Here is a 57,671-nt window from a genome sequence, read left to right on the forward strand (position 1 = left end):
TCAATATCAACTAGATACGATAAGTTAGAAAGGAATTATGCCAGTATGGTATCACTGGCATTTATGTTAATGTGGCTGCCAATGTATTGTTGAGTAATTTATGTACAGCAAAGATCAACAGTCCCTAATATATTTTTACGATTGTTTTAATTAACCGTATTAAAGTTCAACTAATCTATTGATTTAGTATGAAACTTAATCAGTTAGGTAACCAATACGGTTATAACCATCTAAATTAGGTTCTGATAGCTGATTTTTGCCGAACAATTTCAAATAAACAAACACCAGTTGCAACCGATACATTTAGTGATGACACAATTCCTGCCATTGGAATGCTCACCAATTCATCACAGTGTTCTTTGGTTAAACGACGCATACCTTCACCTTCAGCACCCATTACCAATGCAAGTGCGGTCTGTGTTGATGTTTTATAAAAGTTTGTTTGATAAAGCGCTCTATCCGCTTCTCCAGCGGTGCCCACAATCCAAACTTGGTACTCATCTTGCAGCATTCGCATTGTACGGGCTAAATTGGTCACCCTAACTACGGGCACGCTTTCAGCTGCGCCACAAGCAACTTTTTGTGCCGTTGAATTGAGCGGTGCAGAACGATCCTTTGGTACAATAATAAAATCGACACCAGCAGCATCAGCAGTTCTTATACAGGCACCTAAATTATGCGGATCAGTTACACCATCTAAAATTAAAATAACTGGATTTGGCTGTTGTTCCATGAGCAAAGGTATATCATTTTCTTGATAACCTCGATTCGGCGTAACCATGGCTAAAATACCTTGATGTACACCATTTTTAGATTTTTCATCTAACCATTGGCGATTAGCAACTTTAACTGGCAAACCAAGTTGCTCTAATTGACGCACAACAGCAAGAAGGCGTTTATCTTCACGCCCTTTAATAATAAATACTTCAATAATTCTTTCTGGCGAACGTGCTAATAATGCTTCAATGGCGTGTAGGCCATAAACTGTTTCACTCATTTATTTGTTACTCTTTTATTTTATTAACTATTTAATTTTATTAACTATTTATTTTTATTAACTATTTATTTTTATTAACTATTTATTTTTATTCGTTGATTTAGATTTACTACGTTTTTTACTTTTGGTTTTCACTTCAACTTTAGCACTTGCTTTCATGTTTGATTTAGCGCTTGATTTTACCTTTTTTTGGGTACTTGATTTAGTACTTGGCCTCGCACTACTTTTTTTACTGGTTGATTTTTTGCCTTTTCGTTTTATTGGTAAATCGGCAATTTGATCGTTTTTTACTTGTTTGGACTTATCTTTTGCCGTTTTACCCTGACGTTTTGGCTTATTATTACTGCCAACCAATGAAAAATCAATTTTACGTTCTTCTGGATTAACATTATCGACTTTCACTTGCACTTTATCGCCTAAACGATAAGTAAAACGTGTATTTTCACCAACTAGGCGATTGTGCGAGGCATCAAAAAAATAGTAATCATTTTCAAGCGATGACACATGCACTAAACCATCGATAAATAGATCGTCCAACCTCACAAAGAAACCAAAATTAACCACGCTTGAAATAGAGCCGTTAAATACTTCACCTACATGATCTTGCATGTAATCACACTTAAGCCAATCCACGACATCACGTACGGCCTCATCAGCTCGCCGTTCGGTCATTGAACAGTGTTCACCAAAGTAAAGCATTTCATTTGTATCATAACGATACCCCCCTGTTTTACTGGTTTTATGTTTTTCATCAGCTAAAATCCATTTGATAGCACGATGCAAAAGCAAATCAGGGTAACGGCGAATTGGTGAAGTAAAATGTGCATACTCCTCAAGTGCCAAACCAAAATGTCCTCGATTTTCTGGGTCATAAATAGCTTGTTTCATAGAGCGTAAAATCACGGTTTGCAACATATCATGATCAGGGCGTGTTTCAACCACTTTCATTAATTCGGCAATATCTTTAGGTTTAGGACTTGCACCACCACCAAGTGATAAACCAAGTTCACTTAATACACTGCGCAAGTTACTCATTCGATCTTCATCGGGTCTGTCATGTACGCGGAATAATGATGGCACTTGGGCACCAATCACTAATTTTGCCGCTGAAACATTGGCTAAAATCATACACTCTTCAATAATTTTATGTGCCACATTTCGCTGTGCCAGTTCAATACTTTCAATACGTTTATCGGCATTAAAAACAAATTTCGGCTCTTCTGATTCAAATCCTATCGCACCACGAATAACCCGTGCTTTATCAAGCACGTTATAAAGTCCATAAAGATTTTCAAGATGAGGGACTAATTCATGATAATATTCACGAAGTTCTTCATCACCATCTAAAATCTTAGCCACTTTAGTATACGTTAACCGAGCATGCGAGTTCATTACCGCTTCATAAAACTCAAACCCCGTTAAACGCCCTCTATTAGAGACGGTCATTTCGCAAACTAAACATAAGCGATCAACTTGCGGATTTAACGAACAAAGCCCATTAGATAATGCTTCTGGAAGCATTGGTACAACTCGTGAAGGGAAGTAAACCGATGTACCTCGTAAACAAGCTTCTTTATCTAACGCCTTACCTGGTCTAACATAATAACTCACATCTGCAATAGCCACCCATAACCGATAGCCACCACCACGATTTTTTTGGCAATAAACCGCATCATCAAAATCACGGGCATCTTCACCATCAATTGTTATCAAAGGTAATTGTCGCAAATCTCTTCGCCCTTTTTTAGCGCTTTCTGGAACTTGTTCGGTGAATTTGCTTACCTCTTTTTCAACAGCCTTTGGCAATTCATAAGGAATTTCGTGATTCCGCAGAGCAATATCAATCGCCAAATTAGTCCCCATTATTTCACCGAGCACTTCTTTTATAATGCCAACAGCTTTTTGACGGCGTTCAGGGCGTTGTTGTAACTCAACCACCACCACCGTTCCCATACGAACCGTGCGGCTAGGTTTACCCGCAATTAAAATATCAAAGTTTAAACGGCTATCATCAGGGACAACAAAACCAACACCTTGCTCAATAAAATACCGCCCAACAATTTGATTATTGCGTGGCTCTAAAATTCGCACAACACGAGCTTCCATTTTTCCGCGATATTTAGTTCCCATTGGCTGAGCTAAGATTATATCGCCTTGTAAAACTTTTTTCATTTGCTCTGGTGATATGAAATAATCTTCAGTACTTCCTTCAACGCGTAAAAAACCAAATCCATCACGATGCGCAATCACACTGCCTTTAACCATATCAAATTTTTCAGGCAAGGCATAACATTTACGGCGTGTAAAAACTACTTGTCCATCACGCTCCATTGCGCGCAAACGACGATGCAATGCCACTTTTTGCTCTTCATTTTTAATATCAACAGCTTGAGCAATTTTTTCTAAACTAGCAGGCTTTGCTTCTTGTTTAAGGTAATCTAAAATAAGCTCTCGACTGGCAATTGGGGAATCATACTTCTCGGCTTCGCGGTCAAAAAAAGGATCTTTTATCATAAGGAATATCCTGTGACTAATATTAACTGTAGCATAACACAGAGTCGTATAACTTAAAATGAAGATTCAATTTATAACCAAGAATCAAAATCTATAAAATAATTTATAAAAACATAAAAAACATCTAAATCTGCATCAAAATAACGTATTGAGCCTTAATGGCACTGCTAAAGAATCATAATTCAGTAGATAATTGTTTTACAATACTACATAAATCGTATTATGTTGATTTATATTAATGATAATTTTTAAATCAATATTATGAAAATAGTTATAGAGATGTTTGGTTTAGGGCATTTTGTTTTTGCCAAATAAAACGTCCTAAACCTCACTAGGTTAGAATAAGTCATAACTCTCAGTTATTTACACCATAAGCCCCCTTTCGTCTCAAGATCTAAAGATTAAGTACCAAACGCTAAAAGCTAAGGTATGGTGCAAACACCATAGGCGGGTCCATCGCCGAGTATAACATCGCCATCGGACGTGCTGACATGGAGCTTGCTACTAGCTGAGCCGTCACTCGTCATGCTGTTCTCGGAGAAACCTGAATCAGCGTAGATGCCTACCGAACCCCACTCCGTAAAAAATCCAGCGCCTATGTGACGCCTGTAACCATTCCAATCAGACGACGGCATGGCGCTATTTATGCCATTTATACATGGGAAAAAACCCATAGCCCCTCTTACACCACACTTCGCATTGGTTAAATCCCTTACCCTCGGCATGCGGTAACCCAAACTATCACACCATGCTGAATAGTCACTATAATTTCTCCATGTATGCCCCCGACTGACGAACCACTGCCTCAACACAAATCCATATTTTACTACCTCATTATTAGTTTTAATGTCTCTACCCACTAACTCAAACGTCTGCGGTAACTTTGGCTTAGCAATTGGGTTAGGATGAGGATTGTACCATTGATTTCTTGCCTCTGGACCTATTAACTTAACACGGGCGACAACTTGTCCCTTGTCTTCATAAGGAATCCAGTAATCATTAGGTACAACATTTGTCACTGTTGCAGTAATTCCCCCCAAAGTAACGGGTGCCCATGTCAATTCATTTACATCTATTCCTGTTATGAGTAAATCAAAATATAAATTATGCGCACCTGTAGTCGGAAAATTTAGGCTGTATGATTCAGGATTGGTAGATTGAACTAAAAAGCCCTTATTAGGATTCCATATGTCAGCTGGGCCTGCATATCGGTCATCATAAATATTAGATAGATACGGCCTTACATAATTGATAACTGCCGACGGTATTATTATTGCATCACTACGATTACCTGCTCGAACCTTTTTACCATTTGCCTGTACATCCCATGACGATGACAATAGTAACAGTGCTAATACTAGCAAAGCTGTTTTAGGTGATTTGAGCAATAATTTCGATAATAATTTGAGAGATAATTTGGAAAGTATAAATGAGCTTAGTGTAAAAACTCGTCGAATAAGATTATTTGATAAATTTAAGACATAGGTTTGCCAGTGCTGGTGTCTGGTGTCTGGTGTCTAAAATGATAATGCATTACGTTTCTCGTGTCAAGTAATATTTTGTTTTATTTGAATTTTTATAATTATTCGCTTATTTAATAAGCTTGTTTTCCTACAGCGATAAAAGTATAACCATTTATAAAATAGTTGGCTAGTTTTTTGGCGGACTTTTTTGTAAAGAAATGTAAAGATAAAACAATTCGACTTTATAGATAGGTTAATTTTATAATTAAAATATGGTGTTAGCTTTATAGCTTTTGAATTTTGTCGGAATAACTGATATTGGTGGTAACGTTTAATTTAAGAATTTTGAGCGTAACATCTTACAACTCACATGAGATACAAAATATGAACTACGGTACCCAACGCTCTCGCTCTTAACCATCGGTATGATTTACTCGAATCATTATGATATTCGCCTTTTTTAAGCCTATTTGCTTTGCTAAAAAGTGCCAAGTTGTTCCTGATAAATTGGCATCCCTAACAAAGCACAAACTCACCAAACAGTCCTATTTGGCGTGCTGCCCTCAGTCTATCAGCAAAGCACTCCGACACAGTTAAAAGATAGGTGGATTGACCTTGCCGTGTTGTGTGTTTTCTCTAAAATATCTCAGGTAGACCATTGATTTTATTGAAGTTTTTTATTTTACTTAATTTAAGTAATTATTAGCTAATTTCTGTTTTTATTACAATGTTTTTGCTGTGTTTTTTGTGCCTTGCACACAACTAATCACTTTCGTTAGTTAACACACTATGGGATATAAATTTACTTTTATACTAAATAGATATTTTATTGGAGCGGGAAACGAGGTTCGAACTCGCGACCCCGACCTTGGCAAGGTCGTGCTCTACCAACTGAGCTATTCCCGCTTATTGAGGTGCTTCGTAAGAAGTGGTGAGCATTATACAAAAATTTTTGTATCTCGCAACCTCTTTTTATTATTATTTTTTGTCTTTCAAACTATCTTTCCAACTAAGTGATTCAAAAACACCAAATAAAAATAACCGTAACACTTTAAATTTGTCTTGTTGTTTTTCTTGTTTGGTCATGGTTGAGTTTAACATCCAAGCTTGTAAGCCATGAGTAACAGTAAAGGCGATTAAGCCAATATTGGCAACAACATTTGCCGGTTTTGGATATGGGTGGATTAAGTTAAATAATAAAAATAACCACATTAATGAGTATAAAGTTTTACCAATAAAGATGAACATTAATTATCTTCTCGTATAAATAGATAGCTGTGAACTTGCCCTGCAATTTTTTCACGATGTAAGCGCCAGTTAGTTGGAATATAAGTTGTTAGATCATGCTGTATTTCTGTTTCAATATAAATATAAGCCAACGGTTTTAGCCAGTTGTTATTTTCAAGTTCGTTAACCGTTTTTGCGACTAATGATTGATGAAATGGCGGATCGATAAATACAATATCAAACTGTTTTACTGCTGGCCTGTTTAGCCATTGTAAAGTATCAGTATGATAAATGTCGATTGCGTTGCTAGCAATAATCTGTTTATTTTTGCTAAGTAGCTGTGCTACTTGTTTATCTTTTTCGAGCAAAGTAACACTTTGGGCTCCTCTTGATACTGCTTCAAAACCTAATGAGCCACTACCCGAAAAGCAGTCCAAACAATCACTATCATGTATAACTGGCATTAACCAGTTATATAGAGTTTCTTTGATTCGATCGGTGGTTGGGCGTAATCCTTGTTTGTCTAGTACCGACAATTTACGCCCACGCCATTTTCCGCCAATAATTCTTATTGAACCATTCATGCTAAATCCTTTATTAGAATAGTTCTGAAGTATTACCTTCTGAATCTGTTACTTTCGTGCCCACCTCTTGGGTCGCATAAGTCGTTGGTTCGGTACCTTTTATAAAGTACTCTGACATTGTTTTAGATCCAGATTGAGGTAATAGACCTGTTTTTTGATCAATAGTAACAGAAATAACATTTGCAGGTTTTACATCTTCTATTACTGGTACATCTTTTAGGGCAACTTTCATATAATCAACCCATATTGGGTTTGCGGTTACAGCCCCTGCTTCAGCTCGGACAGTTCGCCCCAAGTCACGGCGATGATCATCAAATCCCATCCAAACAGTAGTTACAATATTGCCACCAAATCCAGAAAACCAAACGTCTTTAGATGAGTTAGTTGTCCCAGTTTTACCTCCGACATCTTTTCTACCCAATGCTTTTACACGCCATGCAGTACCTTGCCAATCTGAACCACCAAATACGATGGATCGAAGACCATCTTTCATAATAAATGCAATACCACTATTTACCGTATGCGGTGCGTATTTTGGTGTTACATCAGTGACTTTATTTTCAGTATCAATATCAGGTAAAATTATATTATCATCTGCTTTTAGATTTTCTTGCTCTGGCTCTTCATTACCTAATTCGGTTGATTCATTTTCAACATTATCAAGTGATACTGGTGTGGCCCCTACAATGACGTCATCGTCAGTACAATTGTGACAAGCAATTAAAGGTTGATGCTGATAAATTAGACCTTCACCATCATTTTCCTCAATTTTTTCAATTAAATATGGTGATATTAAATAACCGCCATTAGTGATCACCGAATAAGCTCTTGCCACTTGCAATGGCGTAAATGATGCCGAACCTAAAGCTAACGATTCATTATAAGAAATATTTTCTTTAGGAAATCCAAAACGCTCTAAATAAGTCGCAGCATAATCTATACCAACTGCACGCAATGCTCTTACCATCATTACATTTTTAGACATTCCTAGGCCAATTCTTAAACGTAAAGGTCCTGCATAGGTAGGTGGTGAGTTTTTAGGACGCCATGTAGCACTACCCGCAGAACGAACAATTGGTGCATCATTAAGAAGCGTAGCCATTGTTAAACCTTGCTCTAATGTTGAGGTATAAATAAATGGTTTAATATTCGAGCCTAATTGCCTTAGTGCTTGTGTTGCTCGATTAAATTTACTCAAATTAAAATCATAACCACCAACAATCGCTTTGATTGCACCATTGTCTGAATCAAGTGATACTAGCGCAGCGTTAACAGCTGGAATTTGTGATAATTCCCAATTATCATCAGTTTTTTTGACCCAAATTAACTGTCCTGCCTTGATGGTGTCAGAGACTTTTCTTGGGTAAGCGCCTTGTCTTGTATCGCTAATAAATGGACGCGCCCATTTCATGTTTTGATATGCAATAGTAATATTACTTTTATCAGATAATACCGCTGTTGCTTCTTTATCTGAAGATGTCATGACCACCGCTGGGCATATTCCGCCATAGCACATGTATTTATTAAGAGTTTGCTGGATTTGTTCAGAATTCCATGGTGCTTCGTCTGGTTGCCATAATACTTTTTCAGCACCACGATAACCATGTCTGGTATCATACTCAATAATATGCTTTTGCACTGTTTCTGTTGCAGCTATTTGATCGGTTTTTGAGATAGTTGTATAGACTTTATAGCCATCTGTGTAGGCATTTTCGCCAAATTTGTCGTACATAAATTGACGTGCCATTTCGGCAACATAAGGCGCCGAAAACTCAATTTGTGGTGAGTGGTAGCTAGCGCCTAACGGTTTTTTAATCGCTTCGTCATATTCTGCTTGAGTAATATAGGATTGATCTAGCATTCGTCCTAGTACCCAATTGCGTCTAGTCAATGCTCGTTCTGGATGTGAAATTGGGTTGTAAGCTGATGGTGCATTTGGTAAACCAGCTAATAAAGCCGCTTCATCAACAGTTAACTGTTCAGGTGTTTTACCAAAAAAAGTATAAGATGCAGCAGCAACACCATATGCCCTCGATCCGAAGTTAATCATGTTAAGGTATAGTGCCATGATTTCTTCTTTTGATAACTCTTTTTCCATACGGATAGCCAAAATCATTTCTTTGACTTTACGCGCTATACTTTTTTCAGGTGTTAAGAAAAAGTTCTTAGCGACTTGTTGCGTAATTGTACTGCCACCTTGAGAAAATCCTTTTTGCTTTAAGCCAATATACATCGCTCGAGCAATACCAACTGGATCGATGCCAAAATGTTCATAAAAACGAGCATCTTCAGTTGCAATGACCGCATTAATAACTATTGGAGGAATTTCATCATATTTCAGAGGGGTTCTACGCCGTTCACCAAAAATGGCAATTAATTCACCATCTTTGCTTAATACTTGCATTGGTGTTTGAAGTCGAACATCTTTTAATGTAGTGACATCAGGAAGATCCTTTGAATAATGAGCATAACCTGCAATACCAATAATTAAGCCACAAAGAAATAAGCCAACGAATAATTTTAGAATAATTTTTAACACTCTAATTAATATCACAAATCTTTCCTATTCTAAATTTTAAGGCAAAAATAATGGCACGAGAGTTCTCTCTGCGCCAAATTTAGTAACACTATCTTCAGTTCTGGATCTTCACATTGACATTAAAAGAAAAAGTCTATGGTTGATCGCTCGTTTATTAAAACACACAAAAATTATGCGCATTATCTCCCATATTTGTCTTTATTTTAAGTAATTTTTTGCAAAAGAATGAAATAATCCTAATTTAACTAAAGTAAAGAATGAATTATGTGGAGCATAAAACTTAGCATATCAAAGATACAATTACTGATTTCAACTCTTTTTTACTCAGTGTTAATCGCACTTTGTTTAGTTATGTTTGCTAACACATACTTAAATTGTTATACCTTTGTTATTATTCTATTATTAATAATAGAATGGTGGCACAGTCTACGTTATTTCAAAACTATTAAAGACGAATTTGCGCTATTTCACTGTATCAATCAAATATACTGGCACAAACAACGTTGGTACTTAATGCATAGACCGTTGATATTTCGTTATATCATTATTTTAAACTTAAAATCACGACATAATGGCAAACGCTGTACGCTATTATTAATGGTTGATAATCTTCAACCTAATGATTGGCGTACATTACGTTTTTACTTAAAGCAAATCGAATTAAATTGACACAAACACCTACTTTCCTGAAACTTTTTGCCATAAAAATCGTTACACTAATGGGATTTTTTGATCCAATACTGATAAGGTTGAGATTCTATTTGCAATGACAGTAATTGATGATCCATATGGCGGCAAAAGCTAGGTACATCACGAGTAGTTGCAAAATCATCAGCGATCACATAAAGAACTTGTCCTATAGATAGTTCTCGGATCGCTTTTCTAATTAACATAATAGGTTCAGGACAACGCAATCCAAGCGTGTTGAGTTCTTTGTCAATAGTTATATTCATATTTAATAATTATAAAAACAGTTTACTTAGATAATGTGGTACAGCATCTTGAGCGTTAGAGCCAATAACCTCTAACTCAGGCAATAATGATTTTAATTCCGAGCTTCCGTTTTGCATTATACAACCTTTACCTGCGGCTTTTAACATTTCGTAGTCATTCATGCCATCACCAAAAGCGATACTATCTTTTAAACTGTAACCTAATTTTTCTACCACTTTTTTTAGTGCACTACCCTTAGACACATTTTCGGCCATCACTTCAAGGCAATTTAAGGTTGAAAAAGCAATGCTAAGTTTGTCACCAAATTTTGCATCAAGTCGATTCTTTAATTGGACTAAATGCGGGTAAAGTGCATTATCCGTTGTCGTAAAATAAATTTTAGCAACATCGCTAGTGTCAAAATTAAGTGGATTAAATAATTGATAAGTAAAATCTGTGTCTCGAAAGAATTCTAATGAATATGTATCTTCCTTATTAATTAACCAATGATCACCACGATATACATGAGTATAAATTAAAGGATCATCCATACTCATTTTAGCTATTTCACTAGCAAGCGATGGGGAAATACTTTGGCTAAAAACTAGATTACCTTCGCTATCATGCACCCTAGCACCATTTGCTGTTATCATAAAGGCGTCAATTTCCATGTTTTCACGCATTTGAGCGACATCAATGTGGTGTCTGCCAGTTGCAAAAACAAAGTGAATGCCTTTTTTACGTAACGCTTGAAGGACTTGCTTGGTATAAGGTGATAAGCTATGTTCAGGAGTTAATAAAGTACCGTCTAAATCAGAAGCAACAACATGCATAATATTCTCTACTTTTATAATTAATGGTAATAATAATATACTTTAAAACAATATTTACTTATCAAAGCAACTGCTAAAACAAGTTAAAGTATGATACAACTCCGTTAACATTTACTCAACCAATTGCGGTGTAATAAAAATAACCAACTCTCGTTTTTGCTGTTTTTTTCTATTATATTTAAATATATTTCCAATAATGGGCACATCGCCCGCACCAGGTACTTTTTGTTGCCCATTGGTGTTAAGCTGTTGAAAAATACCACCTAAAACTACTGTTTCGCCATTCTTTATTTGAACTTGTGTTTTGATCTCTTGTGTATCAATAGCTATTGCCTCACCACCATCACTACGTTTTATTGAGCGACCAGCCGTATTTTGCGTAATGTATAAGTCTAAAATCATCCTATCATCTGTTAGTACTTTCGGTGTGACCTCTAGCCCTAACACCGCAGGCTTAAATTCAATAGATGTTGCACCATTACTACCACTAGAAACCTCGTAAGGAATTTCAGTACCTTGTTTTATCGACGCCATATTTTGATTGGCTGTTAACAAATTTGGGCTGGCTATAATTTCAAGTTGATTTTCAGATTCGAGCGCTGATAACTCTAAATTAAGTAAATGACCAGATATTTTAGCCAAATTAAAACCTACAGTTGTGGTGGGATAACTAGCTCCAAGCCCCACATCGAACTTATCTAATAATTGCGATGATTTTCCTGAATATCCCCATTTTATACCCAGCTCTGACATGCTCTCCTCATTCATAGTAACAATATGCGCTGAAATATGAACTTGAGGCATTGGTTTATCCAGTGTTTTAACTAATTTTTGGATATTAGCAAATTGTTTAGCTAAATCGGTAATGATAAGCGAATTTGTCCGCTTATCGAGCGTAATCTTGCCCCGTTCTGATAATAATCCTTGTTGTTGAATTGTTTCAATTAAGGTGGCTGGGTCTGCATGATTAACAGCTATAGGCAAAGAATTAAGTGGTTGGTTTAATTCTTTTTCTCTTTGTTCAGATTGCTGTTTTTTCAATAAAACTTCTGGTTCTATCGCTTTAGATACGAACAAAATATTATCGTCAATTTCGGCTTGTAAATTTGCCGAATCTAATATGATCTTTAGCGCTTTGTGCCAATCAACGTTGTTGAGTTTAATGGTTTGCTTAATTGGTATATCTTCGGTCATGACTAAATTCATCTGCTGATTATCGGCTAAAGCTTGTAAGATAATTGCAATGTCGGTTTGGTAGAATGTCATTGAGATATTTTGTTGCGAATCGACATTTACTGATTGCTTCATATTTGCGTAAGTTGTATTTATGATCATTGTTACAAATATAAAAATTATTACAGCTAACAAACTTATTATTGCTTTAATCAATCTGCAAATACATTGTTCTAGCCATTGATGCTTTTGATTCTTACTATTGTTATTATTCATTTAGCGACATTGTCCATGATACAGTACTATGGCAATAATCAGGCAAATCGGCCTGCCACGTTATTTTATCGTTTAATAAAGATTGCAAACGCCAAGGAAACAAAACGTTAGGCACCACATCATCGGTTATTGCTAACCATTGATTTTTAGATGTTAACCAAATTTGCTGATAATTCTGATCAATTTGATTCATGCTTCCCCTAAAATGCCAAACTTGAATTTGTTCAAGCAGTAACGTCGTTTGCTCACTACAAGAAACTGAGTAATTTTGTTGAAAAGGATCTCGTTCTAAAGACACATCGGCCTTTAGTTCAAAACAGATAACAATTAATAAACTAATAAATTGATAGATATAACGTTTCACTTTATGCCTTTTTAAATAAGAGCGTAAACATGATCTGTAACTGCTGTTCTTGCTTGCTGATTTTTAGATTCTGAAAATCAAGATAATAAAAATCATCCGTTAATGATGAAATTAAAGCCATAAAATCAAAAAATTGCCCTTCTAATTCAATATCCCAATTAACCGTATTGTCAGTTTGATAATGTTTAAAGGAACTTAGTGTTAGATGATTTTGTTCAATAGCCAACGCTAATTCTTTTTCAGATATCAAACTATATAAACTATTTTTACTTGCCTGATAACGCCTTACTTTTGCCTGTAACAATTCAATTTCAGTAATCTTTTGCTGATATAACTCGGCCTTTAGCTCAGCTTGTTGCTGGCCTTCTTTAATAAAAAGTTGATAAACAATAACAAAAAATGCTAAACAACATAAAATACACAATGCGTACTGTTGCCAAACTGGGCGATAGAAAAAATCACTGTTCATTAAGTTCCATTTCCATTTCAAAAAATAAATTATTCTTATTGGTCGATACGGTCTTTATTTGACTTTTAGCGATATTTTTTAGCATTAACAAATTTTGGTTAAAATGAGTAAGTTCGACATAACTAAAGCTTTGCCCTTCTATCGCTACTTTTTTAGGTTCATAATAGAAAGAATCAAGCCAAATTACTGAAGGTAACTGCGCTGAAAGCAATAATAAGGATTGCTGAATTTGTTTTTGGCTTAATGATGGATTAGGCAAATAATTAACTAATTCTTCAGTTAATTTTTGTACTATCTTTTGCTGGTGTAGTAATTTTTCATCATAAGTTTGTAAATCATTTTTAGCGTGTACCCACAAATAACAGAGCAAACAACTTATTATGCCCATAAATCCAACAACCACGCCTGTCAATTGTCGTTGATGTTTTGTTTGTTTCTCTTGCCGCCAAGGTAAAAAATTAACTTTATTATTTTCAAATCGACAACCTACAAAAGTTAATAGTCGTTGATGCTTTTTAAAAAGATTGATCCAATTTTCAATATAATGACGTTCAACTATCATCACTGTAATTTGTTTTGTATGTTCAGTTGAATAAACAAAATCAAAAAATACACTTTTAGCCGACACTTGAAATAATTTATAAATGTTAGCTTCAACATATAAACTCAATTCATTTAAATTTAGCTTTACATCAGGTAAGGTTAATTGTTGTATTTGAATTAAATTGATATCCAAATTAAGTTCAAATACCGCACGCTCAGAAATTTTTTTTAGTAACTCATCAATAAAAATATCTATATCATTTTCATTTTGATAATTAAATATAATCAGATCTTCGCTAGTGGCTGTTGTAGCATTTCGCTTAACTGAATTTTCAATCCTATAGCGTAAAATTGTAGGTTCGACGTAAATAATGACGCTACTTTTATTAAAAATCATGATGGATTATCTTCTTGTTTCTGATAATAGCATCACTTAATCATAATCATCTTTTCCTAAATAAAAACTGACAAAAGCGATTTTTGCGAACTATCACCCAAAAAATGTTTAAAATTAAATCGAACGAAGTAGATTTTAGAGAATTTTAAAAAAAAAGGTTGACTGTAATAAGTCGTGCCTTATAATGCACATCCACACGGTAAGGGTGATTAGCTCAGTTGGGAGAGCACCTCCCTTACAAGGAGGGGGTCACTGGTTCGAACCCGGTATCACCCACCAATCTTTACCGTGATGTTTCAGTAATGAAACACTTGGGGTGATTAGCTCAGTTGGGAGAGCACCTCCCTTACAAGGAGGGGGTCACTGGTTCGAACCCGGTATCACCCACCATCTTTAAGATGGGTCGTTAGCTCAGTCGGTAGAGCAGCGGACTTTTAATCCGTTGGTCGAGCGTTCGAATCGCTCACGACCCACCATTTTATTGAATAATTCCTAAATAAATCCAATCAATCTAATTAAGTAAAAAAAAGCAATGAGAACGGATAGCGTTCGACAAATTTGTCTGGAACAAATTTGAACAACACGCAGTGTTGGCCCCGAAGGGGTGAGGCACACGATGTGCCGAATAATCGCTCACGACCCACCATTTTATTAAACAATTTCTGAATAAGTCCAATCAATCTAATATTAAGTAAAAAAAGCGATGAGAACGATAGCGTTCGACAAATTTTTCTGGAACAAATTTGAACAACATGCAGTGTTGGCCCGAAGGGGTGAGGCACACGATGTGCCGAATAATTGCTCACGACCCACCATTTCATGACATCAATATTTAATTAATAAACAACTTATTTAATTACGCTATACTAAACAGATAAATACGATAGAATAATTAAGTTATTTAATTTATAAGGAAGTTGTATGCTAAAGTTTTTTGCAAAACTATCATTAGTTTTATGTTTTAGTATTGCTGTTAATGCTGATCAACAAACATTATTTGATTTTAATGAAGAATATCAAAAAGCAACAGAACAAAAAGATGCAGAGGCGCAATACCATGTAGGTCTTATGTACGCTGATGGCTCATATACTAAAAAACGGCAATTTAAAGGTTTCGAATATGGTTTTGATGAGCAATTAAAAGCACAACCTGATTATATTAAAGCAAAAGAGTGGTTTGAAAAGGCTGCCAATCAAGGTCATATCGCAGCTCAACACAGTTTAGCCTTATTGTATTATAATGGACAAGGAACAAAACAAAACTATTCTAAGGGAATTGAGTGGGATACAAAAGCAGCTAAAAAAGGAGATGCCGTTGCTCAATATACATTAGCAACACTCTATTACAATGGTACAGGGGTTAAAAAGAACTATTTTAAAGCTAAACAATGGTTTGCTAAGGCCGCTGAACAAAACTATTCCGATGCTAAAGATCACTTAAATGTTGTAACAAAAAAGGTTAATGCCATTGTAGCCAAACAACAGGCCAAGAAAAAGCAAGCTAGTAATAACGATTGCGGTTGTTAATAATTAATCTGTTACACCAAAATGGAAAAATATCAAAAGATATCTATACATTAAATCATTGCTTTCAATAGACTTATCAAAATAAGCACAAATAGTTTTGCAAACAAGTTAAAAACATTCTTTAATAAGAAATTTGGGCCCAAAATAAAGAGGCAGTTAAATGAAAAAAATACTATTAATAATATACTTATTTGTAAATACGCCTATTTTTGCAACACAAAATATAGAATATAACTTTGATGTTGAATATAAAAAAGCAACAGAACAAAATAGTGCCGAAGCACAAAACCGGTTAGGTTATATGTACCAGTACGGTCTTAACGTTAAACAAGATTATGCTAAAGCTATTGAATGGTACCAAAAATCGGCTAATCAAAATTACGCCGATGCACAAGTAAGTTTAGGCTACATGTACAATTATGGTCTCGGCGTGAAGAAAAATTTGCTTAAAGCAAAGCAGTTTTATGCAAAAGCAGCCTCAAGCGGTTATGCTTTAGGTCTATTTAATCTAGGGGCACTTTACGAATTTGCAGAAAAAAAACATTATCTAAAAGGAATTGAACAAAATTCAGATAATAATACTATTAGCCAAGACTATGTTAAGGCAAAATATTTTTACGAAAAAGCTGTACAACTAGGCAATAAAGAGGCTCAAAACAATCTGGGTAGATTTTATTATATTGGAATTGTTGTCAAAAAAAACTATACCAAAGCTAGAGAACTATATGAACAAGCAGCTAAGCAAGGCAATATATATGCTCTGCATAATTTAGCAAATATGTATTACAATGGATTAGGTGGATTAAAAAAAGATTTTGCCAAAGGTGTAGAATTAGACACTCAATCTGCACAAAGAGGAAATCCTGAAGCACAATATAGCTTAGGTTGGTTATATTATAATGGCTCATGGTTTGAAAAAAATTATACAGAAGCTAGAAGATGGTTTCAGTTTGCCGCTGAACAAAATCATGCCGATGCACAATACAATTTAGGTATTATCTATCAACAAGGATTGGGAGTGGCAATAAATACCTATACTGCAAAATATTACTTTCAACAAGCTTGCCAAAACAACCATCAAGAAGCATGTAAACATGTCAAGAAACTTCTTTAATAAAAATATAATATTGGCAATGGGAAATAACTAAATGGCACTATAAAAGGTATTCAAACTGCTAAGCATTACTTTTAAACAATATTGTAAAAATAATATATATCAAGCTTGTCAAGAATAACCTAACACAATTCCCAAATAATAATTATTAGTTCAACGTTTTGGTTATGTATGTGCTTAATGCATATCAAATACATACATAACTAAACAATAGGCAATATAGAACATTACAGCACCAACTATACAGTCCAATATTACCCACATTCTTTTCTTTCTAAATAGCGGTATGAGTAATTTTGCTCCGTAACCAAGACTAAAAAACCATATGAATGAAACACTGACGGCACCAACCAAAAATGCAAATTTTTGTTCATTAGTTAACGTGCCAGCAATTCCACCCACAATAACAACAGTATCCAAATAGACATGAGGATTAAGTAAAGTAACAGCCAAAGTTGCCAATACAACTTTTAATGAGTTGTTATTGTTAAGAGATTGAGATTCTATTTGTATGCTACTTGTGCCTTTAATTGCACTTTTAAACGCACAAAAACCATACCAAATTAAAAAAATCGCCCCAGAGATTGCTAAAATATTAGTAATTAAAGAATTGCTACGAATAAAAGTACCTAGCCCAAAAATCCCTATTGACATTAAAGCAAAATCACAAATAAAACAAATTGCCGACACATAAAAGATATGATTTTTTAATAATCCTTGCTTGAGTACAAATAAATTTTGAGCACCAATAGCAATAATTAAACTAGCCGAAATGAAAGCACCACGTAATATTTCCAATAGCATTTAGTTATAACACCAGAATAAAGATAAGAAAATTTATTATATAATCTAAATGCTATAAGTTTATAACAAACGTATTGAATTTGTTATTTGTTATTTTTCTCTAACCACAATAGTTTGGTTTTATTTTTGTTTAAATAGAGAATGATCATTCCAATAGCTAACCAAATAATACCGACCATTTTTGCATCGTTATCAATATGTAATAATACAGGTAATAGCACTACAATACCTATAATAGGCATAAAGACGTCTAGAAACCACGAAAACCATCCTTTTGAGCCTTTTTTAAACTTAAAATAGCCAATTACAGATAAATGTAACATGATAAATGCAGTTAATGCTCCAATATCAACAAATGAAACTAAAGTTGGCAACCCTTTAGCATTATTAGCAGCAATAACAACTAAACATAAATTAAATAGCGCTGCAAATATAATAGCCATTGTCGGTACACCACTTTTTTTTCCTACTTTTGCAAAAAATGAAGGTAAACGTTTGTCACGCCCCATACTGAATAAAAGACGACTTGCTGCGGCTTGTCCAACCATTGCTGCAAATGATGCACCAATAGCTTTCATTAAACCTAGTGCCCACCCTAACCACAGATTAATTTCTTGATTAACAATATGATAGTAAACTTTACCTTGTAGTTCTGGATGACTACGCAAATATTCAGGGGTATAAGGGTTAAGTAAGCTACCGACATAAATTTGTAGCACAAATAAACACCCAGCTAAAATTAAACAACATATAATCGCTTTACTAACTAAATTATGAGGTCCGCCATTTTCTTCTGAAAAAGTAGCAATAGCGTCAAATCCCAAATAAGATAGTACAGCAATAGACACTGCATTAAATAGATTACTCCAACTGAATAAATCACCACCAATAAAAGGTTGTAACCAATCTCTGTTACTACCATTAGTGGCTATTATCCAAATACCAACAGATAACACAGCAAGTAATATAATAATTTCAAATATCAAGATGATTAACGTAATTTTAGTCGATTTTCTAACACCAACTAAATTCAGCGTAGTAGTTAACATAACAGCTAAACATGTCCATACCCATATTGGTACTTCGGGAATCAATGCATTGAACGATATACCGCTAAATAAGTACGCAACCGCAGGGATAAACATATAATCAAGTAACAGCAACCAGCCTACTAAAAACCCAGCACTAGGATGAATACCAATAGAACAATAAGCATAAACAGCTCCCGCATGCGGTAAAGCGTTTGCCATTCTGGCATAAGAAAGCGCGGTAAATGCCATTACAAAAGTTGCTATGATATAAACCAAAGCAACTGCACCATCACTTATCGCATCTAAAACACCAAATAATCCTACAGGTGCTGCTGGACCAATAAAAAGCAATCCCAGAATAACCAAATCCCGGAATCGCATATTTTTATTTAACTGTTGCATAATCATTCTCTAGCGCAATTATCAGTAATGATGAAATATTAAATGATTAATCCGCAACGTGCTAAGATCAGCTTGTTATTAGGTTATAATTATTTGTTATAAGAACATACTTTAGTGATATTCTTTAACCTCATAGGTATAAGACATTTTCGCTGTTTTACCAAGCATGATAGAGGCACTGCAATATTTTTCTGATGCAAGTTTTACTGCCGTTTCGACTGCTTCGTTATCAATATTAATACCCGTAATGACAATATGAAAATTAATTGACGTATACACTTTAGGGGAGGATTCTGCTTGAGTTTTATCAATATCTATCCAAAGATCACGAACATCTTTTTTTTTATTTTTTAAAATTGCAATAATATCATAAGCCATACAACCAGCTGCACCATGCAACAAAAGCTCCATAGGACGAGCTCCACGATTACGCCCGCCATGTTCAATACCGCCATCCATCACTAGCGAATGCCCACTTGCAGTTTCACCTAAAAAACCAAATTCATCAATCCACTTTAAACGATCTTTCATAATTATCTCCTTTAAATTTATCTTTAACCTTCTTATTAGTTACAAATTTATTAAATAACATAATCGTTTTTAACCACGCTGTCATCATTTTGATTATTACTTTATTGATCAAATATGACAATGTTAGTGAACTTTTTACTAAGAGAATCATTAAGATCTTTTAAATTATTCAGGTAAAATCACTGTATTATTTGCAATAAAATATTAGCAATATGTAATTAAAATCAATGTTTTCATTTTAATTTTTGCTTAACAAATAATTATATAGATTGGGTTACCCTACTCTAAGGATTGAATATGATTTTTAAGTTTATTATCTTCCTTTTGATAAGATCCTTGGCTAGATTATTAGCTAGTATTTTGGTGGTGACGTATTAGTTATTATGCTAGCAAGCATCTCGATGGCTAAAGTAGGTGCACAACTTGCACAAAAATTATCGATTAAAAAATTAATTAAATTCTTTGGTATATTTTATTATTGCTTGCAACGAAATTAATCATTTTTTAAACATCATTAATAAATAAAAAGGCCGCAAAAGCGACCTTATCAGTTTTGATGCAATACCATTAAATGACTATCTTGCTTCTTTAACTGCAAGTCCTAATTGCCAAACGGCCATTGCATAATGAGTGCTGTGGTTATAACGGGTGATAGTATAAAAGTTTGGTAATCCATACCAGTATTGGTAACGATCGCCCATATCAAGACGCAATAAACTTACCTGCGTATGTCCTTCTAATGAGCTTTGTGGTTTTAACCCTGCTTTTGCTAATGTTTCAATGGAGTATTTAGTACTAAAACCAGTATCAAGTGATAGTGCTTGGCCATCAGCCATTACAGCCACTTTTTTACCACGTTGCCAACCGTATGATTTAAAATAGCTTGCCACACTACCAATAGCATCAACAGGATCCCATAAATCAATATGCCCATCATGATTAAAATCAACAGCGTGACGTCTAAATGCTGATGGCATAAATTGACCATATCCCATAGCACCAGCAAATGATCCACTCAAATCAAAGGGATCAACCCCCTCATCTCGGCACATAACTAAAAAATCTTCTAATTCGTCAGAAAAATATTTCGCACGTCTTGGATAGTAAAAGGCAAGAGTTGACAAGGCATCAATGATTTTAGTTTTTCCCATCACTCTACCCCAACCTGTTTCGACGCCAATAATGCCAACAATAATTTCGGGTGGCACACCATATTCATTATAAGCACGCTGTAATTCTTTTTGGTATTGATTCCAAAATTCAACACCACGAGGAAGGTTACTTGGTGTAATAAATTTATTTTTATATCGAATCCAAGCACCATTTGGTGCCGTTGGCGAGGTTGCTTTTGGTGCTTGTTTATCCATTAAATTAATTACCCAATCGAGCTTATTAGCTTGAGCAAGCACATTACGGAGTTGTTGACGATTAAAACCATGCTTACTAACCATTCTATCAATAAATTTTTCTTTATCTATGTCTAGTGACGCACTAGCGGTTTTAGATTGATTGTGCTCTTTTTCGAGATAGACACCGCCTTTAACATTTGCATGTCCACGGTGTTCTTTCATGGGAGATGTTGAAGATTTATTACTACTACAAGCTACAAGCAATAAAATTGTACTAATAAAAATGGCAATACGCTGCATAAAAAATCCATATTTTAAGTAATTAAAAATCGACAACATCATAAAATATTTATTGTTATTTAACAATATTTGGGCATGATTCTCCTGCCGAAACTTGTTTAATATTGTTTAACGTCGTATCAGAAATATTTAACAATGCTTCTTGTGTTAAAAAGGCTTGGTGCCCCGTAAAAATAACATTATGGCAGGAAGATAAACGACGGAACACATCATCTAAAATAACATCATTAGATTTGTCTTCAAAAAAGAGATCACGTTCGTTTTCATAAACATCCATGCCTAAAGCACCAATTTTTGTTTTCTTTAATGCATCAATAGCTGCGGTTGCATCAAGTAATGCGCCACGACTAGTATTGATAATCATCACGCCGTCTTTCATTTTTTGGAAAGAATCTTTATTCAATAAATGATAATTTTCAGGGGTCATAGGGCAATGTAACGTAATCACATCAGATTTTGCATATAACTCATCTAACTCAACATATTGCGCTCCTAATTCAACTGCAACATCATTAGGATAAGGATCATAGGCAAGAATATGCATACCAAAACCTTTCAAAATGCGGATAATCGCTTGACCAATTTTGCCCGTACCAATAACACCAGCAGTACGATTGTGCATATTAAATCCAGTTAATCCATCTAACGAAAAGTTAGCATCACGAGTACGCTGATAGGCTTTATGCGTTCTTCTATTTAACGTCATCATTAAAGCCACTGCATGTTCTGCAACTGCTTCTGGTGAATAAGCTGGCACACGAACCACCGTGATACCTAACTTTTCAGCTTCAGTTAAATCAACATTATCAAACCCAGCGCAACGAAGCGCTAAAATCTTAATGCCATAACTTGCTAATTTTTTTAGTACTTTTCTATCTACTTCGTCATTAACAAATGCACAAACTGCGTCATAACCTTGGGCGGTAACCACTGTTTTACAGCTAAGTTTATGTTCATAATATTCGATATCAAAGCCATATTTTTTATTAGCGATTTCTAAATGTTCTTTATCATAATGTTTACTACTAAAAACAGCCACTTTAATTGAACTTTTCATATTACTACACCCCTTTTAAATGGTAGTTTGTTAATCTCTTAATTAATTATTGACATTAATTTTATACTGAAACACATAGTTACCTGAAACTTTTTAACAAAAAATAGCTAAAATAATGAATCTCTAACTTTCAAAAAGTCATTGCGCATAACTTTCTTATATTGAAAACATGACTTTGGATAAAACGGTCAATCTTGGCTTGCTGAATTATTTTTTATATGTTGTGTGCTATGATAACACTTTGCCAAAAACTAACAATAAAGTTAAATAATGAATAGCTCGCAGAATTCACTTTTAAAAACCATTTTTACGACCAAGATGCTAATCTGCATTTTTACAGGTTTTGCTTCTGGTCTTCCTTTTTATTTATTATTACAACTGTTACCTGCATGGTTAGAAAGTGATGGTATTAATATCAAAACAATTGGAGCCTTTTCATTAACGCAAATTCCCTATATTTTTAAATTTATCTGGTCACCATTGATGGATAACATTTCGCTCTTTAATTTAGGGAGACGACGTGGTTGGATGCTTGGGTCCCAAATAACACTTATATTTTCTATCGCAATATTAGGATTTTTTTCACCTTCATTGAATATTTGGTTAATAGCAACCATTTGCTTTATTATTGCACTATTTTCAGCTACACAAGATATTGCTCTTGATGCCTTTAGACGAGAGTTATTGCTTGATAAAGAATTAGGACTTGGTAATAGTATTCATACCAATGCTTATCGCATTGCAGGTTTAGTGCCAGGTTCATTATCACTAATATTATCAAATACCTTGCCTTGGAATAGTGTTTTTATCATCACTGCATTATTTATGCTGCCTGCTATCATTATGACGTTACTAGTAAAAGAACCAATTAACCAATCGCCCCAAAATCATACTTTTGAAGATATCATCATTAAGCCATTTAGTGAATTTATTACTCGAAATGGACTTAAAACAGCCATATGGGTTTTAACATTTATCTTTTTATATAAATTAGGTGATAGCATGGCTACATCCTTAGCCACGCCTTTCTACTTACAAATGGGCTATAGTCGCCCCGACATTGGTTGGATTGCCAAAAATGCTTCTTTATGGCCAAGTGTGTTTGGAGCATTAATGGGTGGCATTTTGATGATCAAAATAGGCATAAACCGAGCATTATGGTCTTTTGGTGTTGTCCAAGTTATATCAATTTTAGGATTTATTTGGCTTTCGATAGAAGGACCTTTTACTACAATAGGAATATTTCAAAAAACGTTATTAGCCATAGTGATAGGGATTGAATCACTTGGTGTCGGTCTTGGTTCGGCTGCTTTTGTAGCGTTTATTGCTAAAACAACTAATCCACTTTATACCGCTACACAATTTGCTTTATTTACCAGCATTGCTTCAGTGCCAAGAACTCTAATTAATGCATCTACCGGTTTTATGGTTGAACACTTAGGATGGACAAACTTTTTTTGGTTATGTTTTATTCTTGCCTTTCCCGGTATGTTATTATTGTTAAAAGTTGCCCCGTGGAATAGCCAATCTTAGGAGAAAATATGGACAAACTAACCCAAGCATTCGACTTTAGACATGCATGTAAAAAATTTGATAATACCAAAAAAATTAGTGATGATGATATTAAATATATTTTAGAAGCGGGTCGTCAATCTCCTTCATCATTTGGCATGGAGCCATGGCATTTTGTGGTTGTTGATAGTCACAAGATAAAAGTTGAATTACGTAATGTTTGCTATAACCAAGAACAAGTTACCAGCTGTTCACATTTTGTAATTGTACTTTACCGCAAAGCCAATAATTTTACGTTACAGAGCGATTATTTACGACAAACAATTGCACGCACCTTACCTGATCCCAATAACCAAACCGATATTGATATTGCCTGTCAAGGATTTATCAATTTTTGCGAACAAGGCTTAGCCGACGGTTTAACCATCAACCACTGGTCAGAAATGCAAGACTATATCGCTAGTGCCAATATGATGACTGCAGCGGCATTTCGTGGTATTGATTCATGTGCTATTGGTGGATTCGATCATGATAAAGTCATAAAGATCCTAGAAAAATATATTCCACAATTTGGTGGCGACTCATTCGGGATAGGACTTTGCTTAGCTTTTGGTTATCGAATTAATGAACCAACAGCGCATATTCGTTGGCCACTTTCAGACTTAACAACGTATCTATCTGATAACAGCGAAACGAATTAAACAATAGGCACCTTCAATCACAAAATGGTAATTGAAGGTGTTGATAAAAATAGATAACTTAATTATTCAATTGATTGATAAAGTGCTTCCGCTTCAGATGAAGCTGAATCCATAATAAAGGCAATTCCAGATAAAATATTCCCAATCTGTGGATCGGTAATATTTTGTTGTACTGAGTTTAAAATCTCTTGAGCCCAATTAATTTTTGTAAGTACAGCTTCGACACTTTCTTTTGAAGGATTACTCATCTTCTCTCCTACTGTTAGGATGTTAACTAAACCAATAATCAAAAATATCTTATTAAATAATAAAAAATTTGAGATAACGGATATAAGAATAAGAAAATCGCATATTCTAAACAGTAAAAACAAAAACAAAAATTAATGTAGTTTAAATAAAGAATAAATGTATTTAAAATAATTGAAAAGAAAAAGATAAACTTGTAGTTTAATGAAAATTAACGCAATACAAAAAAGCCTATTATGATTACCTATTGCTGCAATAAACAATTCTTTTACATTATAACGATTGATAATGTTAGACTTATTGGCAATAAATTGCGTTAACTTTGTCTAAAATCGTCAAAATTTTAAAATAAGTAAGGATTTAAAATGAAAACCAAACATGCTCGTTTATTAATACTTGGCTCTGGTCCTGCCGGTTACACTGCTGCTGTTTATGCCGCACGAGCTAACCTTTCACCCGTGTTAATTACTGGAATGCAAGAAGGTGGGCAACTAACAACCACAACCGATCTTGAAAACTGGCCAGCCGGTGCTCCTGATTTAACAGGACCAGAATTAATGGTTAAGATGAAAGAACATGCAGAAAGATTTAATACTGAAATTATTTTAGATCAAATTGATCGCGTTGATTTTAGCACAAAACCATTTAAGCTTTATGGTAGCGAAACGCAATACTGTTGTGATGCGCTTATTATTGCAACTGGCGCATCAGCGCAATACCTTGGTTTACCGTCAGAAGAAGCATTCAAAAGTAAAGGTGTGTCGGCTTGTGCTACCTGTGATGGATTTTTCTATCGCAACCAAAAAGTTGCTGTAGTGGGTGGTGGCAATACCGCGGTTGAAGAAACGCTTTATTTAGCCAATATCGCAAGTGAAGTACATTTAATTCACCGTCGAGATACCTTTAGAGCAGAAAAAATCTTAATGGATCGCTTAGAGCAAAAAATTAAAGAAGGTAAAGTTATCCTACATACTCACCGTGTAATTGATGAAGTTTTAGGGGATAACATGGGAGTAACTGGAGTTAGAATCCGTAGCTCACAAGATCCTAATATTACCGAAGAGTTATCGGTTTTAGGCGTGTTTATCGCTATTGGCCACAAACCAAACACCGCTATATTTGAAGGTCAACTTGAACTAAATGGCGGTTATATCAAAGTACAATCAGGCACGCAAGGCAACGCTACTCAAACCAGTGTCGAAGGGATTTTTGCTGCTGGTGATGTAATGGATCATGTCTATCGTCAAGCAATCACTTCAGCAGGTACAGGCTGTATGGCTGCTTTAGATGCAGAACATTATTTGGATAATTTAAAATAAGCAGTAAAGATCTTTATGTCATTAGATAAAAAACGCCAGACCTATCTACTTGGCTGGTTAAAACAGCAAGCAAAAATGCATAAAACTAATTTGCGTGCTTCAATTTTAACCGGATTGGTTTTAACTATATTAGTTATTATTCAATCTGCATTACTCGCTGTAATTTTGCAAAAAATTATTATTGAACAACACTATTTTGTGGATATTCTGCCTTTTTTTGGCGCACTAATTGCAGTGTTACTTGGTCGAGCAGGCTTAATTTATCTACGCGAAAAGATCAACTTTGCCATAGGCAAAAAAGTTCGTCAGCAAATTCGACAGCAATTAATTGATCAACTTGAGTTGCATGGGCCTGCTTATTTAAATCAAAGCACGATCGGCGCATGGAGTACGTTGCTTATTGAACAAGTTGATAAATTGCATGACTTTTTTGCCCGTTATCTTCCCCAAATGCGATTGGCAGGCATGGCACCGATTTTAATCTGCATTGCTATCTTCCCATTTAACTGGGCTGCTGCTACAATTTTGCTTTGCACCGCCCCCCTGATTCCTATTTTTATGATTTTAGTGGGAATGGGAGCCGCTGATATTAATCGTCGTCATTTTAAAGCGCTCGCATATTTAAGCGGTCATTTTTTAGATCGTTTAAAAGGACTCAATACCATTCGATTATTCAACCAAGGCGAAAAACAAACTAACGAAATAGCCATTGCCTCTGAAGATTTTCGTATTAAAACTATGCAAGTGCTCAAAATAGCCTTTTTATCTTCAGCCGTATTGGAGTTTTTTACTTCTATTTCAATCGCCATTGTAGCGGTTTATTTTGGATTTTCGTATTTAGGCGAATTCGATTTTGGTGCATATAATAGAACGGTTACTTTATTTGCTGGTTTTTTTGCGCTAATGTTAGCCCCTGAATACTTTCAACCTTTACGTGATTTGGGCACTTACTATCATGCCAAAGCTGAAGCAATCGCAGCAGCAGATAATATCGAAACTTTTTTAAGTAAAAAAATCGCACCAAAACAAGCCAATGATAATATAACAAACATAAAATTGACTGAGCCATTAAAAACAATTGAAGCAGATAATTTAATTGTATTATCTAACGAACAACAACCTATCGTTGGTCCATTATCGTTTAGCTTGCAAGCACCATTTAAATTAGCTCTAATAGGAACTAGTGGCGAGGGTAAAACTTCGTTAATGCAAGTACTACTCGGCTTTTTACCTTATCAAGGCTCACTAAAGATTAATGGTATTGAATTTAATCAATTAGATATTAATGATTGGCAACTGCAAGTAAGCTGGATTGGTCAAAATCCTTACTTGATTAATGGTACTATCCGTGAAAATATTTTATTGGGTAAACAAAATGCAACCAACCATGAACTGGATAACGTGATAGCCCAAACCCAATTGACCGAAGTTATTGCTAAATTACCACAAGGCATTAAAACCCAAGTTGGCGAAGATGCGGTACGTTTATCAGTTGGACAAGCACAGCGGATCGCCTTAGCCAGAGCAATGCTAAAATCTTGTCAATTATTGATTCTTGATGAACCAACTGCTAGCTTAGATAAACAAACCATCCAAAATTTGGATCAGCAGCACATTGCCCCGAATAGCATTACAATTACTCATCAAACAGATGACATGGAAGATTTTAAACAAATCTGGCAATTGGCTAATGGTAAGCTACACTGTGATATCAAGGGGGATTTATGCTAGCTATATTACGCCCTTATATCGCACTATATAAACACTATTTTGGGCAAATTTTATTGGGATTATTTTTGTCAATTCTTACCCTATTTGCCAGCGTATTTTTGCTATCATTATCAGGGTGGTTTTTGGCTTCTACCGCTTTTGTTGGCGTTGCAGGTTTGTATACTTTCAATTATATGTTGCCTGCTGCTGGTGTTCGTGCTGCGGCAATTATTCGAACCGCCGCTCGCTATATGGAGCGTTTAGTTGATCATAATACTACATTTAAAATCTTAGCTTATTTAAGAACGTTAGCTTTTCGTAAGATTTTGCCCTTAAGTGCCAATCAATTAGCCCACTACCAACGGGCTGACTTGCTTAATCGCTTTATTGTCGATATTGACGCACTTGATCACTTATACCTAAAACTTTTTTCACCTATTGTAACCGCACTTGTTACCATTGTTGTTTTGTTTGTTGGGTTAGCAAATATAAACTTACCTATTGCGTTAATTATTACTATTATCCTTACAACCACCTTACTTGTGGTTCCGGTCATTTTTTATCAAGCAGGAAAACAACTCGGCAAAACACTAGCTAAACAACAAAGTGAATATCGTTTATTATTAATTAATTATCTACAAGGACAAGCTGAACTTATCCTATTTAATGCACAACCACGCTATCGTGCTAAACTTGATGAGCTTGAATCAAACTGGCTTTATAACCAGCAACGTCAATCAACATTAATGGCACTATCAAGCGCATTGATTGTGCTGATTGCTGGTTTTTTAACGTTGCTTGTTCTGTGGCTAATTACCCAATACACCCTATCCCCGTTAGTGGCACTATTTGTATTTGTTAGTCTTGCAAGTGCTGAAATACTCATGCCAATTCCTGGCGCATTTATCTTTTTAGGGCAAGTACTTACTTCTGCCACACGCACAACGGCTATTTTTAATCAAACGCCCGACATTCAATTTGTTTCTAAAGGTAAAGCGATAGATTTAACTACAGCAAAATTAAAATTTGAACAAATTAATTTCAGCTACCCAAATCAACCTTTTGCGATATTAACTGATTTTTCCTTAACGGTTGAACAAGGTGAACATATTGGAATAATTGGTAAAACAGGTTGTGGTAAATCAACTTTATTAAGCCTAGTAAATCGGACTTGGGAGGCAAGCTCCGGCAATATTTATTTTAATGATACCCCAATAAATCAACTGGATGAAAAAACTTTGCGACAAGCCATTGCAATGGTTCCGCAAGTTATTACTATTTTTAGTGAAACTTTACGGCAAAATTTACTCATTGGTAATCCTAATGCAACTGATCAACAGCTTATTGAGGTTCTGCATCAAGTTGAATTGGACAAATTACTAACTACAGAACAAGGTTTAGATATGCTAATTGGACAAGGTGGGCGTACTTTATCTGGCGGTGAAATTCGTCGTATAGGCATTGCAAGAGCATTACTGCATAATTCCCCTTTAATTTTAATGGACGAACCAACAGAAAGCCTTGATCAACGAACAGAACAACAAATTATCCAATTGATAAAGCAGACATGTAAAGGCAAAACACTAATCATGGTTACGCATCGTTTGACTGATAATCCGCTGTTTGATCGAATTATTTCACTTTGATTAATGGTTTAATTTATATGTCATTCATTGCTGATAAAGGGCAATATTAGCTTTCCGTAATTGTAAAAATTCGAAAGTTTTGCTTATAAAAACGTTCAGATAGACTATTGATTTTATTTGATTTTAAATTAGATAGTTATAAGAAAGTAGTTTGAATGTGGTCTCTTTTTGGGGTTAAGTTATGATATTTAAAGTAGTTACACGAAACCTTCCCAAAATTCGAGTAATCTATTAAAAAGACAATCAAAATTTTTCCTTTTTAAATCTAGCTATTTAAATTGACTTAAAAAATAGTATTTCAATATAGTAAATAGCTCAATTTTTCTTGTTTAAATCTACTTTAGTACTCATTACATGTAGGAAAACACAGAGCTGAACTATTTATAAGATGAACTACTATTCTACCGCCATCAAGCTAATAACAAGGGATATCTTCAAATAGTTTTAAATCATAATTAATTGTTTTATTTTATTGGCTGGGGTACCAGGATTCGAACCTGGGCGTGGCGGGATCAAAACCCGCTGCCTTACCGCTTGGCTATACCCCACTATAGAAAGTGAAAATCACTTTTGATACGAGCAGTGAGATTTGAACTCGCACATATTTCCAAGCTAGACCTTGAATCTAGCACATCTACCAATTCCATTATGCTCACATGAAAATAGTGAATAATTAACACATCAAACATTGATATAAATCAAGAATGAAATACCAAAATTATGCATATTGGAATGGCTGGGGTACCAGGATTCGAACCTGGGCGTGGCGGGATCAAAACCCGCTGCCTTACCGCTTGGCTATACCCCAATAAAGGATAGATATTAAGATAAAATGGTGCGGGTGGAGAGACTTGAACTCACACGCCTTGCGGCGCCAGAACCTAAATCTGGTGCGTCTACCAATTTCGCCACACCCGCACTGAACACTTTCGGTAAAAGTACTACCTAATCCTAATGGTGGCTACGACGGGATTCGAACCTGTGACCCCATCATTATGAGTGATGTGCTCTAACCAGCTGAGCTACGTAGCCATTCATTCGCAACGTCGTAACCAACACTGCGAGGCGCATTATGCTAGGGTTACGCCAAATCGTCAACTATTTTTTTAAGATATTTTGAAAAAAAATGACGATTGATTAAGATGCAATCAAATCCAGTTTAATAACGCTTCGATTCGCCTTTTTTGTAACTCAAAATGAATTTGTTTTCCTGTATAACCATCAGAAATAATTTGCTGCACATTGATGCCATTGGCGATTTTATAAGCTTCTTTTATATAATTTGCTTGTGCAAACGATGTTGTTTTAGTAAAAGCTTGGCTTGCAATAATTAATTGTTCAAGGTGCGAAGGGTTGCGCCATACATCAATGCTATTTAGCAAAGAAATAATTTGTTCAGCTGTCAGGGTTTGCACTTGTTCAAGATTATTTCGATTCTGCTGAACCATGACGGCAACTTTAGTATAGTTGTTAGGTACTTTAATTTTTGCACATAATGCTTCGACCGCTAATTTATTAGATAACTGTGCACACAGTACAGCAAAACGGATTGTTAAATCATTAGTTAATATAGCAGATTTTTTTAGTGCATCACTAATAGTGTCTGTTAAGTCTAATGATGAAAATAATAATGGAAGCGCTCCACATTGTTCTAGTACTTGAAAATAGATCTGTGGATTTGATGTCAACAATGCTTTTTCAGTTTCTTTCCACACACGTTCTGGTGTTAAGTAACTAACCTCACCGGCTAATACCATTTGTTTCATTAGATCTAGAGTTTGAGGAGCTACAGTAAAACCGAATTGATGAAAACGAGCTGCAAAACGAGCTACGCGCAAAATACGTAGAGGATCTTCTCGGAAGGCTGGCGATACATGGCGTAAGATTTTATGTTTGATGTCATCAACGCCATGATATGGATCAATTATATTGCCATCTTCGTCCATTGCAATGGCGTTAATGGTTAAATCACGGCGAATCAGATCTTGTTCTAATGTAATCTCTTTACCAAAATCACAGATAAATCCAGTATAACCTCTACCGGATTTACGCTCAGTGCGAGCCAACGCATATTCTTCTTTCGTATGAGGGTGTAAAAAAACTGGAAAGTCTTTACCGACTTGTTGATAACCTAATGCTAAAAGCTCGTCTGGCGTAGCGCCAACAACAACCCAGTCATGATCAGCAACAGGTTGGTGCAACAATTTATCGCGCACACTCCCTCCTACAAGATAGATTTTACTCATCTATCTCATCCAACGATCTTTTTTGCGTCGGTTTGGTATAATTCTTGGTAATATAAGCCCTAAAATAAGACCGCCTCCAGCAACAAGACCACCATAGGTAAACCAAGTTACAATAAGGTCACGGCGTTTATCATCAACTTGATTTAGCATTGATTCAATTCGTGAATTTTGCTCCTTAACTTGTTGTTCTAGTGCTTCATTTTTATTTTGAAGTGTTTCTATAGATTTTTCAGCCGTCTGCAACTTTTGGATATAGTCACTTAACAATTTTTGTTGATTTGCCTCAGCATTATCAACTTTATCTTGATATTCTGCTAGTTTTGCTTCTAGCACTGGAAAGCGTTCTTTATAACTAGGTTGTTCATTTAGTTTGCTTGTTTCAATCCAAGCGGTGCTACCATTATTAAGTTGAATGCGAGTAAATTTGCCATCTGCACTTTTTTCAAGCTCAACAACTTTTTCTCCAGCTTTAACTGCATTAGAATACGCATATTGCGAACCAGGACCTCTACGCAAATAAATATCGACATTATCAGTCACATATTTGTCTATAGCGTAACCATTAAAAGAAATCGCAAAAAACGAAAGTAGTGCAATAATATTCTGTTTTTTCATATATTTCCAATAAGCATCTATAAATAGTTTCATGATAACATAAAATAATAGCAAGTCGCATATTCATTTTATAATAAATAGTTTTAAAAACTAAAATAAATATAACCTTCAATAATGAAATCGTTTACATTTTTGTGAAATCTTAATCACAAAATATGAAATTAAAAATATTATTTTATATAAATAGCTATTATTTTATATAAGTGAAATATTACAAACTTGGAGCCATTATGAATTATCGTCTTAGCAATAATAATATAGATATCCTTTTTCGCACTGAACCGTATGCCGAATTGTGTTATTTTGGTAAACGATTACAAAACTTTCAACCTGAAATGATTGACATGCTTTACCCTGCTGTACCCTGCTGTACCTAATTCTCGTATAGATGTCAACGTTCCATTTACTCTATGCCCAGAAGAAGGTTTAGGTAATTTTAGCACACCTGGACTTGAAGGACACCGAAATAGTAAAGATTGGTCTCCCGTTTTTACAACTAAAGAAGTTAATAAAACTGACAATAGCATTACCATTATTAGTGAAGATAACATTGCTAAACTTCGTTTAACCAGTTTTTTTATTTTAGATAAAAGTAGTGTATTGCAGTGTCAAAATACTTTAACCAATTTAGGTGATGAACCATATCAAGTTAATCGTTTTTCTATTACGTTACCTATCCCTGAACGGGCACAAGAATTAATGGCTTTTAGTGGTCGTTGGATTAAAGAATTTTTCCCTCATCGAACTAAAATATCACATTGTGGTTATTTACAAGAAAATCGACGAGGACGAACATCACACGAATATTTCCCTGGGATGATGGTTGGTACCGAAGGTTTTAAAGAACAAACTGGCGAAGTTTGGGGGATCCACTTGGGATGGAGTGGTAATCATCGCATTCAAGTTGCAGTTAAAAGTAACGGTAAACGTTTTATTCAAGCTGAAGCTCTGTATTATGCAGGAGAAATATCACTAGCTAAAGGTGAATCTTTAAGTACGCCTTGGTTATATGCTACCTATAGCGATGAAGGCTTAAATAAAATGAGTCAACATTTCCACCAGTTTCTACGCAGTAATATTATTAAATTCACCAAAAATAAAGCTCGTCCTGTTCATCTTAATACGTGGGAAGGTATCTTTTTTGACCATAATCCTGATTACATTATGAAAATGGCGACTAATGCGGCTCAAATTGGTGTTGAACGCTTTATCATTGATGACGGTTGGTTTGGTAAACGTGATGATGATTACCAAGGATTAGGTGATTGGTATTTAGATTAGCGAAAATATCCAATGGTTTAGAACCAGTTATTAAACATGTTAAAGATCTTGGTATGGAGTTTGGTATTTGGGTTGAGCCAGAAATGATTAATAAAAACTCAGATCTTTATCGTGCCCATCCAGATTGGTTACTTGAACTACCTGGTTATCAACAACCAGAAGGTCGCCATCAGTATTTACTTGATTTACAAAACCCAGCTGTTTTTGAATATCTACTTGAAAGACTAACTTGGTTACTCAGTAGTTATGACGTTGATTATATAAAATGGGATATGAATCGTGAAATTGTTCAACCTGGTCATGAAGGTAATCCTGCTATTGTTGGTCAAACTAAAGCACTTTACCGATTGCTTGATATTTTGCAAGAAAAATTCCCTACCGTTGAAATAGAATCTTGTTCATCAGGTGGAGGTCGAATTGATTATGAGATTTTAAAGCGTACACAACGTTTTGGACTTCAGATTCTAACGATGCATTAGATAGACAAATAATTCAACGCGGAATGAGTTATTTCTTCCCTCCTGAAGTGATGGGTGCTCATATTGGCGGTGCATTATGTCATACTACATTCCGTGAGCTACATATGAATTTACGCGGTCTAACTGCTTTATTTGGTCATATGGGAGTTGAACTCGATCCAGTAAAAGTATCTGAGCAAGAACAGAACGGTTTTGCATATTATATTAATTTACATAAACAATTGCGTCCTTTATTACATAGCGGTAACTTTGTAAGATTGGATGTTGATGATAACCCTGCTATGCAAAGTTATGGTGTTGTTAGCCAAGACCAAAAAGAAGCTGTGTTTATTATTGCTCAACTAACATTACCAACCTATGCGTTAAGCGGTAATTTACGATTGACAGGTTTGTTGGCCGATAAACAATACCAAATTGAAGTGCTAGATATGCCTGATAACATTGATCCTAAAATAAATGGTCATGTTATGAAAGCATTACCTCAATGGATGAAGAACAAAACGACTCTATCTGGTGATTGGTTAATGGATGTCGGATTACCTTTACCAGTACTTGACCCAGCAACGGCTATGTTAATAAAAGTAACCGCTAAATAATATTATTGATACTTTTAAATTAATTATTTAGCGACTATCAGGGGATTTGCTAATTGCTGTCCCCTTAATATTTAGTCTTTAATGAAACAATTCTAGTTTTTAATTCGCCAATAATATCATTGGCAAAGTTTTTATTTTACCTTATTATGATCAATTAATTCAGTCATATATCAAGAGTATTGCAAATAAATTAACTTCAAGACAGTAAAAAAGATAACCCTTTCACTTTCAGTACTTTTTGTCTTATATTATTGTTAATCTACAGAACTCTATATTGATAAGCATTAAATATTATAATTATCGATATTTTATGGATAGTAATTAATTAAAAGGTTTTTTATGGCGACAATAAAAGATGTTGCGCGTTTAGCTAAAGTTTCAGTTGCAACTGTATCTCGCGTAATTAATAACGCAAATAACGTTCGAGATAATACAAGAGATACCGTAAAAGAAGCTATGCAAAAATTAAACTACTATCCTGATGCTAATGCACGCGCTTTGTCACAACAAAATTCGAATACTATTGGTATTGTTGTAGCTGATGTATCGGATCCATTTTTTGGTGCCATGGTTAGTACCGTTGAAAAAGTTGCCTCACGAACAGGTCATTTTTTGTTGATCGGTAATGGCTATCATAATGAGCAACAAGAATATAATGCAATTACTCAATTAATTGAACATCGCTGTTCGTCGTTAGTTGTACATGCCAAAATGCTCTCTGATAGCGATCTAGAAAAATTGATGCAACAAGTACCCGGTATGGTTCTAATTAATCGTATCGTAAAAGGATTTGAAAAACGCTGTATTGCTCTTGATAACCGTTACGGCTCTTATCTTGCAGTCAAACATTTAATTCAACATGGGCATACTAAAATTGGTTATTTATGTTCAAATCATAATATTTCTGACTCATCTGATCGTTTACAAGGATATAAAGACGCATTGTTAGAACATGGTATTGATGTTAATGAGAATCTGATTGCAATTGGTTTACCAAATGAAATAGGTGGCGAACAAGCAATGATGTCATTACTTGAACGTAACTGTCATATCTCTGCAATTGCTTGTTATAACGATTCAATGGCCGCCGGTGCAATGTCTGTGCTTTACGATAATGATATTAAAATTCCAAACGATATTTCGATCATTGGTTTTGATGATCTTATTTTATCACGTTATTTACATCCAAAATTAACTACCATTCGTTATCCTTTACAGACAATGGCTGAACAAGCTGCTGAATTAGCACTAAAACTTGCAAAAGGAGAAAGTATTCCAACAAATTTGATTAACGTCTATATACCAACCTTAACTAAACGTTATTCAGTAGCTTTTATCAATAGTTAAAAATAAAGTAGCTATACATCAACAAAGTTTACATTTTTCATCTGAACCATATATTTTACATCTATAATATAGTTCAGATGATAAGTCTTATTTTATATCACTTAGAACCAAACTTCTGTTTGTACACCAAAACTAATTTGATGATCTTTACCATTAAAATCAAATTTACTAATATCATTTTGTAGTGCTTCTATATAAGAAACATAAAAACGAATATCAGGTCGTGAAGATAAAATACTTTTTCCGACTTTAAATGAATGGTAAAGTGTTGTTTTATATCCTTCTTCGACATAAGTTTTACTTTTAACTTTGTCTTTCTGACGAAAGTAACCTAGTTCAACACCGCTTTAATTATAAGTATCCCAGATATAAGCTGGTCTTATTGCTGATTTAAAACTTGTAAAATCGGTATGTGGAAGATTAAGATCATAAGAATAAACATCATTTCCTGAAGTTAAAGCCAAAGCATGAGCAACAATGATATTATCGCTTAAATAAGCTTCACCTTCCGATACAAAACGATAAGCTTTACCACCAGTATGTGTACCTATATAGTCATTATCCGAATTACTGGCAAACTCTGGGTTATTAGTATTAATGTTAGCCAGCTGTGATGCAACAGAATTGGTTGCTGTCTGTAATGTAAACTGATTAAATCCGCCAAAAAATTCATTTTGACGCAAAACAAGGCTACCAAGCCAAGCATTTTTAACAGATATACTATTTTGAATTTTAGATTTATTTGGTGCTGAATAACGAACATTCAAACCAAGCGTTGCATTTTGCCATAATGGGATATCACGATAGCGAATTTCTAGTTCGTTTAAATCAACTTCTTCCTTTTTATATTGTTCAATTTTATTTACTTTACTATCATCAGCACTAATTATTTCTTTTTTATTTTTCACATTTACATCTGCTCTAACTAATGATAAATCAAGAGCACCAACACCGACTTTAAGATTTTCAATACCAATACCTCCACCTGCTGGCGTTTTTTGTGTTTTCCAATCAAGCATTTGTATTTCATTATAAGGCAAAGAATGTTTACCCACCCATAATTTCGCATCAGGAAAACGTGGCACAAATCCTTTTGTTTCTAAATATATATCTGAAAATTGCATAATATTGTCATCTTGCGTATTAAATAAACCCGCAGCTTTATTTGTTGCCACGTTTCCATCAATCATAACAATTGCATCAACTCGCCTTCCATCTTGATCATAGACTTTTTGCTTAAAGATAAGATCATACCAACCACCATATTCATTACCAAATCGACCTAATGCACCTTCAGCATAATTTTTAGGTTTACCATTGCTTGAAGTTGACCAACCACCACGGAAGTAACCATTATAAGAAAATCCTATTTCTTCTTTAATATAATCTTTAAATTCAGCTAAAGTAAATGAAGTCTTTTCTGGATGATTGCTGTCTTGCATAGTATCGGTTTTTGGTGTACTAACTAGTAAAATTTGATTATTATTTGCTTGTACAGGATTAAATGGAGCCTGTTGCTTTGTAATTGCTACATTTTGATTATTTTTAAGCACTTTTTTCTGATTATTTATAATAATTTGTTGTTTTTGAAGATGATTATTTAATTTAGCAAGTTGCTTATTAGAATCAATCACTTGCTTTTTCAAATCATTAGACTCTTGACTAAGAACTAATAACTTTTGCTCTAATAACGCAATTCTTGCTTCTAGCTCATCTTGAGTTGCTGCCATCGCATTGGGTAAATAACACAAACCTAGCATAGTCATTAAAACAACTCGTTTTGGTTTGATTTTATATACTATTTTTTTTGAAAATTTCATTTCTCCCCTCCCCTAAACTTATTATTAAAAAATATTTAAAAATCTTTTAAATTTGAGACAAAAAAAAACCTAAAAAATAGTCATAACTATTCTTTAGGTTTTGCCCGCTATAAATCGGTAACAATCCAATACCTTTTACTAGGTAGTTTAAATATAACCAATAAGAGCGACTATTCAAAAACTAAACACTAATATTGTGATAGATATCACATTAAAAATTATCATTTTATATACAGTATTAATCGGTTTATGTTATCAAATGAAACAGATTCCTAAAAAAGTAAAATGACTTGGCTTAGGACCTCATGAAAATTATCCTGACCGAAAAACATCAGCTATTTTTGGTGATTGGTCGTTACCTTTTGCAGAACTTTATACACCTTATATTTATCCATGTGAAAATGGGTTACGTTGCGAGGTTAAAAGATTGCAACTTAATGAGATGATCATAACTGGACATCAGTTTAAATTTAACGTTAATCAATATGGGACAGAGCAATTAATAGAAAAAACTCATCGTCATTTATTGGAACCTAGGTCATGCGATTATATAAGTATTGATGCTTATCATATGGGAATTGGTGGAGATGATTCTTGGACACCAAATGTACATCATGAATTTTTACTGACAGATAAACACCATAGCTATCAGCTTATGTTTAAATGTTAAATAGGCCATCTAAAAATAAGGCACCGTTTTGGGTGCCTTATTTTTATTCAATTGTATTTTTCGATATGGTTATTTCTTAATAATTGTTATATTCCATTTAACATTTCACCATCAAACAGCTTATCAAGTTCTTCGATAAATTCTTGCTGAGGTCGGTGATAAAAGATGCCTTGCTCGGGCATTCCTCGTAAAAAGAGATAATATACCCCTCCAAAATGCGTTTGGTATTGGTAATTAGACAAACGTCCTTTTAAAAAACGATGCAATGCTAAACAGTAAAGTTGATATTGTAGGTCATAGCGATGATCGCACATCACTTTTTCAAGTGCTTCTTGGCTATAAGCATCAACACATTCACCTAACCAATTAGATTTATAATCAACCACATAATATTTCCCTTCAAATTTGAAGACTAAATCGATAAAGCCTCTTAGCATACCTTGTACCGACTCAAAATCTAATTCGGGACATAATCTTGATAAATGATCATATTGTTTACACAAACTATCTAATTGCTGACTAGTGACTGTTTTGCGTATAGGGAGATAGAATTGCAATTCGTTAATATGTTGCCCCATTAACACTTGCGATAATATTAAATTTGGATCATGCAGTTTTGTAGTCAATATCTGTTGCATCCAATTTGTTACTACGCTATTCCACTCTGTTTCTAAATTGAGCTTTTTTACCATCTGATTACATAATTCAACAAGATTATCTGATGTGATATCTTCCATAATGCTGTGCATTAATGTACCAACATATGCTCCTTTAGGAAAATGGTGGATATCATATAGTGTGTCGTTTGATTGTACTCTATCGGATTCGTATGGGGATTCGTCCCAGTCATTAATAAGATCAGGCTTATAAGCCAATACATTATGATTATGCCTTTGTAATTCAGTATAACTTGTAACCCGCCAACTGTTTGAAATATTACGCGAAAATACGTTAGCCGATAATGATTGGTCTGGCAAAATTGCCGGAATATACTGTTCGCTCTCTATTGGTAATTGGACATCAATTAAATTAGCTATATTGGCAATTGATCTTAATTCACTTTTTAATAAATGATTAATAGCCGATTGGCTTTTTTTCAATGAAGCAAGTCCAATACTACAATGATAAACCGAGCGAGTCATTGCAACATATAATAGCCGCAAATCTTCAGCAAGTCGCTCTTTCTCTATCTGCTCTTTAATCTCATCAGACAGTAACCATGCATAAGTTGGCTGATAGTCATTATCTTTATCATGATAAAATTGGCTATCGGATGCACGATATATTGAAATAAATGGTAACCAAACAATCGGAAACTCTAATCCCTTTGATTTATGAATAGTAATAATCTTGACAAGGTTTTCATCACTTTCAAGGCGTTGTTGATGATTTTCTAAATTTGGATCTGGGTTAACAATTTGTTTTGTCAACCACCGAATTAAGGCGTGTGGACCATCTAACTCATTTGATGTTTCTTGAAGTAATTCGCCTAAATGCATTAAGTTAGTTAATGTTCGTTCACCACCTTGGCGAGCTAAGATGTTTTCAGCTAGATGCCGTTTTTTCATCATTCGGCGTAACATAACCAATACACCATAATATTGCCAAATTGCTTGATATTGTTTGAATTCTTCGACCAAACTTTCCCATTTATCTTGATCGTCAGTGATTTGTTCAAGGTCTGTCATGGTTTGACCTAATAGCGATGTCATTAATGCTAGCTTGAGCATTGTTTCGTTTTCTGGCATTAAAACAGCTTGCAATAGGCTCAATACATCTTTTGCTTCATTTGAAGAAAACACACTACTATTGTTTGACAAGTAGACACTCTTAACACCGCAATGAGTCAATTTTTGTTGAATAAGTTCGGCTTCACGTCCATTACGCACTAAGATCGCAATATCTGCTGTAGTCACAGGACGTTGTTCGTTTTCGCTATCAATTAACATTGATGAATTAGACAGTAAAGTCACTATTTGGGTAGCACAACAACTAGCCATGTGTTCTTGATAATCAGAATTTGTTGCAATATCATCAGGTAGTAAGTAAGCAGCTAATGCCGATACTTCTTGGTTGTTAATTTGTAAAGACTTTTGCTGATTCCGTTTTGCCGCTTCCATGGGTAAAAAAGGAATATCATTAAATATAAATGGATTATCGCAATTAGAAAATAATTGGTTAACAGCTTTGACCATCGAAGCAGATGAACGATGGTTTACATCCATGGTAAAAGAATTTTCCCCTGTCGATTGTTTAGCTTTTAAGTAAGTGAATATATCTGCACCTCGAAAGCTGTAAATTGCTTGTTTTGGATCACCAATAAATAATAGACCTCGATCTAACTTGTTCCTGTCATAAATACGATCAAAAATTTGATACTGAGCAGGATCGGTATCCTGGAACTCATCAATTAAAGCAACACAATATTTTGAGGCTATACTTTGCGCCAATCGATCACCTGCTTTTGCTTTTAATGCACGATTTAGTTGCCAAATAAGATCGTCAAAGCTCATCTCGCCATTTTTGAGTTTTTCGTTATAGATCCCTTTCTGAATTACACTGACAATATCCATTAAGATTTGGTTTCGTAGATCAAAAGGTTGTTTATATAGATCGTCAATTTGTTCAAAAAACGAATGACATGGAACACTTTTTCCTTCTTTCGTCTTTTCGATTAAAACTGATTGCTTAAATTTTTCAAGTTCGTTGGGTAATTCAAATGTTCGAGTTTTGCTGTTAGCCCATGCCGATACTTTAATTACCCAATTGGGTAGATTTCGACTACTATATGATTGTTTGCTGACACCTGATTGTATAATGATTTCAACTAATTTTTCAGACAAAGCTAACCAAGATTTTTTAATATTTTCAATTTTTTCATAACTTTGTTGGTGAAACAACTTTATTGTTGGACTTATATCTAGGTTTACCTTGCCAGCATTGTTGAAATCTAACCCTAAATAAGGGGTGATGTCTTTTAGCAATGCCGTTGGATCTTGCCATGTAGCAAGCACTAAATAAGCAAGTGGTTTATCAAGCGGTGTAAAATAGTGACGCCAAAAATCTTGAGTTACTCTTAATTTTAACTCATATTCATCAGAGATTAGCTTTTGCTCAAATAAAACACCCGATTCAAATGCATGGCTAGTTAGTATTCGTTGGCAAAAACTATGTATAGTATAAATAGCCGTATCATCCATTGACTGTTGAGCAATAGTAAGTTGCTGTACTGCAAATTTTCTATCATCAATTAATTCAATGAGTTGTTGATAAATAGGATCTTTATGATGTCCTTGTAATAGCCCTATTCGCAGTTCTTGAATATTTTGCCTTATCCGCGATCGAAGTTCTTGAGTTGCCGCTTTGGTAAAAGTCACAACCAGAATTTCGTTAACATTTAAAGGCCTTGGGTAACTATTTTGACCAATGCCCAATAATAATCTTAAGTAAATAAAGGCAAGAGAATAAGTTTTACCAGTTCCAGCCGATGCTTCAATTAAAGTTCGACCAGTTAGAGGTAAATCAAAAAGATTAAGTTTTTTTACTCCGCTTGATGAAACCATTCAAGATTTCCTGCAGAGTTTGGTAATAAACTAATACAAGCAATTGCGGCAGTAGAAAACATAGGAGGAGCAACTTGCGGACATAGTTCATTAACTAAATATCCCACCAATGGCAAATGAGATACAATAATCACATTTTCAACCCCATCATTTAACAATATTGCTAATATGTCAGCAATATGAGATGGGCTACCGCCAGGCACTAAAAATTGATTAGTTTCAACTTTTGCAACACTAACGTGTGATGATAATTCTGTTAATGTTTGTTGAGCTCGTAAATAAGGGCTAACCAAACCAATTTCAAATTGAAAATTTTGCTGTTTAAGCCATTTTCCAGCTTGATTTGACTGATTAATGCCATAATTTGTTAATGTTCTACTGGAATCTGATGAAGCAGAAAACCCTGCTTCACCATGTCTCATAATACAAACTTTCATCAATATTCAATTAACGTAATTTTAATTGGAAAATCATGCATTCTGCACCACAACAAAAGGTAAATTTTGCTGATAATTTAAAGCCATCGCTTATTTTATCAATATTGCTATTAATTTCACACGGATCTGTTGCGACATCATTTGCTGCTTGGGTTAAAGATGCTAACTTAGCTTGAGCTTCTGATTCTGTCGCAAAGATGTGTTCATACTCAGCGCTACAGTCTTCGTTATCAATTATTGTACCAACATCCACACAACAACATGCTGGAGTTTCGTTTGCTTTGCATTTGTTTAAAGAATCTGCCATGCTTACCTCTAATTAACTGTTAATATTTTTAATAGTATACTCTCAATCATAACTTAGGGTAAAGCGCTAACTCTGTTTTGTTATCTAGCTGAATATGATGCAGTATGTGGCTACTAAACTATGTTGTTAGTTGAGATAAAAAGAATTAAAGATACCTCTGCCAAATGACAGAGGTCAATACATTAGAATTTAGGTGCTGTTGGGCGACCACGCTTTTTTGCAAACGGTTTATCAGATGTATCTGATTTACTGTTTTTACGAGCTCGTTTAGTATCAGACGCTACTCCACTGATTAAGCTCATTTTCATTGGTTGATTAAGTACTCTTACTTTTTCAAAATGTTTTAGTATGTCTTTTGGCATACCTTTTGGTAATTCAACTGTCGAATAAGTATCATAAAGCTTGATATTACCAATGTAACGACTGCTAATATCAGCTTCGTTAGCAATTGCCCCCACAATATGACGAACTTCAATACCGTTCTCTTTACCAACTTCAATACGATACATATCCATATCACCAACATCGCGTCGTTCTCGACGTTTTGGGGATTCACGATTATCACCTCGTAAACGGCGTTCACCGCCACGATTATCCCGATCTCGCATTTCACGCGATGGTTTAAACACTGGGTCTGGTGGTAAAATTAAAGGGCGTTCCCCTTGTGCTAATTTTAATAAAGCGGTTGCAATCGTTTCAAGATCGGCTCCACTATCCGCTTGTATTTTTGCTAATAACTTTTGGTACTCATCTAAATCACTACTCTCAAGTTGTTTCTGGACTTGCGCAGTAAATTTAGCTAAACGACGCTGTTCAAGTAGCTCTTTTGATGGCAACCCAACTTCTGGAATTGGTTTTTTGATAGTTTGCTCGATATTCTTAAGTAAACGACGTTCACGGCTATCAACAAATAAAATAGCACGGCCAGCACGTCCAGCACGACCAGTTCGTCCAATACGGTGAACATAAGATTCAGAATCTAACGTGATATCATAATTTATAACTAAGCTAATACGCTCAACATCTAAACCACGAGCAGCAACATCAGTTGCAATTAATATATCTAAACGACCATTACGTAAACGATCTAATGTTTGTTCACGCAATTGTTGTGTCATATCACCATTTAATGCAGCACAACTATAACCGTGCTTTTCAAGCACTTCCGCCACATCTAAAGTAGCTGATTTTGTTCGAACAAAAATAATAGCCGCATCAAAATCTTCTGCTTCTAGAAAGCGAACGATAGCTTCGTTTTTACGCATACCTCTAACAAGCCAATAACTTTGGTCAATATCAGGGGCAGTTTGATTGGTACCTTTGATCTGAACTTCTTTAGGATTTTGCATAAATCGTTTAGTAATACGACGAATTGGTGCTGGCATTGTTGCCGAAAATAAAGCTGTTTGATGATCATCTGGAATCGTTGTCATAATGCTTTCAACATCATCAATAAAGCCCATTCTTAACATTTCATCTGCTTCATCAAGTACTAATCCCTTAAGATTAGAGAGATCTAAGGTTTTACGATTTAAGTGATCTAGCAAACGTCCTGGTGTACCAACTACAATTTGAGGACCTTGTTTTAAGGCTCGTAATTGAACGTCATAACGCTGTCCACCATATAAAGCGAGTACTTTTACCCCTTTCATATATTTTGAATATTCAGAGCAAGCATCAGCAACTTGTATAGCCAATTCCCGTGTAGGAGCTAATACTAAAAGTTGTGGTGCTTTTAAGTTTGCGTCAATATTCATTAAGAAAGGAATTGAAAATGCAGCGGTTTTGCCACTACCTGTCTGTGCCATACCCAATACATCATTACCCTCTAATAATAGAGGAATACATTCAGATTGGATTGGTGATGGTTTGCTAAAACCAAGATCATTTAATGCGTTAAGAATATCCTCGGATAAACCAAGATCAATAAAAGAAACTTCTTTTGTCATGTAAACTCGCTTATAAATTTTGAATATATAAACTTACTTATTTAGTAAAAATCCTGATAATTATTAACTAATATCATATAAGTTTTATCTTATTTTTTTAAACCAAATAAAGAAAGCAGATATAAATTTATGCCAGCTCACTAAATTGAAAATTTACAACTCACCCCAATAACTAACTGCCTATGTTAACTCAACAAATCGAATCTAAAAAATAAACTAAGGTTGATTGATATTGATATATCTAAGATAAAGCTAACCGCATTATCTAATGTTAAGAACATATTATTTGGCAAATCAGAACTACGCTATAACAATATTTTCACTTTTAAAACTGGCATGACCCTTGTTACTCTTCTTTTTCTTCAAGTAACTTCATTTCATAAAGTGCCTGTTGATGTTCAACATAGTTATAAATATTATTGGCTAAAGCATATTTAAATAACATTTTGGCACGTTCGTTGTCACCTTTACTTTGATAATATTTACCTAAGTAAAAGTAGGCTTCACAAAGGCGTTCGGCTAATTGTCGATTATTCTCTACACCTTGTTGAAGGTTCTGCATTAATTTAGTTTCGCTAATTTTACCTAAATAAAATGCAATAATATTGCCACTATAACTCGTTTTATCATTAATCAGATCATAACGTTTTTGTAGCTCAATTTTGGCGGCTTTATTATCATTTTCCTTTTCAATCAAATAAAGCCATAGAATCCTAATAGGTTCATTCATATCATATTGATAAAACCTTAATGCATCACGCTCTGCGGCTTGATAATGGCCTGTACGATACAACGTAATAGCACGATTTAAATACGCATAAGTATAAGCGGGATCAAGCTCTAATGTAGTATTAAACGACATTAAAGCTGTATCAAAATCGCCATCTCTTAATGCATAGGTTCCTAGAAAGTTGTAAATGTCAGGAACTTCAGGATTTAAGCTCAACAAATAGGAAAAATCGCTTTGAGCAAAGGCTTTAAAACCCAATGAATCATAGGCAATACCTCGCTCAAATATGAGTTGCATTCGCGTTCCAGTATCAAGGCCTTTTTGAGACAGCTGTTGGCTGAGCTGAGCAATTTTTAACTCATCATCATATGAAACTTGCTCAGGAACAGCTAACAAAGGTTGAGAATTAGAACAACCTGACAAAAGAATAACAGCTAGCAAAATGCAGCATACAGTTCTCAGGTTGAATAATCCCATTTTTATCCCCTAATGAATAATAATTTTATTCTGCTGTTGAAACAACGTCTGCTGTCGGTTCGACAGCATCTTTCATACTCAAACGGATTCTGCCTTGGCGGTCAATTTCTAGCACTTTAACATTCACTTCTTGACCAACTTTTAGATAATCAGCCACTTTTTCTACTCGATGATCGGCAATTTGAGATACATGAACAAGTCCCTCTTTACCACCAATAACCGATACAAAAGCACCAAAATCAACGATTCTTGTTACTTTACCTGTATAAATTTTACCAATTTCGACATCAGCAACTAAGTTAGTAATACGTGCCATGGCATCTTTGGCTTTATTACCATCTGAAGCGGCAATCTTAACGGTACCATCATCAGTGATTTCAATAGTTGTTCCTGTTTCTTCAGTTAAAGCCCGAATTGTTGCGCCACCTTTACCGATAATATCGCGAATTTTGTCAGGATTTACATTCATTGTATAAATACGTGGTGCAAACTCTGAAATTTCTTGGCGAGGCTTATTAATTGCTTGTTCCATTACACCTAAAATGTGTAAACGAGCACCTTTAGCTTGATTAAGTGCTACTTGCATAATTTCTTTGGTAATACCTTCAATTTTGATATCCATTTGCAATGCACTTACACCTTCGCGTGTACCTGCTACTTTAAAGTCCATATCACCAAGGTGGTCTTCGTCACCAAGAATATCTGATAATACGACAAACTGATCACCTTCTTTTACTAATCCCATTGCAATACCAGCAACAGATGATTTGATTGGTACCCCTGCATCCATAAGAGCAAGTGAAGCACCACAAACAGAAGCCATTGAAGATGAACCATTTGACTCAGTAATTTCAGACACTACTCGAACAGTATATGGAAATTCTTCACGGCTTGGCATTACAGCCGCAACACCTCGTTTAGCTAGGCGACCATGACCAATTTCTCGGCGTTTTGGTGAGCCAACCATGCCTGTTTCGCCAACAGAGTATGGAGGAAAATTGTAATGAAGTAAGAACCGTTCGGTATATTCACCAGTTAACTCATCAATGATTTGTGCGTCACGCTCTGTACCTAATGTTGCAGTAACTAGTGCCTGAGTTTCACCACGTGTAAACAGTGCACTACCATGAGTTCTTGGTAAGACATTAGTACGGATATCAAGTGCACGAATCATATCTTTTTCACGACCATCAATACGCGGTTCACCAGCAATAACACGCTTACGAACAATTTGACTTTCCAACTCAACAATAATATTAATCACTTCGTTTTCATCAAGCTCGTCATTTTGTTCTTTTAGTACAGCTAAAACTTCTTCTTTAATTAAATCGATTTGTGCATAACGTGCTTGTTTTTCAGTAATACGATAAGCTTCGCCCAAACGATCTTTAGCTAGTTCAACAATGGCGTTATATAGCTCTTCATTTTTAGCCGGTGCTACCCAATCCCATTTTTCACAATTGGCTTTTTCTACAAATTCGTTAATATTATCAATAACAACTTGTTGTTGTTCATGACCAAATACTACCGCTGCTAACATTTGATCTTCAGTGAGTAAGTCAGCTTCAGATTCAACCATTAATACTGCACTTTTTGTGCCCGCAACAACTAAATCTAGACGACTGGCTGCAAGCTCTTTTACTGATGGATTTAATACAAATTCATCATTAATAAAGCCAACACGTGCAGCACCAATAGGGCCGTGGAATGGAACACCAGATAAGCAAAGTGCAGCAGAAGCACCAATCATTGCAACTAGGTCAGGGCTCACCTCGGGATTAACAGAAACAACGGTTGCAATAATTTGGATTTCATTAACAAATCCTTCAGGAAATAATGGACGAAGCGGGCGGTCGATTAAACGTGCAATTAGAGTTTCACCTTCACTTGGACGACCTTCACGTTTAAAAAATCCACCAGGAATACGCCCTGCAGCATAGGTACGTTCTTGGTAATTAACTGTTAATGGGAAGAAGTCTTGACCTTCTTTTACTTTTTTATTTGCAACAACCGTGACAAATACAGCAGTATCATCCATATTAACCATAACAGCTGCGGTTGCTTGACGAGCCATAATACCAGTTTCTAAAGTCACGGTATGACGACCATATTGAAATTTTTGACATGTCGGATTAAACAAAATAGTGTCCTCTTGTTATTTGTTATGTTGAAGTTTGATATTTCGACAGGACGCAACATTACGCTACGCTTATTGATACTCTCTTCAACAATGTGGGGGTATATACAACAAAAAGATTATTTCACTGTCACGACTAATGACAAATCTATAAATTATAGAGCTCTCATTAGTCGCGCGAAACATGAGATATAACCTTTACTTTGTTGGCTTACATAAAATAATAATTTTTAACGCTCAATATTATATCAGAGCACCGATTTTTCACAACGAAAAAGAGGCCTAAGCCTCTTTTCAAGTAGATTGTCAATTAGCGACGTAAACCTAATTTTTTAATCAATTGGTTATAACGTTCAATATCTTTACGACGTAAATAATCTAATAATTTACGACGGCTAGACACCATACGTAATAGACCACGACGGCTATGGTGATCTTTTTTATGCTCAGAAAAATGACCTTGTAAATCATTAATACGTGCAGTTAAAAGAGCAACTTGAACCTCTGTTGAACCAGTGTCATTAGTGCCACGACCATATTCGGCAACGATTTTCGCTTTAGTTTCTACAGTTAGAGACATAATAAACCTCTTAAAATAAACATAAAAAATGGAATGACCGATCTCTAATTCAGACATTCCTCGGTATCCATATAGTGAATATATGAGTTACGTAATTATACTGAAATTTATAAAAATAGCAATTTGATTTATTTAGTTAGCAGCAGTATTTACTTAAGCTCGAAACCATACTCTTCTTGAATTAGTTTTTTTAGCGCCTCAATATAATTTTGAGCTGATAAGCTTAGTTGAGCCTTTTGTGATGTGATCCAGCCAATTAGGATTTTTTCTTCTACATCTAACGGTATTGATAAAATATCAGATCCGTTTAAGTCAGCACTTAAAACCCCTGTGCTAATGGTATAACCATTGAGTCCATGCAATAAGTTAAATAAGGTTGCTCTATCACTGACGTGTATACTCTTTTTATGATAAACCGTACTTAAAATTTCTTCGGAAAAATAAAATGAGTTATATTCGCCCTGCTCAAAAGAGAGATAAGGGTAATCCTCTAAATCATCTAAAGTTAATAACTTCATGGATGATAATGGATGATGAGTACTAATAAATACATGAGGATTAGCTTCAAAAAGTGGATTAAAGGTTAATCTATGTTCTTTCAGTAACCGTAAAATCACTTTTTGATTAAAATCATTCAAATACAAAATACCAACTTCACTACGTAAATTAGCTACATCGGTGATAATATCATATGTTTTTGTTTCCCTAAGCGTAAACTCATACTCATCTGTTTGATTTTTTTTAATTAAGTTAACAAAGGCATTAACCGCAAAAGCATAATGCTGAGTAGATATGCTGCATAACTGCTTAGAGGGTTCTTTTTTGGAGTAGTGCTGTTCCAATAGTTCAGCTTGATCTAAAACTTGTTTGGCATAACCTAAAAACTCAACACCATCAGGTGAAAGTGAAACTCCTTTAGAACTGCGAACAAAAATCTCAATACCAAATTCAGCTTCTAGATCTTTCACCGCTGTTGATAAGCTTGGCTGAGTAATATATAAATTCTTAGCGGCTTCATTTATTGAGCCAGAACGTGCTATTTCTATAATATAGCGTAATTGTTGAAGTTTCATAATATTGGGACGTGTTAACACAAACTATCTTATATAACACAAATATATACTAAATAATATTTAAGTGAAATAAATACTTGTTGCTATTTTATACTCAAACATATAGTTACCTGAAAGTTTTTGACAAAAATTTTAATATAAATGAATTATGAAAGGTAAAAATGAGAAGCAGTAAAATTGATAATAAAATTACTTTAGATATTTTAGGTAGAGAAAATGTAAATTACTTAACTTATAAGTAATTAAAAAAAGTTTTCGTAAATTAATTTTATACTCATAAGGGTCGAAACTGTAATTAACATTGGTCGAATTAATTTACGACCTTTGGCGATGACCATTTTAGCACCAAGCCTCGCTCCTATAAATTGACCAACTAACATAACCAATCCAATTGACCAGATTACTTCTCCCCCTATAATAAAAAACAGCAAGCCGGCCAAATTTGAGGTGAAGTTTAGTACTTTGGTATGTGCAGTCGCTTTGGTTAAATTAAAACCAGCTAACGTGATATAAGCTAACGCATAAAATGAACCAGCACCAGGGCCAAAAAATCCATCATAAAAACCTATACCAAAGGCAGGAATTAATGCGAATTGAATAAGTGAAAGGCGACTGTTACGGTCGTTTTCTCCAATAGTTGGAGAAAGTAGAAAATAGAGCCCAACGCTAATAGTTAAAATTGGTAATAATAATTTTAAAAAATCAGCTTGGATACGCATCACAGATAATGTTCCAATTGCTGAACCAACAAAAGCAAAAACGATTGCCCATTTTTGTTGTTTCAAATCCACCATATGCTGCCGGATAAAATATAGGCTAGCAGAAAACGAACCACCGCAACTTTGCAATTTATTGGTTGCCAATGCACTAGCTGGTGGCAGTCCAACAGCAAGTAATGCAGGGACAGTTAATAAACCACCTCCGCCAGCAATAGAATCAATAAAACCGGCCAAAGCAGCAATCAGAAAAAGTAAAATAAGCAGATCATAACTCATAATTTATTTACATCACCACATTGAGCCCGATAACGAAGGTAATGATCCATTAGCACAATAGCAACCATTGCTTCAGCAATTGGTACAGCTCGAATGCCAACACATGGATCATGTCGACCATGTGTAGATACTTCAACGCTTTCACCCAAAATATTAACTGATTTACCTGGAATTTCTATACTAGGCGTGGGTTTAAGTGCTATGCTGGCTGATATGGTTTGTCCTGAACTAATACCACCTAAAATCCCACCGGCATGATTAGATAAAAAGCCTTTAGGTGTTATTTCATCACGATTTTCGCTACCACGTTTATTCACAACAGCAAAACCATCGCCAATTTCTACACCTTTCACGGCATTAATACTCATTAGTGCATGCGCAAGATCAGCATCTAGTTTATCAAATACAGGTTCGCCAAGTCCTACTGGAATATTTTCAGCAACAATGCAAACTTTCGCACCTATTGAGTCACCCTCTTTTTTTAATGACCGAAGCAGCTGTTCAAGTGCATCTAATTTACTCTCATCTGCGCAAAAAAATGGATTGTGTTCAACTTGTTGCCAGTCTTTCAATTCACATTTTACATCACCCATCTGAGCCAAATAACCACGAATAGTAATGCCAAGCTTTTCTTGTAGATATTTTTTTGCAATAGCGCCGGCAGCAACTCTCATAGCCGTTTCACGAGCAGAGGAGCGACCGCCACCGCGATAATCGCGTATGCCATATTTATTTTGATAAGTGTAATCTGCATGGCTTGGTCTGAAGATATCTTTAATTTTACTATAATCTTGAGAACGTTGATCGGTATTTTCAATAAGTAAACCAATACTCGTTCCAGTTGTAACACCTTCAAATACGCCTGACAAAATTTTGACTTGATCTGCTTCTCGGCGTTGAGTTGTATAACGAGATGAGCCAGGTCTACGACGATCAAGATCATTTTGCATGTCTGATTCTGTTAACGCAAGTCCAGGAGGAACACCATCGACAACACACCCTAATGCCACACCGTGCGATTCACCGAATGTGGTTACTTTGAATAATTTTCCGATTGAGTTTCCAGCCATAATAAATTTATTCCAATGATTAATAACAGTTTATTTAAAACAGTAATGATATTGAATCAGTTCTTCACGTGTGATAGAAAATACACCCAACCCACCACGTTCAAATTCTATCCAATTAAAAGGGACATCGGGATATTGTTGTTGTAAGCTAACCCAACTATTGCCGACTTCACAAACTAATACACCTGCTGGTGTTAAATAATTTATCGCATCTCGTAAAATTTTTTTTACCAGATCTAAACCATCAAAGCCCGCTTCTAATGCTAATTTAGGTTCATATAAAAACTCATCTGGCAAATCACTCATATCTTCACTATCAACATAAGGCGGATTAGTGACAATCAGATCGTATTGTTTTTCAGGCACATCATCAAATAGATCTGACAAAATAGGAGTAACTTGAAAATCCATTTCGTGCATCTCAATATTTGTTTGGGCGATATCTAATGCTTCTAATGAAATATCAGTTATATCAACTTGAGCATCAGCAAACTCATAAGCGCAAGCAATCCCTATACAGCCACTACCAGTACATAGATCTAGAATATTTTTAGGTTCAGTTAATATTATTTGCTCAAAATGGTTATCAATTAGTTCACCAATAGGAGAACGAGGAATTAATACACGCTCATCCACATAAAAAGCATGTCCACAAAACCAAGCTTGGTTAGTTAAATAAGGGGTTGGTACACGATCTTTTATTCGCTTTTGAATAATGTCAATAATTTGATTTTTTTCATCATTAGTTAGATTAGCGGAATAAAATTCTTCAGGAATAAACAACGATAATCCTAACGTTGTTAAAATTAATTGTTTAGACTCATCAATAGGATTATCTGTACCATGACCTAAAAAGACATCTGATAGACTAAGTTGTGATGCTGTCCAACGTATAAAGTCTTGAACTGTGCGTAAGTTTTCCATAATAACTCCAAATGATTTAGGAGAGGAAGGTATTGTTTGTCATTTTAAATAACAACTATAAACTACGAACTATTAAAATAATCTAGATAGCTAGTTTTATAGCGTTATGAACTAATGATTCCATCTTTTAATGACTCAATATGGCGGTGAGGAAGGGATTCGAACCCTTGATACGTTGCCGTATACACACTTTCCAGGCGTGCTCCTTCAACCACTCGGACACCTCACCTCATTAGAACCCGCTTTTCAAAAGCAGGTTGCATACTATAATGATCACCAACTAATTAATCAAGCTTTTTAATTCATACAAACAATAAAACCAAATGTTGCCAAAACAGCTAACACAGCAATAGTTGTGATTAAAGCATATTTTAAATTTGAATCCATTATGTTATCTCCAATTATTTATTAGCTTTCTCGATTGGTAAATCAAACGTAATAACCTCTTTAATAGAGTTATTGCCTTTGATTTTGGGATACTTAGGTGCAAAATCAAGAAGTATCTCGATAGATTCATCTAAGTAAGGATCAGGTTTTTTATAATTTTTTGGTAAATCATCTAATTTAGTAATTGATGGTAAACCTACCTTATTTAAACGTGCATTAGTTCTTTTTAAATCACGTTCCTCATTATTTTTTTGTTCTACTTCTCGTTTTTTCTTATTAAGTGAAACAATATATTGACGATCTTTTTTATCATTAAATCGTTTGATATCTTCATCAATATACATAAATTCAGGATTATGTGAAATTCTGGCTAAATGTTGTGATTCTAAATCAGGCAACAATGGCTTAATATTGGCAAGAGTCAAATAATCAGCTGATGGTATTTTATCCCACGGTAGTGCGTTATCTAAAAAACGTTCTCCCGTTTCATCAACATACTTAACTTTATTCATTTCAATATCTGGCTCAACGCCTTTTAATTGTGTGCTACCGCCATTGATACGATAAAACTTCTGAATAGTATATTGAGCCCCTCCAAGTTCAGGCCAACTTGGATGTAGTCTTGCATCAACTGGATAAGAGATGTTACGAGAAGTTTGGACGGTTCCCTTACCATAAGTGGTTTCACCAACTATTAATGCTCGCCCATAATCTTGCATAGCCGCAGAAAATATTTCTGATGCTGATGCACTATAACGATTAATCATAACAACAAGTGGCCCGGTGTATTCGATACCTTTATTCTTATCATTGTAAGTGATGACTTTTTGTAAATTATCACGTACTTGAACAACTGGTCCAGTATCAATGAATAAGCCAGTTAAATTGATAACTTCGGTTAACGAACCACCGCCATTATCACGTAAATCAATAACTAAACCTTGCAAATTTTCTTTATTTGCTTTTGATAAGAGTCCTTCAACTTTTTCCGTTAATCCCATATAGAAACTTGGTATTTCAATAACGCCAACTTTACCACGTGGATTATCGATAATATTTAATTTCGCTTCTCTATCTTCAAAATGAATCTTATCACGAGTGAGCTCAATTACTTTTGCCTTACTATTATTACCAGCAGGTAAAATTTCCAATCTTACAACAGTACCTTTAGGTCCACGAATTTTATCGACAATATCATCCAAGCGCCACCCAATAACATCTTCAATCGCTGAATTACTTTGACCTACTCCAATAATCCTATCCCCGATGGTAAGTAACTTACTCTTTTCAGCAGGTCCGCCTGTTACAAAAGACATAATCACCGTATAGTCATCTTGCTGGCTTAATGTTGCACCGATACCTTCAAATGATAAACTCATTTCGGAATCAAAATCTCGTTTTTTACGTGGTGCCAAATAACTAGTGTGAGGATCAATTTCTCTGGCAAATGCATTCATAAATACTTGAAAGGCATCTTCATTATTTGATTGCATTATCGTTTTTAAAACGCGATTGTAACGTTTACTTAAAACTTTACGGATCTCTTTTTCATTTTTTCCCGATAAGGATAAACTCAATTCATCATATTTAACACGCTTATCCCAATAAACATTAAGTTCGTTTTCTGATGTCGGCCAAGCAATTTCTTCACGATTAAAATCAATTTCATCATTGGCAGAAAAATCCATAGGCCGTTGTAAAACCTCAAGAGCATATTGATAACGGTCATAACGTTTTTTCAAAAAAAGATTGTAAATATCATAAGCCGTCTTTAAATTACCATCGATTAATTCTTGACCTAAAGACTCTTGTCTATTTCGAAAACCATCAACATCACTTTGAATAAAAATGGATTTACTACCATCCAATAATTTGAAATAGCGATCAAAAATCTGAGCTGAAAAAGCACCATCCAAGGAAAAATTACGATAATGTGATTGAGTAAAAAAATTCGTTACACGCTTAGCAACAACTTGGTGGATATCATCTTGCTTTAGAACTGGTATTTGTTCATTAGCTTGCGGTTTTGCCTGAACATTTTGGCTAAAAATACCCAAAATAAGGCTAAGTGTAATAATACCATTGAGTAATTTATTCATTCAAACTCTCTACTTATTGATAATATGTTCAGGTTTGACCGTTAACTCCATACCTGCACCAACCTTTACCTTAATATGCTCTTTTTCAATATTAATGACTTGTACTTTTATAGGTTTATTACCTACTATAACTTTAACAAAATCACCAATTTTTAAAGCTTTAGCTTTTTTAGGAAGCATCCGAGTAGCTTTACGTTTTTCTTTTTCACGTTCTTTAAAACGCTCTTTAGCTTTTTCTTTGCTCTCTTTCAACTGTTGTAGCGCATGATCTATCTGTTCTTGGCTAATAACCTCAGTAGGATTACCATCTAAATCAACACGATTGGCTCCTTCTTTTATACTATATAAGTAACGCCAACTCATTGTGTATGAGCGCAGTGCGGCACGGAGTTTAGTTTTACTAAGTTCGTCATTACCATCTAAACGAGAAATAATATCTTGAAAAATTCCAATCTTTAATGGCTTTGCCTCACCTTCAAGGGTAAAACAATTTGGGAATTGTTGAGCTAAATAAGCAATAATCTCTTTACTATTTGTTAATTGAAACTGTTTTTCCATTGGTTATTCCATAGCAACTAAATTTTACTAGCGTTAAAGTATATCGCAGCTTATATAATAACACTAACTATCTTTTTCGGTTTATTAATAAATTGTTATAAAATCTTTAATATCTGTATGTATTTGGCATAAAAGCCAAACAGCTTATTCATTAGTTGATAGCTAATTAAATGCTACCACTCAAAATCGATTAAAATAAATACTAAAACAAATTAAACTATCAAATTTTCTCTTGTATTGGGTAGAAAAGAATAACATAGATACTTATGGTTATAAACTAAGATAAATTAAAAAATGGAAATAAAATTTAGTGAATGGTATAGAAAAGAAAATCTGATTACATTAAAAAAGTACAGCACTAACGAATTAAATTTTTTAATTATACCTTCAGTTGCCCTATCTTGAACGTTATAAAACATATGCTATTATCAATTCACATTTCATATCAACTACAAATTAACACAATAGGCAACTATATCATGAAAAATATTAAAAAATTTCTGCTCATCCTTTGTTCTATACTTGCTTTATCAGCATGTACACAAAAAAATCTTGTTGAGCAAGGCACACCGCTTAATAACGCAAAAGTAAGCAAAATTGTTGAAGGGTCATCAACTGAAGCTCAGATTTTGTCCCTATTTGGTGAGCCAACAACAAAAACCGCTATCAATAGCAACGAAACACAGTGGACATATCAATACACTAAAAAGAGCTCAACAAGTCATATGTTAATTGGCGAAACGCAATACAATATTATTGAAGGAAAGCTTGATATTATTATGTCTAAAGGGGTAGTAACATGGTTCAATTATGATGAAAACCAACGACAGAAAAAATGGTAATAAATTATCTTGTTTTATAGCACATCAACAAGATGTGCTAAGAATTTGTTATTTCAATCCTATGGAATTACATTACTTTACTCATGTTTAAATTTCAGTCATCTATTTCCTAAAGAAAAGACATCTCTGGACAATATTGCGCTTTAGGTTATACTCATTAACGAAATTAACCAGACAATCGCTGCTTTGTTGTTTTTATAAAGAAATAAACAAAGGGGAGGAAAGTCCGGGCTCCATAGGGCAGAGTGCCAGGTAACGCCTGGGGGATTTTTGCGAGAGTGAAAATTCACGACAAGTGCAACAGAGAGAAAACCGCCGATGGCTTATTTTATAAGATCAGGTAAGGGTGAAAGGGTGTGGTAAGAGCACACCGCGCAACTGGTAACAGTTGTGGCACGGTAAACTCCACTCGGAGCAAGGTCAAATAGGGATTCATTGGCGTGGCCCGCGTTGAATCCGGGTAGACTGCTTGAGCTAATGCGTGAGTATTAGCCTAGAGGAATGATTGTCCACGACAGAACCCGGCTTATCGGTTAATTTCACTTTCTACTTCTTGTTATCGTTTAATCCAATTTTAGATTGCTTTTTATTGCTTAAAGAGCGCTTAACAGCGAGAAAAATTGAAAAAATTAACCCTAACACCAACAACAAAACAGGTATTAGCATTAATAAAGACATGATCTGCTTTTCATACTCTTTGAAAACTGGTGATAATCCAAATAGGTAACCTAATGTTACAATCAAGAAAATCCATAATGTAGCACTGATTATATTATAAATATGGAATTTTCGACTGTGTAGTCCTGATAATCCAGCCATCATCGGTAATAATGTACGTACAAAAGCAATAAATCTCCCAATAAATAGCGCTTGTAATCCGTACTTATGGAATAATACTTCAGATTTATGATGATATTTTTCAGGTATA

General features: G+C 34.8%; 45 protein-coding genes, 10 tRNA genes, 1 other RNA gene and 4 pseudogenes (1 of these 60 running past the window's edge). 17 read left to right on the forward strand and 43 right to left on the reverse strand.

Going from position 1 to position 57,671, the window contains the following annotated elements; translation table 11 throughout:
- Nucleotides 1–93, forward strand: a pseudogene (locus tag GYW75_RS11750) (IS5/IS1182 family transposase); the annotation flags it as partial.
- Nucleotides 94–235: 142 nt separating this feature from the next.
- On the opposite strand, the gene rlmB reads toward GYW75_RS11750, so the two are convergent.
- The 7 genes from rlmB to GYW75_RS11785 all read right to left on the reverse strand — a co-directional run bounded on the left by rlmB (nt 236) and on the right by GYW75_RS11785 (nt 9,330).
- Nucleotides 236–997 carry a 23S rRNA (guanosine(2251)-2'-O)-methyltransferase RlmB gene (gene rlmB / locus GYW75_RS11755; protein ID WP_065606670.1) on the reverse strand — a complete coding sequence of 254 codons (762 nt, stop codon included), beginning with the start codon at nt 995–997 and terminating at the stop codon, nt 236–238.
- Nucleotides 998–1,075: 78 nt separating this feature from the next.
- Nucleotides 1,076–3,511: a ribonuclease R gene (gene rnr / locus GYW75_RS11760; protein WP_174799469.1), complete on the reverse strand. Its 2,436-nt coding sequence runs from the start codon at nt 3,509–3,511 to the stop codon at nt 1,076–1,078.
- 422 nt (nt 3,512–3,933) lie between these two features.
- Nucleotides 3,934–4,875, reverse strand: coding sequence for a hypothetical protein (locus GYW75_RS11765; protein ID WP_238786482.1), 942 nt, complete (start codon nt 4,873–4,875; stop codon nt 3,934–3,936).
- A 929-nt stretch (nt 4,876–5,804) separates the two neighbouring features.
- A tRNA-Gly gene (locus tag GYW75_RS11770) sits at nt 5,805–5,880 on the reverse strand.
- Between the two features lie 72 nt (nt 5,881–5,952).
- A complete protein-coding gene (locus GYW75_RS11775) occupies nt 5,953–6,222 on the reverse strand; it encodes a DUF1145 domain-containing protein (protein ID WP_085164689.1) in 270 nt (89 codons plus the stop codon).
- Complete coding sequence (rsmD, locus tag GYW75_RS11780) at nt 6,222–6,785, reverse strand: 16S rRNA (guanine(966)-N(2))-methyltransferase RsmD (protein ID WP_085164687.1); 564 nt, start codon at nt 6,783–6,785, stop codon at nt 6,222–6,224. The genes GYW75_RS11775 and rsmD overlap by 1 nt, the downstream gene beginning before the upstream one ends.
- Before the next feature lie 13 nt (nt 6,786–6,798).
- Nucleotides 6,799–9,330, reverse strand: coding sequence for a penicillin-binding protein 1A (locus GYW75_RS11785; RefSeq protein ID WP_446719045.1), 2,532 nt, complete (start codon nt 9,328–9,330; stop codon nt 6,799–6,801).
- Between the two features lie 258 nt (nt 9,331–9,588).
- On the opposite strand from GYW75_RS11785, the gene GYW75_RS11790 reads away from it, so the two are divergent.
- Complete coding sequence (locus GYW75_RS11790) at nt 9,589–9,993, forward strand: protein YgfX (RefSeq protein ID WP_085164685.1); 405 nt, start codon at nt 9,589–9,591, stop codon at nt 9,991–9,993.
- A gap of 47 nt (nt 9,994–10,040) precedes the next feature.
- On the opposite strand, the gene tusA is transcribed toward GYW75_RS11790, so the two are convergent.
- The 6 genes from tusA to GYW75_RS11820 all read right to left on the reverse strand — a co-directional run bounded on the left by tusA (nt 10,041) and on the right by GYW75_RS11820 (nt 14,312).
- A complete protein-coding gene (tusA, locus tag GYW75_RS11795; protein ID WP_065589573.1) occupies nt 10,041–10,277 on the reverse strand; it encodes a sulfurtransferase TusA in 237 nt (78 codons plus the stop codon).
- A 9-nt stretch (nt 10,278–10,286) separates the two neighbouring features.
- Nucleotides 10,287–11,093, reverse strand: coding sequence for a Cof-type HAD-IIB family hydrolase (locus GYW75_RS11800; protein ID WP_065589572.1), 807 nt, complete (start codon nt 11,091–11,093; stop codon nt 10,287–10,289).
- 108 nt (nt 11,094–11,201) lie between these two features.
- Entirely contained in the window at nt 11,202–12,398 is a 1,197-nt protein-coding gene (locus tag GYW75_RS11805; RefSeq protein ID WP_081296831.1) for a secretin N-terminal domain-containing protein, read from the reverse strand.
- Between the two features lie 133 nt (nt 12,399–12,531).
- Nucleotides 12,532–12,903, reverse strand: a complete 372-nt coding sequence (locus GYW75_RS11810) for a hypothetical protein (RefSeq protein ID WP_174799471.1) — start codon at nt 12,901–12,903, stop codon at nt 12,532–12,534.
- Between the two features lies 1 nt (nt 12,904).
- Nucleotides 12,905–13,372, reverse strand: a complete 468-nt coding sequence (locus tag GYW75_RS11815) for a hypothetical protein (protein ID WP_174799472.1) — start codon at nt 13,370–13,372, stop codon at nt 12,905–12,907.
- Nucleotides 13,362–14,312 (reverse strand): PilN domain-containing protein, encoded by a 951-nt coding sequence (locus tag GYW75_RS11820; protein WP_174799473.1) that lies wholly within the window; start codon nt 14,310–14,312, stop codon nt 13,362–13,364. The genes GYW75_RS11815 and GYW75_RS11820 overlap by 11 nt, the downstream gene beginning before the upstream one ends.
- A 203-nt stretch (nt 14,313–14,515) precedes the next feature.
- On the opposite strand from GYW75_RS11820, the gene GYW75_RS11825 reads away from it, so the two are divergent.
- The 5 genes from GYW75_RS11825 (at nt 14,516) to GYW75_RS11845 (ending at nt 16,953) form a co-directional block, all read left to right on the forward strand.
- Nucleotides 14,516–14,591: transfer RNA gene (locus GYW75_RS11825), tRNA-Val, on the forward strand.
- Between the two features lie 35 nt (nt 14,592–14,626).
- Nucleotides 14,627–14,702 (forward strand) — tRNA-Val (locus GYW75_RS11830).
- Between the two features lie 10 nt (nt 14,703–14,712).
- Nucleotides 14,713–14,788 (forward strand) — tRNA-Lys (locus GYW75_RS11835).
- A 445-nt stretch (nt 14,789–15,233) separates the two neighbouring features.
- On the forward strand, nt 15,234–15,839 hold the full coding sequence (locus GYW75_RS11840) for a tetratricopeptide repeat protein (RefSeq protein ID WP_065589568.1): 606 nt from the start codon (nt 15,234–15,236) through the stop codon (nt 15,837–15,839).
- Nucleotides 15,840–15,999: 160 nt separating this feature from the next.
- Nucleotides 16,000–16,953 (forward strand): tetratricopeptide repeat protein, encoded by a 954-nt coding sequence (locus GYW75_RS11845; protein ID WP_085164673.1) that lies wholly within the window; start codon nt 16,000–16,002, stop codon nt 16,951–16,953.
- A 177-nt stretch (nt 16,954–17,130) separates the two neighbouring features.
- On the opposite strand, the gene GYW75_RS11850 is transcribed toward GYW75_RS11845, so the two are convergent.
- From GYW75_RS11850 to GYW75_RS11870, 5 genes are all read right to left on the reverse strand, one after another.
- Nucleotides 17,131–17,757, reverse strand: coding sequence for a LysE/ArgO family amino acid transporter (locus tag GYW75_RS11850; RefSeq protein WP_174799474.1), 627 nt, complete (start codon nt 17,755–17,757; stop codon nt 17,131–17,133).
- Nucleotides 17,758–17,840: 83 nt separating this feature from the next.
- Nucleotides 17,841–19,190, reverse strand: coding sequence for an APC family permease (locus GYW75_RS11855; RefSeq protein WP_238786483.1), 1,350 nt, complete (start codon nt 19,188–19,190; stop codon nt 17,841–17,843).
- Between the two features lie 111 nt (nt 19,191–19,301).
- The gene (locus GYW75_RS11860; protein ID WP_065589564.1) at nt 19,302–19,721 is read right to left on the reverse strand and encodes an OsmC family protein; all 420 of its coding nucleotides are present in this window, start codon (nt 19,719–19,721) and stop codon (nt 19,302–19,304) included.
- A gap of 575 nt (nt 19,722–20,296) precedes the next feature.
- The gene (gene mltB, locus GYW75_RS11865; protein WP_065589563.1) at nt 20,297–21,370 is read right to left on the reverse strand and encodes a lytic murein transglycosylase B; all 1,074 of its coding nucleotides are present in this window, start codon (nt 21,368–21,370) and stop codon (nt 20,297–20,299) included.
- Nucleotides 21,371–21,425: 55 nt separating this feature from the next.
- Entirely contained in the window at nt 21,426–22,415 is a 990-nt protein-coding gene (locus GYW75_RS11870) for a 2-hydroxyacid dehydrogenase (RefSeq protein ID WP_065589583.1), read from the reverse strand.
- A gap of 282 nt (nt 22,416–22,697) precedes the next feature.
- Here GYW75_RS11870 and GYW75_RS11875 point away from each other — a divergent pair, with 282 nt between their 5' ends.
- Together GYW75_RS11875 and GYW75_RS11880 are read left to right on the forward strand one after the other, a co-directional pair.
- Complete coding sequence (locus GYW75_RS11875) at nt 22,698–23,960, forward strand: AmpG family muropeptide MFS transporter (protein WP_174799476.1); 1,263 nt, start codon at nt 22,698–22,700, stop codon at nt 23,958–23,960.
- An 8-nt stretch (nt 23,961–23,968) separates the two neighbouring features.
- Nucleotides 23,969–24,640, forward strand: a complete 672-nt coding sequence (locus GYW75_RS11880; RefSeq protein ID WP_075524141.1) for an NAD(P)H-dependent oxidoreductase — start codon at nt 23,969–23,971, stop codon at nt 24,638–24,640.
- Between the two features lie 62 nt (nt 24,641–24,702).
- Here GYW75_RS11880 and GYW75_RS11885 read toward each other — a convergent pair whose 3' ends face one another.
- On the reverse strand, nt 24,703–24,888 hold the full coding sequence (locus GYW75_RS11885) for a hypothetical protein (RefSeq protein ID WP_034909658.1): 186 nt from the start codon (nt 24,886–24,888) through the stop codon (nt 24,703–24,705).
- Nucleotides 24,889–25,251: 363 nt separating this feature from the next.
- Here GYW75_RS11885 and trxB point away from each other — a divergent pair, with 363 nt between their 5' ends.
- From trxB to cydC, 3 genes are read left to right on the forward strand one after another with little or no spacing between them, the layout of a single operon-like run.
- Complete coding sequence (trxB, locus tag GYW75_RS11890; RefSeq protein ID WP_174799477.1) at nt 25,252–26,205, forward strand: thioredoxin-disulfide reductase; 954 nt, start codon at nt 25,252–25,254, stop codon at nt 26,203–26,205.
- A gap of 15 nt (nt 26,206–26,220) precedes the next feature.
- Nucleotides 26,221–27,936, forward strand: coding sequence for a heme ABC transporter permease/ATP-binding protein CydD (cydD, locus tag GYW75_RS11895; RefSeq protein WP_174799478.1), 1,716 nt, complete (start codon nt 26,221–26,223; stop codon nt 27,934–27,936).
- Nucleotides 27,930–29,561 carry a heme ABC transporter ATP-binding protein/permease CydC gene (cydC, locus tag GYW75_RS11900; RefSeq protein ID WP_202983982.1) on the forward strand — a complete coding sequence of 544 codons (1,632 nt, stop codon included), beginning with the start codon at nt 27,930–27,932 and terminating at the stop codon, nt 29,559–29,561. The genes cydD and cydC overlap by 7 nt, the downstream gene beginning before the upstream one ends.
- Nucleotides 29,562–30,034: 473 nt before the next feature.
- On the opposite strand, the gene GYW75_RS11905 is transcribed toward cydC, so the two are convergent.
- The 7 genes from GYW75_RS11905 to GYW75_RS11935 all read right to left on the reverse strand — a co-directional run bounded on the left by GYW75_RS11905 (nt 30,035) and on the right by GYW75_RS11935 (nt 32,455).
- Nucleotides 30,035–30,109: transfer RNA gene (locus GYW75_RS11905), tRNA-Gln, on the reverse strand.
- 26 nt (nt 30,110–30,135) lie between these two features.
- Nucleotides 30,136–30,217 (reverse strand) — tRNA-Leu (locus GYW75_RS11910).
- A 77-nt stretch (nt 30,218–30,294) separates the two neighbouring features.
- Nucleotides 30,295–30,369, reverse strand: a tRNA-Gln gene (locus GYW75_RS11915).
- Nucleotides 30,370–30,394: 25 nt separating this feature from the next.
- Nucleotides 30,395–30,479 (reverse strand) — tRNA-Leu (locus tag GYW75_RS11920).
- Between the two features lie 37 nt (nt 30,480–30,516).
- A tRNA-Met gene (locus GYW75_RS11925) sits at nt 30,517–30,593 on the reverse strand.
- A gap of 116 nt (nt 30,594–30,709) precedes the next feature.
- Nucleotides 30,710–31,807 carry a multifunctional CCA addition/repair protein gene (locus GYW75_RS11930; protein WP_174799479.1) on the reverse strand — a complete coding sequence of 366 codons (1,098 nt, stop codon included), beginning with the start codon at nt 31,805–31,807 and terminating at the stop codon, nt 30,710–30,712.
- Nucleotides 31,808–32,455: a TIGR04211 family SH3 domain-containing protein gene (locus GYW75_RS11935; protein WP_238786484.1), complete on the reverse strand. Its 648-nt coding sequence runs from the start codon at nt 32,453–32,455 to the stop codon at nt 31,808–31,810.
- 197 nt (nt 32,456–32,652) lie between these two features.
- Here GYW75_RS11935 and GYW75_RS12865 point away from each other — a divergent pair.
- Together GYW75_RS12865 and GYW75_RS11950 are read left to right on the forward strand one after the other, a co-directional pair.
- Nucleotides 32,653–34,778, forward strand: a pseudogene (locus tag GYW75_RS12865) (alpha-galactosidase).
- 339 nt (nt 34,779–35,117) lie between these two features.
- A complete protein-coding gene (locus GYW75_RS11950; protein WP_174799482.1) occupies nt 35,118–36,125 on the forward strand; it encodes a substrate-binding domain-containing protein in 1,008 nt (335 codons plus the stop codon).
- Between the two features lie 101 nt (nt 36,126–36,226).
- Here the strand turns inward: GYW75_RS11950 and GYW75_RS11955 are convergent.
- Nucleotides 36,227–37,945, reverse strand: a pseudogene (locus GYW75_RS11955) (carbohydrate porin).
- A gap of 301 nt (nt 37,946–38,246) precedes the next feature.
- Between GYW75_RS11955 and lacZ the strand changes: the two are divergent.
- Nucleotides 38,247–38,615, forward strand: a pseudogene (gene lacZ, locus GYW75_RS11960) (beta-galactosidase); the annotation flags it as partial.
- Nucleotides 38,616–38,701: 86 nt separating this feature from the next.
- On the opposite strand, the gene recB reads toward lacZ, so the two are convergent.
- The 15 genes from recB to proQ form a co-directional block, all read right to left on the reverse strand.
- On the reverse strand, nt 38,702–42,178 hold the full coding sequence (gene recB, locus GYW75_RS11965; protein ID WP_174799483.1) for an exodeoxyribonuclease V subunit beta: 3,477 nt from the start codon (nt 42,176–42,178) through the stop codon (nt 38,702–38,704).
- Complete coding sequence (gene sixA, locus GYW75_RS11970; RefSeq protein WP_174799484.1) at nt 42,157–42,615, reverse strand: phosphohistidine phosphatase SixA; 459 nt, start codon at nt 42,613–42,615, stop codon at nt 42,157–42,159. Before sixA ends, recB begins: the two co-directional genes overlap by 22 nt.
- A gap of 10 nt (nt 42,616–42,625) precedes the next feature.
- Entirely contained in the window at nt 42,626–42,922 is a 297-nt protein-coding gene (locus tag GYW75_RS11975; protein ID WP_065574424.1) for a YfcZ/YiiS family protein, read from the reverse strand.
- Nucleotides 42,923–43,104: 182 nt separating this feature from the next.
- Nucleotides 43,105–44,871, reverse strand: a complete 1,767-nt coding sequence (locus tag GYW75_RS11980; protein ID WP_174799485.1) for a DEAD/DEAH family ATP-dependent RNA helicase — start codon at nt 44,869–44,871, stop codon at nt 43,105–43,107.
- A gap of 346 nt (nt 44,872–45,217) precedes the next feature.
- Nucleotides 45,218–46,078, reverse strand: a complete 861-nt coding sequence (gene nlpI, locus GYW75_RS11985; protein ID WP_065589550.1) for a lipoprotein NlpI — start codon at nt 46,076–46,078, stop codon at nt 45,218–45,220.
- Nucleotides 46,079–46,103: 25 nt separating this feature from the next.
- A complete protein-coding gene (pnp, locus tag GYW75_RS11990) occupies nt 46,104–48,218 on the reverse strand; it encodes a polyribonucleotide nucleotidyltransferase (RefSeq protein ID WP_174799486.1) in 2,115 nt (704 codons plus the stop codon).
- Nucleotides 48,219–48,525: 307 nt separating this feature from the next.
- Nucleotides 48,526–48,795 (reverse strand): 30S ribosomal protein S15, encoded by a 270-nt coding sequence (rpsO, locus tag GYW75_RS11995; RefSeq protein WP_085164450.1) that lies wholly within the window; start codon nt 48,793–48,795, stop codon nt 48,526–48,528.
- Between the two features lie 149 nt (nt 48,796–48,944).
- On the reverse strand, nt 48,945–49,868 hold the full coding sequence (locus GYW75_RS12000) for a LysR family transcriptional regulator (protein ID WP_085164482.1): 924 nt from the start codon (nt 49,866–49,868) through the stop codon (nt 48,945–48,947).
- 242 nt (nt 49,869–50,110) lie between these two features.
- Nucleotides 50,111–50,863, reverse strand: a complete 753-nt coding sequence (locus tag GYW75_RS12005; RefSeq protein WP_085164448.1) for a TSUP family transporter — start codon at nt 50,861–50,863, stop codon at nt 50,111–50,113.
- Nucleotides 50,860–51,933, reverse strand: coding sequence for a chorismate synthase (aroC, locus tag GYW75_RS12010; RefSeq protein ID WP_065589546.1), 1,074 nt, complete (start codon nt 51,931–51,933; stop codon nt 50,860–50,862). Before aroC ends, GYW75_RS12005 begins: the two co-directional genes overlap by 4 nt.
- A 30-nt stretch (nt 51,934–51,963) precedes the next feature.
- Nucleotides 51,964–52,857: a 50S ribosomal protein L3 N(5)-glutamine methyltransferase gene (gene prmB, locus GYW75_RS12015; RefSeq protein ID WP_174799487.1), complete on the reverse strand. Its 894-nt coding sequence runs from the start codon at nt 52,855–52,857 to the stop codon at nt 51,964–51,966.
- A 141-nt stretch (nt 52,858–52,998) separates the two neighbouring features.
- A tRNA-Ser gene (locus tag GYW75_RS12020) sits at nt 52,999–53,086 on the reverse strand.
- Between the two features lie 68 nt (nt 53,087–53,154).
- Nucleotides 53,155–53,244 carry a cytochrome bd-I oxidase subunit CydH gene (cydH, locus tag GYW75_RS12025; protein WP_141672672.1) on the reverse strand — a complete coding sequence of 30 codons (90 nt, stop codon included), beginning with the start codon at nt 53,242–53,244 and terminating at the stop codon, nt 53,155–53,157.
- 14 nt (nt 53,245–53,258) lie between these two features.
- Nucleotides 53,259–55,343, reverse strand: a complete 2,085-nt coding sequence (prc, locus tag GYW75_RS12030; protein WP_174799488.1) for a carboxy terminal-processing peptidase — start codon at nt 55,341–55,343, stop codon at nt 53,259–53,261.
- Nucleotides 55,344–55,352: 9 nt separating this feature from the next.
- Nucleotides 55,353–55,901 carry an RNA chaperone ProQ gene (proQ, locus tag GYW75_RS12035; protein ID WP_065589543.1) on the reverse strand — a complete coding sequence of 183 codons (549 nt, stop codon included), beginning with the start codon at nt 55,899–55,901 and terminating at the stop codon, nt 55,353–55,355.
- Nucleotides 55,902–56,380: 479 nt separating this feature from the next.
- Here proQ and bamE point away from each other — a divergent pair, with 479 nt between their 5' ends.
- Both bamE and rnpB read left to right on the forward strand, forming a co-directional pair.
- Nucleotides 56,381–56,743 carry an outer membrane protein assembly factor BamE domain-containing protein gene (gene bamE, locus GYW75_RS12040; protein WP_174799489.1) on the forward strand — a complete coding sequence of 121 codons (363 nt, stop codon included), beginning with the start codon at nt 56,381–56,383 and terminating at the stop codon, nt 56,741–56,743.
- A gap of 162 nt (nt 56,744–56,905) precedes the next feature.
- Nucleotides 56,906–57,288: RNase P RNA component class A (gene rnpB / locus GYW75_RS12045), an RNA gene on the forward strand.
- Between the two features lies 1 nt (nt 57,289).
- Here rnpB and GYW75_RS12050 read toward each other — a convergent pair.
- Nucleotides 57,290–57,671, reverse strand: the 3' portion of a protein-coding gene (locus GYW75_RS12050) for a DedA family protein (RefSeq protein WP_174799490.1). Its footprint extends 314 nt past the window's final position; 382 of the gene's 696 nt are visible here — the last part of the coding sequence; its start codon lies off the right edge, out of view; the stop codon is at nt 57,290–57,292.

The organism is Gilliamella sp. ESL0232 (assembly GCF_013346885.1).
Classification (GTDB): domain Bacteria; phylum Pseudomonadota; class Gammaproteobacteria; order Enterobacterales; family Orbaceae; genus Gilliamella; species Gilliamella bombi.

Excerpts from the sequence above, each read along its gene's own strand:
- rlmB (WP_065606670.1), bottom strand. The coding sequence starts at position 997 with ATGAGTGAAACAGTTTATGGCCTACACGCCATTGAAGCATTATTAGCA.
- rnr (WP_174799469.1), bottom strand. The coding sequence starts at position 3,511 with ATGATAAAAGATCCTTTTTTTGACCGCGAAGCCGAGAAGTATGATTCC.
- GYW75_RS11775 (WP_085164689.1), bottom strand. The coding sequence starts at position 6,222 with ATGTTCATCTTTATTGGTAAAACTTTATACTCATTAATGTGGTTATTT.
- rsmD (WP_085164687.1), bottom strand. The coding sequence starts at position 6,785 with ATGAATGGTTCAATAAGAATTATTGGCGGAAAATGGCGTGGGCGTAAA.
- GYW75_RS11790 (WP_085164685.1), top strand. The coding sequence starts at position 9,589 with ATGTGGAGCATAAAACTTAGCATATCAAAGATACAATTACTGATTTCA.
- tusA (WP_065589573.1), bottom strand. The coding sequence starts at position 10,277 with ATGAATATAACTATTGACAAAGAACTCAACACGCTTGGATTGCGTTGT.
- GYW75_RS11805 (WP_081296831.1), bottom strand. The coding sequence starts at position 12,398 with ATGAAGCAATCAGTAAATGTCGATTCGCAACAAAATATCTCAATGACA.
- GYW75_RS11815 (WP_174799472.1), bottom strand. The coding sequence starts at position 13,372 with ATGAACAGTGATTTTTTCTATCGCCCAGTTTGGCAACAGTACGCATTG.
- GYW75_RS11820 (WP_174799473.1), bottom strand. The coding sequence starts at position 14,312 with ATGATTTTTAATAAAAGTAGCGTCATTATTTACGTCGAACCTACAATT.
- GYW75_RS11840 (WP_065589568.1), top strand. The coding sequence starts at position 15,234 with ATGCTAAAGTTTTTTGCAAAACTATCATTAGTTTTATGTTTTAGTATT.
- GYW75_RS11845 (WP_085164673.1), top strand. The coding sequence starts at position 16,000 with ATGAAAAAAATACTATTAATAATATACTTATTTGTAAATACGCCTATT.
- GYW75_RS11850 (WP_174799474.1), bottom strand. The coding sequence starts at position 17,757 with ATGCTATTGGAAATATTACGTGGTGCTTTCATTTCGGCTAGTTTAATT.
- GYW75_RS11855 (WP_238786483.1), bottom strand. The coding sequence starts at position 19,190 with ATGCAACAGTTAAATAAAAATATGCGATTCCGGGATTTGGTTATTCTG.
- GYW75_RS11860 (WP_065589564.1), bottom strand. The coding sequence starts at position 19,721 with ATGAAAGATCGTTTAAAGTGGATTGATGAATTTGGTTTTTTAGGTGAA.
- mltB (WP_065589563.1), bottom strand. The coding sequence starts at position 21,370 with ATGCAGCGTATTGCCATTTTTATTAGTACAATTTTATTGCTTGTAGCT.
- GYW75_RS11875 (WP_174799476.1), top strand. The coding sequence starts at position 22,698 with ATGAATAGCTCGCAGAATTCACTTTTAAAAACCATTTTTACGACCAAG.
- GYW75_RS11880 (WP_075524141.1), top strand. The coding sequence starts at position 23,969 with ATGGACAAACTAACCCAAGCATTCGACTTTAGACATGCATGTAAAAAA.
- GYW75_RS11885 (WP_034909658.1), bottom strand. The coding sequence starts at position 24,888 with ATGAGTAATCCTTCAAAAGAAAGTGTCGAAGCTGTACTTACAAAAATT.
- trxB (WP_174799477.1), top strand. The coding sequence starts at position 25,252 with ATGAAAACCAAACATGCTCGTTTATTAATACTTGGCTCTGGTCCTGCC.
- cydD (WP_174799478.1), top strand. The coding sequence starts at position 26,221 with ATGTCATTAGATAAAAAACGCCAGACCTATCTACTTGGCTGGTTAAAA.
- cydC (WP_202983982.1), top strand. The coding sequence starts at position 27,930 with ATGCTAGCTATATTACGCCCTTATATCGCACTATATAAACACTATTTT.
- GYW75_RS11930 (WP_174799479.1), bottom strand. The coding sequence starts at position 31,807 with ATGAGTAAAATCTATCTTGTAGGAGGGAGTGTGCGCGATAAATTGTTG.
- GYW75_RS11935 (WP_238786484.1), bottom strand. The coding sequence starts at position 32,455 with ATGAAACTATTTATAGATGCTTATTGGAAATATATGAAAAAACAGAAT.
- GYW75_RS11950 (WP_174799482.1), top strand. The coding sequence starts at position 35,118 with ATGGCGACAATAAAAGATGTTGCGCGTTTAGCTAAAGTTTCAGTTGCA.
- recB (WP_174799483.1), bottom strand. The coding sequence starts at position 42,178 with ATGGTTTCATCAAGCGGAGTAAAAAAACTTAATCTTTTTGATTTACCT.
- sixA (WP_174799484.1), bottom strand. The coding sequence starts at position 42,615 with ATGAAAGTTTGTATTATGAGACATGGTGAAGCAGGGTTTTCTGCTTCA.
- GYW75_RS11975 (WP_065574424.1), bottom strand. The coding sequence starts at position 42,922 with ATGGCAGATTCTTTAAACAAATGCAAAGCAAACGAAACTCCAGCATGT.
- GYW75_RS11980 (WP_174799485.1), bottom strand. The coding sequence starts at position 44,871 with ATGACAAAAGAAGTTTCTTTTATTGATCTTGGTTTATCCGAGGATATT.
- nlpI (WP_065589550.1), bottom strand. The coding sequence starts at position 46,078 with ATGGGATTATTCAACCTGAGAACTGTATGCTGCATTTTGCTAGCTGTT.
- rpsO (WP_085164450.1), bottom strand. The coding sequence starts at position 48,795 with ATGTCTCTAACTGTAGAAACTAAAGCGAAAATCGTTGCCGAATATGGT.
- GYW75_RS12000 (WP_085164482.1), bottom strand. The coding sequence starts at position 49,868 with ATGAAACTTCAACAATTACGCTATATTATAGAAATAGCACGTTCTGGC.
- GYW75_RS12005 (WP_085164448.1), bottom strand. The coding sequence starts at position 50,863 with ATGAGTTATGATCTGCTTATTTTACTTTTTCTGATTGCTGCTTTGGCC.
- aroC (WP_065589546.1), bottom strand. The coding sequence starts at position 51,933 with ATGGCTGGAAACTCAATCGGAAAATTATTCAAAGTAACCACATTCGGT.
- prmB (WP_174799487.1), bottom strand. The coding sequence starts at position 52,857 with ATGGAAAACTTACGCACAGTTCAAGACTTTATACGTTGGACAGCATCA.
- cydH (WP_141672672.1), bottom strand. The coding sequence starts at position 53,244 with ATGGATTCAAATTTAAAATATGCTTTAATCACAACTATTGCTGTGTTA.
- prc (WP_174799488.1), bottom strand. The coding sequence starts at position 55,343 with ATGAATAAATTACTCAATGGTATTATTACACTTAGCCTTATTTTGGGT.
- proQ (WP_065589543.1), bottom strand. The coding sequence starts at position 55,901 with ATGGAAAAACAGTTTCAATTAACAAATAGTAAAGAGATTATTGCTTAT.
- bamE (WP_174799489.1), top strand. The coding sequence starts at position 56,381 with ATGAAAAATATTAAAAAATTTCTGCTCATCCTTTGTTCTATACTTGCT.